General features: G+C 59.1%; 59 protein-coding genes, 2 tRNA genes and 1 pseudogene (1 of these 62 cut by a window edge). 36 read left to right on the top strand and 26 right to left on the bottom strand.

Annotation, left to right across the window (positions count from 1 at the left end):
* The 24 genes and pseudogenes from PMI30_RS14075 to recX all read left to right on the top strand — a co-directional run.
* Positions 1-1489, top strand: partial view of a phage tail sheath subtilisin-like domain-containing protein gene (locus tag PMI30_RS14075; RefSeq protein ID WP_008010175.1) — the 3' portion only. The gene continues 8 nt to the left of window position 1, outside the view; 1489 of the gene's 1497 nt are visible here — the last part of the coding sequence; the start codon falls outside the window, past its left edge; the stop codon is at positions 1487-1489.
* Between the two features lie 67 nt (positions 1490-1556).
* Positions 1557-1904 (top strand): phage tail tube protein, encoded by a 348-nt coding sequence (locus PMI30_RS14080; RefSeq protein ID WP_008010174.1) that lies wholly within the window; start codon positions 1557-1559, stop codon positions 1902-1904.
* Complete coding sequence (locus PMI30_RS14085) at positions 1901-2197, top strand: phage tail assembly protein (RefSeq protein ID WP_007907223.1); 297 nt, start codon at positions 1901-1903, stop codon at positions 2195-2197. Before PMI30_RS14080 ends, PMI30_RS14085 begins: the two co-directional genes overlap by 4 nt.
* Positions 2143-2328: a hypothetical protein gene (locus tag PMI30_RS31300; RefSeq protein WP_105340307.1), complete on the top strand. Its 186-nt coding sequence runs from the start codon at positions 2143-2145 to the stop codon at positions 2326-2328. Before PMI30_RS14085 ends, PMI30_RS31300 begins: the two co-directional genes overlap by 55 nt.
* Positions 2328-3827, top strand: a complete 1500-nt coding sequence (locus tag PMI30_RS14090) for a hypothetical protein (RefSeq protein WP_008010173.1) — start codon at positions 2328-2330, stop codon at positions 3825-3827. The genes PMI30_RS31300 and PMI30_RS14090 overlap by 1 nt, the downstream gene beginning before the upstream one ends.
* A complete protein-coding gene (locus PMI30_RS14095; protein ID WP_008010172.1) occupies positions 3814-5052 on the top strand; it encodes a DNA circularization protein in 1239 nt (412 codons plus the stop codon). The genes PMI30_RS14090 and PMI30_RS14095 overlap by 14 nt, the downstream gene beginning before the upstream one ends.
* Before the next feature lie 3 nt (positions 5053-5055).
* Positions 5056-6099, top strand: coding sequence for a phage baseplate assembly protein (locus PMI30_RS14100; protein WP_008010171.1), 1044 nt, complete (start codon positions 5056-5058; stop codon positions 6097-6099).
* A gap of 179 nt (positions 6100-6278) precedes the next feature.
* A complete protein-coding gene (locus PMI30_RS14105) occupies positions 6279-6788 on the top strand; it encodes a phage baseplate assembly protein V (RefSeq protein WP_008010170.1) in 510 nt (169 codons plus the stop codon).
* Entirely contained in the window at positions 6788-7186 is a 399-nt protein-coding gene (locus PMI30_RS14110; protein ID WP_008010169.1) for a phage GP46 family protein, read from the top strand. Before PMI30_RS14105 ends, PMI30_RS14110 begins: the two co-directional genes overlap by 1 nt.
* Positions 7176-8219 carry a baseplate J/gp47 family protein gene (locus PMI30_RS14115; protein ID WP_008010168.1) on the top strand — a complete coding sequence of 348 codons (1044 nt, stop codon included), beginning with the start codon at positions 7176-7178 and terminating at the stop codon, positions 8217-8219. Before PMI30_RS14110 ends, PMI30_RS14115 begins: the two co-directional genes overlap by 11 nt.
* On the top strand, positions 8207-8806 hold the full coding sequence (locus tag PMI30_RS14120) for a YmfQ family protein (RefSeq protein WP_008010167.1): 600 nt from the start codon (positions 8207-8209) through the stop codon (positions 8804-8806). Before PMI30_RS14115 ends, PMI30_RS14120 begins: the two co-directional genes overlap by 13 nt.
* An 11-nt stretch (positions 8807-8817) precedes the next feature.
* Positions 8818-9016: pseudogene (locus tag PMI30_RS32150) on the top strand (hypothetical protein); the annotation flags it as partial.
* 534 nt (positions 9017-9550) lie between these two features.
* Complete coding sequence (locus tag PMI30_RS14130; protein ID WP_008010165.1) at positions 9551-9973, top strand: tail fiber assembly protein; 423 nt, start codon at positions 9551-9553, stop codon at positions 9971-9973.
* Between the two features lie 35 nt (positions 9974-10008).
* Positions 10009-11106: a hypothetical protein gene (locus PMI30_RS14135; RefSeq protein ID WP_008010164.1), complete on the top strand. Its 1098-nt coding sequence runs from the start codon at positions 10009-10011 to the stop codon at positions 11104-11106.
* Positions 11107-11113: 7 nt separating this feature from the next.
* On the top strand, positions 11114-11680 hold the full coding sequence (locus PMI30_RS14140) for a tail fiber assembly protein (protein WP_008010163.1): 567 nt from the start codon (positions 11114-11116) through the stop codon (positions 11678-11680).
* Between the two features lie 22 nt (positions 11681-11702).
* A complete protein-coding gene (locus tag PMI30_RS14145) occupies positions 11703-12623 on the top strand; it encodes a gp53-like domain-containing protein (RefSeq protein WP_008010162.1) in 921 nt (306 codons plus the stop codon).
* Between the two features lie 2 nt (positions 12624-12625).
* Positions 12626-13069, top strand: a complete 444-nt coding sequence (locus tag PMI30_RS14150) for a phage tail assembly chaperone (RefSeq protein ID WP_032835504.1) — start codon at positions 12626-12628, stop codon at positions 13067-13069.
* Positions 13070-13181: 112 nt separating this feature from the next.
* Positions 13182-14342: a glycine-rich domain-containing protein gene (locus PMI30_RS14155; protein WP_008010160.1), complete on the top strand. Its 1161-nt coding sequence runs from the start codon at positions 13182-13184 to the stop codon at positions 14340-14342.
* On the top strand, positions 14342-14590 hold the full coding sequence (locus PMI30_RS14160) for a hypothetical protein (RefSeq protein WP_008010159.1): 249 nt from the start codon (positions 14342-14344) through the stop codon (positions 14588-14590). The genes PMI30_RS14155 and PMI30_RS14160 overlap by 1 nt, the downstream gene beginning before the upstream one ends.
* Positions 14591-14629: 39 nt before the next feature.
* Positions 14630-15193, top strand: coding sequence for a glycoside hydrolase family 19 protein (locus PMI30_RS14165; RefSeq protein ID WP_008010158.1), 564 nt, complete (start codon positions 14630-14632; stop codon positions 15191-15193).
* Positions 15175-15693, top strand: coding sequence for a lysis system i-spanin subunit Rz (locus PMI30_RS14170; protein WP_008010157.1), 519 nt, complete (start codon positions 15175-15177; stop codon positions 15691-15693). The genes PMI30_RS14165 and PMI30_RS14170 overlap by 19 nt, the downstream gene beginning before the upstream one ends.
* An 80-nt stretch (positions 15694-15773) precedes the next feature.
* Positions 15774-16274 (top strand): CinA family protein, encoded by a 501-nt coding sequence (locus tag PMI30_RS14175; protein WP_008010156.1) that lies wholly within the window; start codon positions 15774-15776, stop codon positions 16272-16274.
* Positions 16275-16357: 83 nt separating this feature from the next.
* A complete protein-coding gene (recA, locus tag PMI30_RS14180) occupies positions 16358-17410 on the top strand; it encodes a recombinase RecA (RefSeq protein ID WP_007907270.1) in 1053 nt (350 codons plus the stop codon).
* An 8-nt stretch (positions 17411-17418) separates the two neighbouring features.
* Positions 17419-17886, top strand: coding sequence for a recombination regulator RecX (gene recX, locus PMI30_RS14185; RefSeq protein WP_008010154.1), 468 nt, complete (start codon positions 17419-17421; stop codon positions 17884-17886).
* Between the two features lie 42 nt (positions 17887-17928).
* Here the strand turns inward: recX and PMI30_RS14190 are convergent, their stop codons facing one another.
* Entirely contained in the window at positions 17929-19047 is a 1119-nt protein-coding gene (locus PMI30_RS14190; protein ID WP_008010151.1) for a TIGR00730 family Rossman fold protein, read from the bottom strand.
* 489 nt (positions 19048-19536) lie between these two features.
* Between PMI30_RS14190 and PMI30_RS14195 the strand changes: the two genes are divergently transcribed.
* Positions 19537-19731 (top strand): hypothetical protein, encoded by a 195-nt coding sequence (locus PMI30_RS14195; protein WP_007907277.1) that lies wholly within the window; start codon positions 19537-19539, stop codon positions 19729-19731.
* Here PMI30_RS14195 and PMI30_RS14200 read toward each other — a convergent pair whose 3' ends face one another.
* A complete protein-coding gene (locus PMI30_RS14200; protein WP_008010148.1) occupies positions 19732-20157 on the bottom strand; it encodes a PA3611 family quorum-sensing-regulated virulence factor in 426 nt (141 codons plus the stop codon). It abuts the gene before it with no gap.
* Positions 20158-20346: 189 nt separating this feature from the next.
* Here PMI30_RS14200 and PMI30_RS14205 point away from each other — a divergent pair, with 189 nt between their 5' ends.
* The 3 genes from PMI30_RS14205 to PMI30_RS14215 all read left to right on the top strand — a co-directional run bounded on the left by PMI30_RS14205 (position 20347) and on the right by PMI30_RS14215 (position 22418).
* Entirely contained in the window at positions 20347-21090 is a 744-nt protein-coding gene (locus PMI30_RS14205) for a tRNA-uridine aminocarboxypropyltransferase (RefSeq protein ID WP_008010147.1), read from the top strand.
* Positions 21091-21329: 239 nt separating this feature from the next.
* Positions 21330-21980: a response regulator transcription factor ErdR gene (gene erdR / locus PMI30_RS14210; protein ID WP_008010145.1), complete on the top strand. Its 651-nt coding sequence runs from the start codon at positions 21330-21332 to the stop codon at positions 21978-21980.
* Between the two features lie 75 nt (positions 21981-22055).
* The gene (locus PMI30_RS14215; RefSeq protein WP_008010143.1) at positions 22056-22418 is read left to right on the top strand and encodes a diacylglycerol kinase; all 363 of its coding nucleotides are present in this window, start codon (positions 22056-22058) and stop codon (positions 22416-22418) included.
* On the opposite strand, the gene PMI30_RS14220 is transcribed toward PMI30_RS14215, so the two are convergent.
* Positions 22415-23341 carry a LysR family transcriptional regulator gene (locus PMI30_RS14220; protein WP_007907288.1) on the bottom strand — a complete coding sequence of 309 codons (927 nt, stop codon included), beginning with the start codon at positions 23339-23341 and terminating at the stop codon, positions 22415-22417. The genes PMI30_RS14215 and PMI30_RS14220 overlap by 4 nt on opposite strands.
* A 121-nt stretch (positions 23342-23462) precedes the next feature.
* Here PMI30_RS14220 and fpr point away from each other — a divergent pair, with 121 nt between their 5' ends.
* Complete coding sequence (gene fpr, locus PMI30_RS14225; RefSeq protein WP_003443014.1) at positions 23463-24242, top strand: ferredoxin-NADP reductase; 780 nt, start codon at positions 23463-23465, stop codon at positions 24240-24242.
* Between the two features lie 203 nt (positions 24243-24445).
* Here fpr and tsaA read toward each other — a convergent pair whose 3' ends face one another.
* The 6 genes from tsaA to rimO all read right to left on the bottom strand — a co-directional run bounded on the left by tsaA (position 24446) and on the right by rimO (position 29655).
* Entirely contained in the window at positions 24446-25147 is a 702-nt protein-coding gene (tsaA, locus tag PMI30_RS14230) for a tRNA (N6-threonylcarbamoyladenosine(37)-N6)-methyltransferase TrmO (protein WP_008010141.1), read from the bottom strand.
* Positions 25148-25333: 186 nt separating this feature from the next.
* Positions 25334-26104, bottom strand: a complete 771-nt coding sequence (locus tag PMI30_RS14235) for an SDR family oxidoreductase (RefSeq protein WP_008010139.1) — start codon at positions 26102-26104, stop codon at positions 25334-25336.
* Positions 26105-26283: 179 nt separating this feature from the next.
* On the bottom strand, positions 26284-26754 hold the full coding sequence (locus tag PMI30_RS14240) for a DUF1456 family protein (protein WP_008010137.1): 471 nt from the start codon (positions 26752-26754) through the stop codon (positions 26284-26286).
* Between the two features lie 75 nt (positions 26755-26829).
* Positions 26830-27540, bottom strand: coding sequence for an rRNA pseudouridine synthase (locus tag PMI30_RS14245; RefSeq protein WP_007907293.1), 711 nt, complete (start codon positions 27538-27540; stop codon positions 26830-26832).
* Positions 27541-27731: 191 nt separating this feature from the next.
* Complete coding sequence (locus tag PMI30_RS14250) at positions 27732-28205, bottom strand: GNAT family N-acetyltransferase (protein ID WP_008010136.1); 474 nt, start codon at positions 28203-28205, stop codon at positions 27732-27734.
* Between the two features lie 112 nt (positions 28206-28317).
* A complete protein-coding gene (rimO, locus tag PMI30_RS14255) occupies positions 28318-29655 on the bottom strand; it encodes a 30S ribosomal protein S12 methylthiotransferase RimO (protein ID WP_007907296.1) in 1338 nt (445 codons plus the stop codon).
* Between the two features lie 289 nt (positions 29656-29944).
* Here rimO and PMI30_RS14260 point away from each other — a divergent pair, with 289 nt between their 5' ends.
* Positions 29945-31846: a potassium transporter Kup gene (locus PMI30_RS14260; RefSeq protein ID WP_008010134.1), complete on the top strand. Its 1902-nt coding sequence runs from the start codon at positions 29945-29947 to the stop codon at positions 31844-31846.
* A 241-nt stretch (positions 31847-32087) separates the two neighbouring features.
* Here PMI30_RS14260 and PMI30_RS14265 read toward each other — a convergent pair whose 3' ends face one another.
* Positions 32088-32414 carry a DUF3077 domain-containing protein gene (locus PMI30_RS14265; protein ID WP_008010132.1) on the bottom strand — a complete coding sequence of 109 codons (327 nt, stop codon included), beginning with the start codon at positions 32412-32414 and terminating at the stop codon, positions 32088-32090.
* 513 nt (positions 32415-32927) lie between these two features.
* On the opposite strand from PMI30_RS14265, the gene PMI30_RS14270 reads away from it, so the two are divergent.
* Together PMI30_RS14270 and PMI30_RS14275 are read left to right on the top strand one after the other, a co-directional pair.
* Positions 32928-33218 carry a Phd-YefM gene (locus tag PMI30_RS14270; protein WP_008010129.1) on the top strand — a complete coding sequence of 97 codons (291 nt, stop codon included), beginning with the start codon at positions 32928-32930 and terminating at the stop codon, positions 33216-33218.
* 11 nt (positions 33219-33229) lie between these two features.
* Entirely contained in the window at positions 33230-33517 is a 288-nt protein-coding gene (locus PMI30_RS14275) for a type II toxin-antitoxin system RelE family toxin (protein WP_008010128.1), read from the top strand.
* Between the two features lie 204 nt (positions 33518-33721).
* Here the strand turns inward: PMI30_RS14275 and PMI30_RS14280 are convergent, their stop codons facing one another.
* The 4 genes from PMI30_RS14280 to PMI30_RS14295 all read right to left on the bottom strand — a co-directional run bounded on the left by PMI30_RS14280 (position 33722) and on the right by PMI30_RS14295 (position 38310).
* Positions 33722-35017 (bottom strand): virulence factor family protein, encoded by a 1296-nt coding sequence (locus PMI30_RS14280; protein ID WP_008010126.1) that lies wholly within the window; start codon positions 35015-35017, stop codon positions 33722-33724.
* Positions 35017-37659: a bifunctional lysylphosphatidylglycerol flippase/synthetase MprF gene (gene mprF / locus PMI30_RS14285; RefSeq protein WP_008010123.1), complete on the bottom strand. Its 2643-nt coding sequence runs from the start codon at positions 37657-37659 to the stop codon at positions 35017-35019. The genes PMI30_RS14280 and mprF overlap by 1 nt, the downstream gene beginning before the upstream one ends.
* A gap of 277 nt (positions 37660-37936) precedes the next feature.
* A tRNA-Met gene (locus PMI30_RS14290) sits at positions 37937-38013 on the bottom strand.
* Between the two features lie 220 nt (positions 38014-38233).
* Positions 38234-38310 (bottom strand) — tRNA-Met (locus tag PMI30_RS14295).
* Between the two features lie 300 nt (positions 38311-38610).
* On the opposite strand from PMI30_RS14295, the gene dinB reads away from it, so the two are divergent.
* Positions 38611-39672: a DNA polymerase IV gene (dinB, locus tag PMI30_RS14300; protein WP_008010121.1), complete on the top strand. Its 1062-nt coding sequence runs from the start codon at positions 38611-38613 to the stop codon at positions 39670-39672.
* 116 nt (positions 39673-39788) lie between these two features.
* On the opposite strand, the gene PMI30_RS14305 is transcribed toward dinB, so the two are convergent.
* From PMI30_RS14305 to PMI30_RS14320, 4 genes are all read right to left on the bottom strand, one after another.
* Entirely contained in the window at positions 39789-40742 is a 954-nt protein-coding gene (locus PMI30_RS14305) for a hypothetical protein (protein WP_008010119.1), read from the bottom strand.
* Between the two features lie 17 nt (positions 40743-40759).
* Positions 40760-42475 carry a proline--tRNA ligase gene (locus PMI30_RS14310; protein WP_008010118.1) on the bottom strand — a complete coding sequence of 572 codons (1716 nt, stop codon included), beginning with the start codon at positions 42473-42475 and terminating at the stop codon, positions 40760-40762.
* Positions 42476-42616: 141 nt separating this feature from the next.
* The gene (locus PMI30_RS14315; protein WP_008010116.1) at positions 42617-44176 is read right to left on the bottom strand and encodes an AmpG family muropeptide MFS transporter; all 1560 of its coding nucleotides are present in this window, start codon (positions 44174-44176) and stop codon (positions 42617-42619) included.
* A gap of 44 nt (positions 44177-44220) precedes the next feature.
* Positions 44221-44574: an MGMT family protein gene (locus PMI30_RS14320; RefSeq protein WP_032835497.1), complete on the bottom strand. Its 354-nt coding sequence runs from the start codon at positions 44572-44574 to the stop codon at positions 44221-44223.
* A 167-nt stretch (positions 44575-44741) separates the two neighbouring features.
* On the opposite strand from PMI30_RS14320, the gene PMI30_RS14325 reads away from it, so the two are divergent.
* On the top strand, positions 44742-45749 hold the full coding sequence (locus tag PMI30_RS14325; RefSeq protein ID WP_008010113.1) for a DUF481 domain-containing protein: 1008 nt from the start codon (positions 44742-44744) through the stop codon (positions 45747-45749).
* 177 nt (positions 45750-45926) lie between these two features.
* On the opposite strand, the gene PMI30_RS14330 is transcribed toward PMI30_RS14325, so the two are convergent.
* Positions 45927-46136 (bottom strand): cold-shock protein, encoded by a 210-nt coding sequence (locus PMI30_RS14330; RefSeq protein ID WP_002554837.1) that lies wholly within the window; start codon positions 46134-46136, stop codon positions 45927-45929.
* A 354-nt stretch (positions 46137-46490) separates the two neighbouring features.
* Between PMI30_RS14330 and dcd the strand changes: the two genes are divergently transcribed.
* Both dcd and PMI30_RS30640 read left to right on the top strand, forming a co-directional pair.
* A complete protein-coding gene (gene dcd / locus PMI30_RS14335) occupies positions 46491-47057 on the top strand; it encodes a dCTP deaminase (RefSeq protein WP_007904652.1) in 567 nt (188 codons plus the stop codon).
* 107 nt (positions 47058-47164) lie between these two features.
* Positions 47165-47374, top strand: coding sequence for a hypothetical protein (locus PMI30_RS30640; protein ID WP_081501277.1), 210 nt, complete (start codon positions 47165-47167; stop codon positions 47372-47374).
* A gap of 147 nt (positions 47375-47521) precedes the next feature.
* Here PMI30_RS30640 and PMI30_RS14340 read toward each other — a convergent pair whose 3' ends face one another.
* From PMI30_RS14340 to PMI30_RS14370, 7 genes are all read right to left on the bottom strand, one after another.
* Positions 47522-48286, bottom strand: a complete 765-nt coding sequence (locus PMI30_RS14340; RefSeq protein ID WP_007904656.1) for an ABC transporter ATP-binding protein — start codon at positions 48284-48286, stop codon at positions 47522-47524.
* Between the two features lie 13 nt (positions 48287-48299).
* Complete coding sequence (locus tag PMI30_RS14345) at positions 48300-49418, bottom strand: succinylglutamate desuccinylase/aspartoacylase family protein (RefSeq protein WP_008010111.1); 1119 nt, start codon at positions 49416-49418, stop codon at positions 48300-48302.
* A gap of 12 nt (positions 49419-49430) precedes the next feature.
* On the bottom strand, positions 49431-50141 hold the full coding sequence (locus PMI30_RS14350; protein ID WP_008010109.1) for an ABC transporter permease: 711 nt from the start codon (positions 50139-50141) through the stop codon (positions 49431-49433).
* Positions 50138-50866: an ABC transporter permease gene (locus PMI30_RS14355; protein WP_007904662.1), complete on the bottom strand. Its 729-nt coding sequence runs from the start codon at positions 50864-50866 to the stop codon at positions 50138-50140. Before PMI30_RS14355 ends, PMI30_RS14350 begins: the two co-directional genes overlap by 4 nt.
* A 56-nt stretch (positions 50867-50922) precedes the next feature.
* Positions 50923-51705 carry a transporter substrate-binding domain-containing protein gene (locus tag PMI30_RS14360; RefSeq protein WP_008010107.1) on the bottom strand — a complete coding sequence of 261 codons (783 nt, stop codon included), beginning with the start codon at positions 51703-51705 and terminating at the stop codon, positions 50923-50925.
* 330 nt (positions 51706-52035) lie between these two features.
* Positions 52036-53724 (bottom strand): ATP-dependent DNA ligase, encoded by a 1689-nt coding sequence (locus PMI30_RS14365; protein WP_008010105.1) that lies wholly within the window; start codon positions 53722-53724, stop codon positions 52036-52038.
* Positions 53721-54752, bottom strand: a complete 1032-nt coding sequence (locus tag PMI30_RS14370) for a ligase-associated DNA damage response exonuclease (protein ID WP_008010103.1) — start codon at positions 54750-54752, stop codon at positions 53721-53723. The genes PMI30_RS14365 and PMI30_RS14370 overlap by 4 nt, the downstream gene beginning before the upstream one ends.
* Positions 54753-54916: the final 164 nt, after the last annotated feature.

The following is a 54916-nucleotide window of genomic DNA, read 5'->3' as shown; positions in this document are numbered from 1 at the left end:
CGGATTCAGCAACATCCCCACGGACATTCGTGTTCCGCTGTTCTACGCCGAAATGGACAACTCGGCCGCCAATAGCGCGTCGTCGGCCATGCGCCGCCTGATCGTCGCTCAGGTCAACGACAACATCGCGCCGGCTGATGTTGGCAAACTGGTGTTGGTGTCCAGCGTGGCGCTGGCCAAAAGCATTGGCGGCCAAGGCTCGATGCTCGCCTCGATGTATGAAACCTGGCGCAAGACCGACCCGATCGGCGAGATCTGGTGCCTGCCGCTGCACAACACTGAAGGCAGCATTGCCAAAGGCGTGCTGACCCTGACCGGTGCGGCGACCCAGAGCGGTGTGCTCAACCTTTACGTCGGCGGCGTTCGCGTTCAGGCGGCCATCGTCAATGGTGCCACTGCGGTGCAAGCGGCCACGGCCCTGGCACTGAAAATCAATGCCTCCGCCGATCTGCCAGTCAGCGCTGCAGCAGTCGACGGTGTGGTCACCCTGAGCGCCAAATGGACTGGCGACAGCGGCAATGACATCAGCCTGCAATTCAATCGCCTGGGCAAGAGCAACGGCGAAGAAACCCCGGCAGGCCTGACCTCGGCCATCACTGCCATGACCGGCGGTGCCGGTGTGCCGGATCAAGTGGCCGCCGTGGCGGCGCTGGGCGATGAACCGTTCGAGTTCATCTGCATGCCGTGGTCGGATCTGTCGACCCTCAACACCTGGCAAGCCGTCATGGATGACAGCACCGGTCGTTGGTCCTGGGCCAAGCAATTGTTCGGTCACGTCTACAGCGCCAAGCGCGGCACCATCGGTACTCTGGTGGCGGCCGGTCAAGCGCGTAACGATCAGCACATGACCATTCAGGCGCTGGAACCGGGCGTACCGCAACCGTTCTGGGTGCAGGCCGCCGCATTGGCTGCGCGCACTTCGGTATTCATCTCTGCCGACGCCAGCCGTCCGACTCAAAGCGGCAGCCTGCCCGGTCTCGACCCGGCACCGGCCAGCGAGCGTTTCACCCTGACCGAGCGTCAGTCGCTGCTCAACTACGGCATCGCTACCGCGTACTACGAAGGCGGCTACGTGCGCATCCAGCGTTCGATCACCACCTATCAGAAGAACGCCTACGGCCAGGCAGACAATTCCTACCTGGACAGCGAAACCATGCACCAGTCGGCGTTCATCGTGCGTCGTCTGCAAAGCGTGATCACCAGCAAATACGGTCGTCACAAACTGGCCTCTGACGGCACCCGTTTCGGCGCCGGCCAGCCGATCGTGACCCCGAGCACCATTCGCGGTGAGCTGATCGCCCAGTACGCCAAGCTCGAACTGGAAGGCCACGTAGAAAACGCCGAGCTGTTCGCCGAGCATCTGATCGTCGAGCGCGATGTTCAGGACCCGAGCCGGGTCAACGTGCTGTTCCCGCCGGATTACATCAACGGCCTGCGCGTGTTCGCGCTGCTCAACCAGTTCCGTCTGCAGTACGACGACGCAGCCTGATCGCTGCCTTTGACTGTGTGATTTCAGCCCACCGCGCGTGGGCTTTTTATTTGAAGGGAGAAACACCATGGGTCAACTGATTGCGGGCACCTGCTACGTCAAAGTGGACGGCGCTCAACTGACTATCAACGGCGGCTGCGAAGCGCCCTTGATGGCCGTTAAACGGGAAACCGTCGTGCCGGGCTTCTACAAGGAAACCGACATCGCTCAGTCGTTCAAAGTGACGGCGCTGCACACCGCGGACTTCCCGCTCAAGCAACTGATCGCTGGCACTGACATGACCGTCACCTGTGAATTCAGCAACGGCAAAGTCTACGTACTGGCCGGCGCCTACCTGGTGGAAGAACCGGTATCCAAAGGCGATGACGCCACCATCGAACTGAAATTCGAAGGCATCAAGGGGACCTGGCAATGAGCAACGCCGTGAAGCTTCAAGTTGCGATCGAAGCCCACGGCGAGCCCTTGACCGAACTCAACCTGCGCCGTCCGACGGTGCAGGAAGTGCGGGCGATCAAGGCGCTGCCGTACAAGATCGACAAGAGCGAAGAAGTCAGCCTCGACATGGACGTCGCGGCCAAATACATCGCCGTGTGCGCCGGCATCCCGCCGTCGTCGGTCAACCAGTTGGACCTGGCTGACCTCAACGCGCTGAGTTGGGCCGTCGCGAGTTTTTTCATGAGTGCGGCGTCGGCGCCATCACCGACCTGATCGCAGTCGCCTATGACCTGGCCTGGTTCTGGAAGGTTGACCCCGAACAGATGATGGCCAGGCCACTGGATGTGCTCCGCGAATCACTGGAGCACGCGCAACGGATCAATGCGATGCAGCAGGTGCAGTGATGGCAGACACAGAAAAGAAAGAGAAAACCTCGGTGCTGCTCACGGGCATCGACGAACTGTCCCCCAAACTCGGCGCTCTGCGGGCAAAGGTCGAGAGCTTCAAGAAAAACCTGGAGCAGACCGGCCTCGGCAAACTGGACATCAGCGGTCTGTTCAAGGGCGGTAGCGTGATCACGCCATTTGTGGAGGGCATCAAGGCATCCGACGCGTTCAAGGGCAAATTGACCGAGGTCAGCGAATCGGCCGAAGGCGTTGATTTGCCGAAGGCGCCGGCAAGCGCTACACAAAACATGAATGTGTTCAGTCGATCGATGGAGCAGGTGTCGGTCGCGGCCAACTCTGCCTTGCAGCCTGCCGTCGCTACGGTAACGGCAGGTCTTCAACCTTTGTTGGCTGGATTTGGCAGTCTGCTCGATGACAACCCGAAGCTGGTCGAAGGGCTGGCGGCAGGTGCCATCGCGTTCTCGGCGATGCAAACCGCCGTGACCGGCGCGACTCAAGTGTTCGATCTGATGAACGTGGTGCTCAAGACCAATCCGATCATGCTGATTGCCATGGGTATCGCCCTGGCGGCTGGTTTGATCATTGCCAACTGGGAACCGATTTCGACGTTCTTCGCCGGGCTCTGGCAAAAGGTTGTCAGTTATTGGCTGCCGATCAGCGGAGTTTTCTCGGATATTTTTGATCGAGTAAAGGCAGTCGTGAGCGCAGGATTCGATTTCCTCAAGGCGTGGTTTGCCTGGACTCCCTACGCAATGATCCTGAACAACTGGGGGGCCGTTGTCGGTTTGTTTGCGGCCATCTGGGATCTGCTCATGGCACTGACCGTGCCGGTGAAGGAGAAACTGCGCAGCATGTTCGACTGGGTTCCACTGGACGCCATTACCGCGGCTTGGGATCAGGTGCCCGCCATGTTCTCGGGTTACTGGGAGTCAATCAAGCTTGGGGCGCAGGCGTTCTTTTCCTACCTCAGCGGCCTGTTCACTTGGTCGCCCTTGGACGCACTGAGCGAAACATGGGCATCTGTGGTTCAGTTTTTCAGTGAAAAAGCGGAAAAGCTCCGGGCCATTCTGGCGCCGATCCAGGAGATGCTGGGCGGGAGCTTTGGTGGTTTTATCGCCAAAATTACCGGCAAGGTAGAAGGCTTTACCGAGGCGCAAAAGAAAACCAATGCCGAAGGCAAGGGTGAATTTGCGCCTGCGGCGGCATTCTTTGGTGACGTTTCCGAGCCACCCTCAAGCGCGCTGACGGCTCCCGGCAGTTTGCCGCTCAAGTCGCCAATGCAGTCCGGTTCTCTGACACAAACCTCAAGCACCCTGATCCAGCAAACCGCCGCCAATAACCGCACGCAACTCGAAGGCGGCCTGACCGTGCGCTTCGAAAACGCACCGGCCGGGCTGCGCACCGATCAACCGCAAACCAATCAACCGGGGCTGTCGCTCAATTCGCGCATCGGCTATCGCTCGTTGTCTCTGGGAGGTTCCAATGAACTGGCGTGACCGTTTGTTGCCGGCATCCTTTCGGGGTGTCGGTTTTTGGGTCGATCAGGCGAAAACCCCGGTCGGCCACAAGGGCCAGTTGCATGAGTATCCACAACGTGACCAGCCGTTTTTCGAGGGCCTTGGGCAGCAGGCGAAGATCCACGACCTGACGGCATTCATCGTCGGCGCCGATTGCCTGGAGCAGCGCGACAAGTTGCTCAAGGCGTTGGAGCAGGGCAGTGGTGAACTGGTCCACCCGTGGTTGGGGCGGATGCAAGTCAAGGTCGGTGAATGCGACATGACCCACACCCGCCAGGACGGCGGGCTGGTGACCTTTGCCCTGAAGTTCTACCCCGATCAACCCCTGCAATTTCCGACGGCCACGGTCAGCACGCAAAAGGTGCTGCTGTCATCGGCGGACACGCTGCTGGGCTCGGCGGTGGCGCGTTTCGAACAGGCCATGACCCTGATCAAGGCCGCGCGGATCGGCATCGCCAATCTGCGCAACAGCCTGACCGGGGTCTATGAAGTGATCCAGGAACAGCTCAAACCGTTGATCGAGGAGTACCGGCAGATCAGCGAGCTGGTCAAGGCGGTCAAGGAGTTGCCCAAGGAAGTGGCGGCGGAATTCAAGGGATTGCTCGGCGACATCCAGGAACTCAAGGACTTCGCGAAGGAGGGCTATCGTGGCGTGATTGCCAACGTTTCCCAGCAGATCGAAGCCATCCGCAAGGCTGATGCACCAAAGCTCACCACCGGCAAGGACACCACGGCGGCGGCGCAAGCCATGGCCGATCTGGTGCAAGACACGCTGCTGGTGAAGGTGGCGCAATGGGTCGCCTCGATGCCGGTGGCGTCGACGCCGGTGAAACTGACGTCGCAGCCGTCGCTGGATCATCAGACGCTGCAGCCGGTCACCCGTCAGGAAGTGCCGGTCACCGACGATTTGCAGTTGTTGCAAAAGGAGTTGAACGAAGCGATCCAACTGGCACTGAACAAGGCCAGCCCCGCGCACTATCAGGCCATCAATGATGTGAAGCAGACGTTGAATGCGCACCTCAAAGCGGTGGCGTCGTCCGGCGTGCGGCTGGTCAGTAAATCCTTTCAGGAGAGCTTGCCTGCCGTCGTCGTGGCCTATCGGCAATTTGCCGATGCCACGCGGGTCACGGAAGTGACTCAACGCAACGGTGTTGCCCATCCGTTGTTCCTGCCGCCCAACGATGTGAAAGTTTCCGGGAAGTGAACCATGAACGACATGGATAACCGGGTCACCCTGACGGTCGGCGGCCTGGAATACGGTGGCTGGAAAAGCGTGGAAATCACTGCGGATCTGGAGCGTCAGTTCCGCACCTTTAAACTCAACATCACCTGGCAATGGCCGGGGCAGACCGTGGACAAACGGATCCAGCCCGGTGACGCCTGTGAAGTGCGCATCGGTCAGGATCTGGTGCTGACCGGGTATGTGTTCAAGGCCCCGATCAGTTATGACGGACGGCAGATCAGCCTCAACATCGAAGGCAGTTCCTGCACCCAGGATCTGGTGGATTGCGCCGCGACCAACCGCCCGAACCAATGGCATGAGCAATCGCTGTTGAGCATCGTCGAAGCGCTGGCGATCACCTACAAGGTCTTTGTGGTCAGCGAAATTCCCGAGACCGCCCGGCTCAGCAGTCACACCATCGTGCCGGGGGAAACGGTGTTTCAATCCATCGACCGCTTGCTGACCTTGTTCCGGGTATTTTCTACCGATGATGCCCAGGGGCGGCTGGTGCTGGCCCGGCCTGGCAGTGGTGGCCGGGCCAGCGATGCGCTGGAGTTGGGCAAAAATATTCTGTCGGCCAACGCGCCGATGGATTACAGCCAGGTGTTCTCTGAATACCGGGTAATCGGCCAGCACAAGGGCACCGACAAGAAGAGCGGGGCAGCGGTCAGCGAGGTTGAATCGGTGTCCGCCGACCTGGGCTACAAACGTCGGCGGGTCACGGTGATCAACGAAGGCATGCAGATCACTCCCGAACTCGCGTTGCAACGGGCCAACTGGGAAGCTACCACCCGTGTGGGCAAAGCGTTGACCACCACTTACCAGGTGCAAGGCTGGCGACAATCCAATGGAGACTTGTGGCGCCACAACACGCTGGTCAGGGTCAAGGATCCGGTACTCGGGTTCGATGACGACATGTTGATCTCGAAGGTGACCTACTCGCTATCGGCGCAAGGCTCGGTCACCACCTTGCAAGTCGCACCGCCGCATACCTTCGACGCCAATCCCGAGCCCCCGAAGAAAACCTGAGCCCGACGCGCACCTTATGTGCATACCCATGTTGTGAACGACGGCGATTCAATGTGGGAGCGAGCCTGCTCGCGATTACGGTCTGACATTCACCTTTGATATTGACTGACAGATCGCTATCGCGAGCAGGCTCGCTCCCACAGTTATCCGCGTTCGACCTGATCATTGAAGGACTCCCAATGAGCCTACTGACACGCCTCCTGGCGCGCGGCACTGTCGTGCTCGCCAACTCGGCCACCAAGCTTCAATCGCTGCAAATGCGCCTCACCGCCGGCGAAGTGAACGACGACATGGAGCACTTCGAACCCTACGGTTTCACCAGCAACCCACTGGCCGGCGCCGAAGGTGTCGCCACGTTCCTGGGCGGTGACCGTTCCCACGCCATCGTGCTGGTGGTCGCCGACCGTCGCTATCGCCTCCAGTCCCTGGCCGCCGGCGAAGTGGCGATCTACACCGACGAAGGCGACAAAATTCACTTCAAGCGCGGGCGGGTCATCGACATCGAAACCGCCACGCTCAATATCCGCGCCAGCAGTGCGGTGAACATCGACACGCCGGTCATCAACCAGACCGGCAAGATTGTCTCCCAGGGCGACCAGATTGCCGGCGGCATCAGCCAGATCAAACACGTGCATGTCGGCGTTCAAGCGGGCAACGGCCAGACCGGCGTACCGGCAGGAGGGCAGTGATGTTGATCAGCCAAAAACTCCACGCCGCACTGACCCGTTCAGTGCTGATCAGCCTGTTCACCTGGCGCCGCGCCGCCGATGACGATGCCCTCGATGACGAAGAGCGTTTCGGTTGGTGGGGCGACACGTTTCCTACCGTTGCCGACGACCGCATCGGTTCGCGGCTGTGGCTGTTGCGCCGGGTCAAACTGACCCGACAGACCCAGATGGACGCCGAGTTCTATGCCCGCGAAGCCCTGCAATGGCTGATCGATGACGGCCATTGCAGCGCCATCGACATCATCAGCGAACGCCTCGACGCCCAGCGCCTGAACCTGCGCACGGTCCTGACCCTGGCCGACGGCGAGCGCCTGGACATCAACCCCGATAACAGTTGGCAGGTGATCTATGCCGTTTGAAACCCCTTCGCTGCCGGTGCTGATCAAACGCACCCAAAGCGACCTGGCCAGCGATTCGCTGCGCCAGTCCGATGCGCAAGTGCTGGCCCGCACCCTCGGTGGCGCCGCCTATGGCCTGTATGGCTATCTGGACTGGATCGCCGAGCAGATCCTCCCGGACAAGGCCGATGAATCGACCCTGGAACGGATCGCCGCACTGCGTCTGAACCAGCCGCGCAAACCCGCGCAAGCGGCCAGCGGCAGCGTCAGCTTTACCGCCAGCGCCGGTGCCGTGCTGGACGTCGACACCCTGCTGCAATCGAGCGACGGTCGCACCTACAAAGTGACCGCCGCGCGCACCACCAGCAACGGCCTCAACAGCACCACCATCGCCGCGCTCGAGGCCGGCAGCCTGGGCAACGCCGAGGCTGGCATGACGTTGATTCCGGTGCAGCCGATTGCCGGCATTGTCGGTAATAGCTTCACGGTGCTGGCGCCGGGGCTCAGCGGCGGTGTGGCGCGGGAAAGCCTGGAGTCGCTGCGTTCGCGGGTGATCCGCTCCTACCGCATCATCCCTCATGGCGGTTCGGCGCAAGACTATGAAACCTGGGCCCTGGAATGCCCCGGCGTGACCCGTGTCTGGTGCCGTGGCGGTTTGTTGGGACCGGGTACAGTCAGCCTGTTCATCATGCGTGACGACGACCCGCAACCAGTGCCGAACGACGAACAACTCGCCGAAGTCCAGGCCTACATCGAGCCTCTGCGCCCGGTCACCGCCGAGGTGAATGTGCAGCGACCGGTCCAGGTGCCAGTGGTCTATCACCTGACGCTGACTCCCGACACCACCGCCATACGCGCCGCCGTCGAAGCGCAGCTGCGCGACCTGCATAACCGTGAAGCAGACCTCGGCCAGAAGTTGTTGATCAGTCACATCCGTGAAGCGATCAGCAGCACCAGCGGCGAAAACGACCACGTACTCACCTCGCCTGTCGCTGATGTCGAAACCGAGCGCAATGAGCTGCTGACCTTTGGAGGTTGCGTATGGGGGGCATAAGAACCGCCGCGCAATACCACGCCCAACTGCGCAGCCTGCTGCCCAGCGGCCCGGCCTGGGACCCTGAGCGGGTGCCGGAACTTGAAGAAGTGCTCGACGGCGTCGCCCAGGAACTGGCCCGCCTCGACGCCCGCGCCGCCGACCTGCTCAACGAAATGGACCCGGCCGGCGTCAGCGAACTGGTGCCCGACTGGGAGCGGGTGATGAACCTGCCCGACCCGTGCCTGGGCGCCACGCCACTGTTCGACGACCGCCGTCTTGCAGTACGCCGACGCCTGCTCGCGGTCGGCAGCCAGGCCGTCGGCTACTACCTCGAGATTGCCAAAAGCCAGGGCTACCCGAACGCCACCATCACCGAACTGGAAGCCCCGCGCATGGGGCGCTCGCGTTTCGGTGCGGCGCACTGGGGCACTTGGGAAGCGCAGTTCATGTGGACGCTCAACACCGGTGGGCGATTGCTGCTGGGACGACGTTTTGGCGCTAGTTACTGGGGCGAGCGCTTCGGCGTGAACCCTGGCTCGGCACTGGAATGCCTGATCCACCGCAGCGCGCCGGCGCATACCAAGGTGCACATCAATTATGACTAGGGAATAGAGAGATGGATTATCCGAAAAGTGTGCCCAGCGCCGGGTTGGTGAATGGGAAGTTTGTGGATGAGAACCCGTTGACCGGGACGCCGGGGTCGTTGATTCCGGCGAGGTGGGGCAACAACGTCACGGATGAAATAGTGAATGCGATTATCGGCGCTGGCATTGTCCCGGACGAAAACGATAGTGCTCAGCTTAAAGCGGCGATTTCAGCGATTGTCGAGAAGAACAAAAGCGACTCTCTGGCGAGCAAGGAAGAGGCCGAATCCGGTGTAAGCGGCAACAAACTGATGACGCCCATCCGTGTCTTTCAAGCGATAGAGAAAAAGTTGCTACAGGCCACAGAGTCCGTGTTCGGCTGGGCACGTATTTCGACTCAGGCCCAGGTCGATGCGGCTGTCGATAACACTACGATCGTTACTCCGAAAAAACTGACGTTCGGGGTTTCCTACAGCTTTGCGGATAACGGCTACATCGCGTTTCCGAGTTGGCTGGGTGGTTTCATGATTCAGTGGGTGCTGGTCCCTATCGCCGTCAACAACGGTTATGTATCCAAACCGTGGCCGCTGGCCTTTAAAAATCAATGTCGTGGCGCTTGGGCCGGTTATTCGTCATCCGGTAATGCGCCGTTCCTCGATATCACCACACCGCCCTTGGTGACTTACTTGGATGCCAGCCAAGTGCAGGTCATGAGTAATTCCGGCGGCACTGGTTGGGTCAGTGTCTTGAGCGTGGGTAACTGAGATGAAGAGATTTTATAGCCGCACTACCGGCAACACCTACCTGGCGGGTTATCACACAAGTCTTCCTGACGATGCCGTTGAAATTGACAACGAGCGTTATGACGCAGTGATCGCCAATCCAAAGGCGGGAACCGCGAGAGCTCATGATGATGAAGGCTTGCCGGTTCTGGTTGAACTTGCCCCCTTGTCGGATGAAGAACTTTCGCAGGAAGCAAAGGCGTGGCGGGATCAAGCGTTTGACCGCGTGGTCTGGCTACGCGACCGACATCGGGATGAGGTGGAACTGATGAAGACCACCACGCTTTCCGACAGTGAATATCAAGAGCTTCTTGTTTATCTGCAGGCGCTGCGCAAGTGGCCTCAGGCGAAGAAGTTTCCTTCGAAACGTTCTCGACCGAAAAGGCCTGCCTGGTTGGTTGACTGAACGGATATCGAATGTTCCGCGTAAAGGATTGAAATATGGATTATCCAAAAAGTGTACCCAGCGTCGGATTGGTGAATGGCCAGTTTGTCGATGAAAACCCGGTGGCCGGGACGCCGGGATCGTTGATTCCGGCTGTCTGGGGCAACAGCGTCACCCAAGAGATTGTGAGTGTGATCGAAGGCGGCGGGCTGGTTGCCTCTGAAGCGGATACCAGCCAGTTGCTCAAGGCCATCCAGGTGATTGTCGGCACGACCAGCCCGATGCGTTCGGTGGTGACTCGACTCAGTGCATCCAAGGCACTGAGTGAGCAAGAACTCGGTCTTGTGCTGATTGACGGCAGCCCCGGTGTCATGACGGTCACTCTGCCCACGGCAAATGCTGGACTTGGCGTGCGCGACGTTATTCTTCGTCGTGTGGATAACAGCGGCAATCGCCTTGTCGTCCGCGCCGCTGGCACGGATCGCATTCGATTTCATACCCAACTCTCGCCGTCCGGCTATCCCTTTCTGGTGTTGATGGGGAGCGGTGACTGGTGGCATTTACGCAGTACTGGTGATGGCAACTGGTGGCCGGTCGGGCGGCATGATGCCACCCCTCTCGGGCGGCAGGTGTTGGACACGACTGTGCTGATCAGTCCGGGCGGTTACGGAGCGCTGAATGGCAGTCTGTTGTTGCGTAGCGAATGGCCCTGGCTATGGGATTTTGCCCAGTCCTCAGGGGCGCTGACCACCGAAGCCGGTCGTGCGGGCAGGGAGGGTGGATGGAGCAGTGGCGATGGCGCGCTGAACTTTCGCATTCCGGAAGTACGTGGCGAGTTTCTGCGTGTGCTTGATGAGTCCAGAGGTCTGGATGTCGGGCGTAGTGTGGGCAGCCTTCAGGGGCATTCCTTGCAAAGCCACAACCACTATCTGCCAACCGGTACGGGTTCTTCCTTCCGTCCGGCACCTGCGATTCCGGATGGCGTCTGGAATGCTTCAACCGACGTCAATTTTTACCCAACCAGTGGAACGATCGCGACGACGTACCCCAACCCGGCATTCGACTCCGATACCTACATCGGCAATATCGGCAATTTCTCGGGCGAAACCCGCCCGCGAAACATCGCTTATCCCGGCCGTATCAAACTGATCTGAGGTGCACATGTTCAATTACCTGATAGACGACAGCGGTGCGTTGTCCGGGCCTGTCGAGTTTCCGGTTGTGCCGGGTATCGGCATGCAGCTGCCGGGCAACGCGGTGACTTTGAGTATCGAACTTTCCCCGCCACCCGGCGGGTTTGCCTGGGCTTATGTCAACGGAGCCTTGCACCAGCAGGCTGACTTGCGTGGTGATGTTTTTCGTACCGATACCGGCATCCGGGAGACGTGGACGGCATTGGGCGAATTGCCGCAAGGACTCACCACACAACCTTGGCCAGGCGGATTTCACGCATGGGTCGATGGCGCGTGGCAAGTTGATGAAACGGCGCGGCTGGCAGATCTCAAAAAAGTCGCCCTTACCCAGCGCGACACTCTGCTACGCGACGCCCTCTTGCGCATCGCGCCCCTGCAATACGCCGAAGACATCGGCGATGCCAGCCATGAAGAACAATTGCAATTGCTGGAGTGGAAGCTTTATAGCGTGGAGTTGAATCGCATCGAAGAGAAAGCTGGTTTCCCTAGTGAGATCACATGGCCTGTTGTGCCTGGTTCGGCGGAAAAGGCCTGAGTTCTACACAAGGAAAAGTGCAATGGATTATCCAAGAAGTGTACCCAGCGTCGGTTTGGTGAATGGCCGGTTTGTCGATGAAAATCCCGAAGTCGGAACACCAGGGTCGCTGATACCCGCCACTTGGGGCAATGCCGTGACCCAGGAAATTTTGGGCGTAGTCCAAGCGGCGGGTTTGACGCCGGATGAGGCGTCCAACCATCAATTACTTGGGGCGCTGCGCAGTACCCAGTTGTTTTCGACGCCACCGCAATTTGATGCAGGAAGATCGGTAGCTACGCCTGAATTTGTTCAGCGGGCACTCGGCAACTATGCCAGCGCCCGTGGTGTATCGGACGCTACACAGCTGACGATCGCGGATGTGGGATGTGCTATCGGGTTGGGTGGGAACATTGCCTACACGGTGACCTTGCCGGATATTTCGACAGTGCCGAATGGAGCGACGATTAGTCTGCATTGTCGGAGTAATGCGGTGATCACAATCGCCAGCAAGACGGGGGCGCAAATCAGTCCGCAAGGTGCCTATTTAAACTCGATCGTGATGAGCAGCGGTGAAAGTGCCCAATTCGTGAATGAGTACGGCATCTGGAGCGTCTACGGTACGGCCAGTCTGAAATACTCAACGTTGTACGGCGCGCAACTCTCGACCGCCGGCTATCAAAAACATCCCAGTGGTTTGATCGAGCAATGGGTCGTGGGAGGCTCCGACGCCAATGGAAACATGACGTTGTCATTGCCAATCAAATTTCCCGGCGCGATTTTGGGTGGCGTGGCCAATGAGGCCAATCCGTCGGGCTGGGGCGCCGGCAACACCACCGTTTGGGCATTCGACCTGGGGGCATCGACCACTTCAGTTGTTGTGGCGCGGGTCAGGTCTGTAGATGGAGCAGGTATCAGGCCGGCGCTCAATATTTCCGGCCGCGTATTTGTGTGGGGGCGATGATTATGGCTATTTACTTTGACGCTCAAACGTTGGGGTTTGACCTCGTCGAAAGTTCAAACTCTGCTGTGCCGGAAAGCGCAGTAGAGATCACTCCGGCTCAGTACGCTGAACTGTTTGCCGGGCAGGGAATCGGTAAAGTCATTTCAGCCACTGCCAATGGCTACCCTGTTCTTGTTGATCCCGTGGCCACGTCTGAAGTGCTTCTCGTATCCATTGAACGAACCTGGCGAAGCAAGGCGTTGGAAGCCACTCAGTGGTTGGTTCTTCGTGACAGCGAAGAGCTGGAAGTTGGTGAAGGGACGACGCTGAGTTCGGCAGAGTTCAAAGCATTGCTGGCTTACCGGCAGTCATTGCGGGACTGGCCCACGGCGCCGGATTTTCCTGATGCTGATTATCGTCCGGTCATGCCCGGATGGCTTGATGACTTGCTTCGGAAAAACAGCTGACCCGTCTTCTTGGCGATTAACGAGACGCCCGCTCCCAAGCGGGCGTTTTCGTTTCTGCTCTCGCGTGTGACGGCAGTTTGTCTACCTTGCCCAATAACAGGAAGAAGAGAAATTGGATTATCCAAAAAGCATTCCCAGCGTAGGGCTGGTGAATGGAAAGTTTGTCAATGAAGACGTCGTTGCAGGGTTGCCGGGATCCTTGATTCCCGCCACTTGGGGCAATGACATTACTGATGAGTTATTGAATGTCGTCAAATCCGCCGGCCTTGAGCCGAGTGAAACGGACGCGACGCAATTGCTGCAAGCAGTCAAAAAACTCAGTCAGGCAGGCGAGGACAAACATGCCCCGGATGTGGGCGCTGCCAACCTCTACATGGCCAACTACGTGCCGGCCATCACCATGCTGAAAGACGGTTTGGTCCTGCGCTTCACTGCTGGCAATGCCAATACCGGCGCTAGCACGTTTGCGCCGAATGGCTTGTTGCCCAAGCCGCTTGTCAATCTGGCTTCAAGTGCATTGCGGCCTGCTGAAATTGTCGGCGGTAGTCTGTGTTCGGTAGTGTATTGCGCAGCGCTGGACAGTTGGCTGCTGGTCTATGCAAGTGGCGGCAATGCCACGGGCGGCAGGTTGTTGAGTGTGCGCACGTTCACCTCGTCCGGCGTTTATGTGCCGACGGTCGGGATGAAGAATGTGCTGGTCAAGGTGATGGGTGGCGGCGGGGGGAGTGCGGGGATCGGGACAACGACGACCAATCAGGCTTCCCTTACGGGTGGTGGTGCCTCCGGCAGTTACGCCGAAGCGTTGCTTTCCTCTGCAACGATAGGCGCCAGTCAGGTCATAACCGTAGGGGCTGGCGGAGCGGCGGGGCCTGTTGCGGCGAATGCCGGATCGGGCGGCACCAGTTCTTTCGGTTCATTGGTTTCTGCTCCCGGAGGTGGTGGTTCGCCTTGGATCGGCAGTATCACATTCCCCGCAGTCGGCTTGTTCGTGGGCGGTTTCCCAAGCACGCCATCCACGGGCGCAAACATCCTCAACAGTGCGGGAGCAGCCGGTAGTCCCGGGATATCCGTCAACGGATCAACCCTTGCCGGTCATGGTGGTAATTCACCACTGGGTTGCGGCGGTTTCGGCAGCAGTGTTGCGATGGCACTTGCGGCACCGGGAACCGGTTACGGTTCTGGTGCGGGTGGAATTGCTAACGCTCCCAATCAGCCGGGAAGACCCGGCGGCGCCGGCGCGCCGGGTGTCGTGATCATTTACGAGTACGCCTGATGAGAACTTACGCACGCATCGTTAAGAACACCGTGGTCGAACTCTTTTCGACCGAAGGCAATATGGCCGAGATGTTTCATCCGGATCTTCTGTGGGTCGACATCACCGATGTAACACCGGCTCCGCAACTCGAGTGGACGGCGAACTTCGGTACTCTCGGATGGCTATATTCGCCGCACGAAGTGGTGGGGCCGAACAACACCCTCAAAGCCCTGGCAAAGAAATGGCTGACAGGTCGAGGCCGCTAACCATGACTCGACCGGAAAATGCAGGCAGGATTGAACGCTATGTCCGTCACTGAAAACAGTCTTGTAAGAATAATGCCCAACGCCCGCTCCCAAGCGGGCGTTTTCATTTCCGCCCTGAACACCGCCATGTCTCACCGCAACATCAACACCCCAAAACGCATCGCCGCTTTCCTCGCCCAAGTCGGCCATGAATCCGGACAATTACAGTACGTACGTGAACTGGGCAGCACTCAATACCTGAGCAAATACGACACCGGCACTCTGGCCGCCCGCTTGGGCAACACCCCAGAACTCGACGGCGACGGTCAAAAGTACCGTGGCCGTGGCCTGATCCAGATCACCGGTCGCAACAACTACCGGCAATGCAGTCTCGGCTTGTTCGGCGATGAACGTCTGCTGTCTCTGCCTGAACTGCTGGAACAACCCCAATGGGCCGCTGAATCAGCGGCATGGTTCTGGGAGCAGAACGGCTTGAATGAATTGGCCGACCGCGACCAGTTCAACAGCATCACTCGTCGTATCAACGGCGGACTGAACGGCTTGCAGGATCGACTGGAAATCTGGGCGCGGGCGAGGGCGGTGCTATGCCAGCCGTCGGTCTGATCGGTTGGCGACTGATCGGTCTGCTGGTGCTGGCCGGTTGTTCGGCGGCGCTGGCCTGGCAGTTTCAGGATTGGCGCTATGGCCGGCAACTGGCGGAGCAGGCCAGGCTGCACGCCGAGACCCTTAATCAACTGACTCAGACGGCCGCCACGCAGCAACAGGCCGAGCAGAACAAGCGTCTGGCCCTGGAGCAGCGGCTTTCGGCCAGTGAGCAAACCCATTATCGAGCACTTAGCGATGCCGAACGTGATCAAGGTCGCCTGCGCGATCGTCTTGCCACTGCTGATGTGCGCCTGTCAGTCCTCCTCGATACCAATGACGCTGCCTCAACCTGTGCAGTGCCAGCCGCCTCCAGCGCCGGCGGCGTGGATCATGGCGCCCCGCGAGCCCGACTTGACCCGGCGCATGCTCAACGAATTATCGCCATCACCGACGCAGGCGATAGCGGACTGATTGCCCTTCAGGCGTGTCAGGCCTATGTCAGAGCCCTCGCTCGCTAACATTTTGATCGATCCTGAACCTTGCAAGCGTGATCGGCTCGTGTACGGTAGGCCTCATTCCGCTCGATCAGGAGAGAGCCGTGAAAGAAATCACCCAACTGGCCGCTGAACTTGGCAGGCGCTTGCAGGTTCTCAATGCCCACGTCACCGCCGCCGAATCCTGTACCGGTGGCGGGATTGCCGAGGCGATCACCCGTATTCCGGGGAGTTCGGCGTGGTTCGAGGCCGGTTATGTCACCTACTCCAACCGCCAGAAAACCCAGCAACTGGATGTCCCTGCCGAGTTGTTTCCAACCGTCGGGGCGGTCAGTCGCGAGGTGGTCGAGGCCATGGTCCGCGGCGCGCAGGAAAAAAGCCGGGCGCGTTTTGCCGTGGCGGTCAGCGGTGTCGCCGGGCCGGATGGCGGTTCGCCGAGCAAGCCCGTGGGCACGGTGTGGCTGGCCTGGGGCGTCGGCGAGCAGGTGTTCAGCGAGGTGCAGTACTTTCCCGGTAACCGTGACGAGGTCCGCCGACAAACGGTGAAGGCCGCGCTAGAGGGGCTGTTGCGGTATGCCGCTGGAGAAATCTCAAATCAGGGGTAGGCGATCCTGAAACGCTGTGGAATAATACTGGCTACTTATACAGGTGTTGGCCGTCAGGCCTTATTGATTACGTGAGGACTTTAATGGACGACAACAAGAAGAAAGCCTTGGCTGCGGCCCTGGGTCAGATCGAACGTCAATTCGGCAAGGGTGCCGTAATGCGTATGGGCGATCAGGACCGTCAGGCGATCCCGGCTATTTCCACTGGCTCTCTGGGTCTGGACATCGCGCTCGGCATTGGCGGTCTGCCAAAAGGCCGTATCGTTGAGATCTACGGTCCTGAATCCTCCGGTAAAACCACCCTGACACTGTCGGTGATCGCCCAGGCTCAAAAAGCCGGCGCGACCTGCGCATTCGTCGACGCCGAACACGCCCTCGATCCTGAGTACGCCGGCAAATTGGGCGTCAACGTCGACGACCTGCTGGTTTCCCAGCCGGACACCGGCGAGCAGGCCCTGGAAATCACCGACATGCTGGTGCGTTCCAACGCGGTAGACGTGATCATCGTCGACTCCGTGGCCGCTCTGGTGCCAAAGGCTGAAATCGAAGGCGAAATGGGCGACATGCACGTGGGCCTGCAAGCCCGTCTGATGTCCCAGGCGCTGCGTAAAATCACCGGTAACATCAAGAACGCCAACTGCCTGGTGATCTTCATCAACCAGATCCGTATGAAAATCGGCGTGATGTTCGGCAGCCCGGAAACCACCACCGGTGGTAACGCGCTGAAGTTCTACGCATCGGTTCGTTTGGACATCCGCCGTACTGGCGCGGTGAAAGAAGGTGATGAAGTCGTCGGTAGCGAAACCCGCGTCAAAGTCGTGAAGAACAAGGTGGCTTCGCCGTTCCGTCAGGCTGAGTTCCAGATTCTTTACGGCAAGGGCATCTACCTCAACGGTGAGATGATCGACCTGGGTGTTCTGCACGGTTTCGTCGAGAAATCCGGCGCCTGGTATGCCTACGAAGGCACCAAGATCGGTCAGGGCAAGGCTAACTCGGCCAAGTTCCTGGCAGACAATCCGGAAATCGCCGCCAAGCTCGAGAAGCAACTGCGTGACAAGTTGCTGACTCCAGCGCCGGACGTTAAAGCATCGCCAGTCAAAGAGACTGCTGATGACCTGGCTGACGCTGATATCTGATTGATCCGATGACCGCCGTACTCGATACACTTGTCGCGGTGCGGCGAACCGCAATGGACCTGCTCGCGCGACGCGAGCACGGTCGAGTCGAGCTGACGCGTAAACTGCGTCAGCGCGGCGCCCTCCCTGAAATGATCGATACAGCACTCGACCGTTTGACGGAAGAGGGCCTGTTGTCCGAATCCCGTTACCTCGAAAGCTTCGTTTCCTACCGTGCCCGTTCCGGTTATGGCCCTTTGCGAATTCGTGAAGAGTTGAGCCAGCGCGGTCTGCAACGTACCGATATCGAACTCGCCTTGCGCGAGAGCGGTATCAACTGGCAGGAACAACTGGAAGACACCTGGCGGCGAAAATTCTCCGGGCACTTGCCGATAGATGCCCGGGAACGTGCCAAACAGGGCAGGTTCCTGAGTTATCGGGGATATTCCATGGAAATGATCAGCCGCTTGTTCAGCGGCCGAGGGATGGACGATTGAATGAACGGCTCGCTATTTCGATAGCGGGCCGTTTTTTTTGCCTCACGTTACCTTGGACGGTTCCCGTGTGCGTTGTTGCGCCTGGGGTTTGGACTGGGCCCAGTTTTCCGGCAGGTTGATGTAGTCCACTAGCTCCCGCAGACGGCCATGATCACGGGCGTTGAAGGTGAAGGCCAGTCGCGCCAGATGGCTGAACTGTGCTTCGTCGTGTTCCTCACCGCTGTAGGCGTGCTGATGGAAATGGTCGCTCAGGCACAGGTCGGCGAATGCCTCCTGCATGTGTTCGAGCGCCCGGTCGCTGAGTTTGTGGTTCATGCGAATCACGAACTGATGCTTGAGCCAGCGGCTGGAGTGGAAGTTGCTGTAGAACTGATTGATCTGCTCCACTGCCTCTTCGGCACTGTAGACCAGACTCAACAGCTTCATGTCGGTTGGCAGGATGTAGCGATTTTCCTCCAGTTGCTGATGAATGAAGTCCAGCGCGCCTTGCCAGAACTTGCCGCCCGGCGCATCCAGTAGCACCACAGGCACCAGCGGGCTTTTGCCGGTCTGGATCAGGGTCAGTACTTCCAGCGCTTCATCCAGCGTACCGAAACCGCCTGGGCACAGGACCAGCGCATCGGCCTCCTTGACGAAGAACAGCTTGCGGGTAAAGAAAAAGTGGAAGGGCAGTAGATTCCCGGTGCCATTGACCGTGGGATTGGCATGCTGCTCGAAGGGCAGGGTGATGTTGAATCCCAGGCTGTGTTCCAGGCCGGCGCCTTCGTGGGCCGCCGCCATGATACCGCCGCCAGCACCGGTGATGACCATCATGTCCGAGCGCGCCAGAGCGGCGCCAAGTTCTCGGGCCAAACCATACAACGGGTGTTCTATCGGCGTGCGGGCCGAGCCGAAAACAGTGACTTTGCGTCGTCCCTTGAACTGCTCCATCACACGGAAGGCATGTTCGAGTTCGCGCAAGGCTTGCAGGGTGATCTTGGCATTCCAGCGGTTGTGATCTTCCTGGGCCATGCGCAGCACAGTCAGGATCATGTCGCGGTAAATCGGGATGTTGGGGCTGTTGGGTGAAACCAGGTTGAGTTGTTCTTCGACCTTGCTGGTGAGGTCGTGGCCGCTTTCTTGAAAATGACGGCTCAGGAGGTCATTCGGTTGGTAAGGCATTCAACTTCTCCTTCTGCACAGAACCCTTGGCCCGACAAAACAATCGTCGGCGCCGCGACACTCCTTGTGTCGCTGTCTGCCCAAGCCCTTGCCTGGGCGCTCCACCTGACTCGGTTGCAATCGAGCCATCCATACGGGCTCTGCTTATCCCTTGAATGAAAGAAACGTTCGCACAATAAGACACGCAATGGGCAGCCCCTTTTCTGCCCTGAAAAAAATCAACGTGAACACTTTGAATTTAGACCCTCGCAACGATTTTTGCTGCTCGATCATTGCGCCGCAAAGTCTTTCCTGGCAACCGCTTATTGACGATTTGCAAGGTGCTTTCACCGCTCGTCTGAACGCAAGCCATATGTCCTGCGCTCTGATTTACTAAGTTACAAGCGTGACACGACAACTTTGCGTCAATGGCAGGACGCAACGTTCAAGCAATTCAGGGATTTTTCGCGTGATCAACGACGATCAATGCGTGCAGGGAGGCGGGAAACCATGCCCAGAGTCACTCTGGAAATCGATGCGCAACTGTATCGATTGCTGAAATTATCAGCCGAGACCAATCATTTGAGTCTCGAAGAGGAGTGCTGCCGACGTCTGGAGGGCGGGGAGCGACGTTCGCGCTACTTGCAGGCGTTGTTGGCAGAATTGCGCGCCGAGGATGAACAGCGGCGCGCCAATTCCCGTTGATTACTTTTTCTTGGCCGGTGTGGCTTTCGGGCAATCCGATTCCTGGAAGCTTGCGGAGCCGACCGGGCGATTGGTTTTCACTTCGGTGAAGTCGTAACGCATGATCGCGCCCTTAGCCATCAGCTTGCGGAACCCGTCGTTTCGGCAGACGGAGGCGCCAAGCTGGAAGTACACGGCTTTCGGATCGGCGCGCATCTTGTCGGCGTGGCTGCTCTGAACACTCAGATGGTTGATCAGCTGATTGCCTTCGACGGTATAGCCCTGATCCTGAATGTCTTCGTTGATCGCCCGTGGCGTGCCGACACTGCTTTGTACGGCGACGTTTCGCAGCTCTCTATTGAGATTCTGCTCACTCAAGGACGCAGCCTGAGCGTTGAAGGACGACGCCAGCAGAATGGCAGCGGTGGGAACGATAAGGCGCAGCATGAAACTCTCCTGGTTCAGTGACTGGTGGTTCGACCAGCCACGTGGCTGTGCGTTCAGTGGCGGCGAATTATAGGGGAGCCCGCCTGGACGGTACAGGCTTGCGCTGGCCGCTCTGGTAAACTGCTGGCCTTTATTGCCTTGCCGAGTGCCGTTTGTGTCGAGTTTTCCTGTCTGCCGGTGTTGCCCACGATGAACCACGCCCCCAACGCCGTAGCCCGCTTGCGTGATCAGCGAGAGGAAGAGGGCATCAAGCCGATTCAGGCCCGTGGCTGGCGAGCAACCCGTTGCCGTGCCTGCCGTGTGATCGAGAGTCACTGCCTGTGCGCCTGGCGCCCGCAAGTCGACACCCGTAGTGGCGTGTGCCTGATCATGACCAATAAAGAAGTGTTCAAACCGAGTAATACCGGTTGGCTGATTGCCGATGTGGTGCGCGACAACCATGCATTCATCTGGTCACGCACGGAAGTCGATGAACAACTGCTGGCGCTGTTGGCGGACCCGCAATGGCAACCGTATCTGGTGTTTCCTGGCGAATACGTCGAGCCCGAGCGAGTTACCCACAGCGTCGAGGTCGATAGCACCAAGCGCCCACTGTTTATTCTATTGGACGCCACCTGGACTGAAGCCCGGAAGATTTTCCGTAAAAGCCCCTATTTTGATGCGTTCCCGATTCTGAGCCTGCTTCCTGAGAAACTTTCACGGTACCGATTGCGCAGGTCCACTCGCAGCGAGCACCTGTGCACGGCCGAAGTGGCGGCGCTGTGCCTCGATCTTGCCGGTGATACAGACGCTGCCTCGGCGCTGGACGCTTATTTTGATGTGTTCAGCCAGCATTACCTGGACGCTAAACATCAGCTGGATATGAATGTTGCAACACCGGCCCACGCCGAGCTGATGCCCTTTGTGCAGCACGCGGCGCCCGTCGTTTGCTGAGAGTCGCCCATACTGCAAAAGAACCAGGCTTGCTGGCAGGGCCACGCAACTTGACCACCCCGGCTTCGCTGGGCATGCTTGGCGCCGATTAGGGCGCGGCCAAGGTTTGAAACGCTGCTTTTTTACGTAATTGGCGTTGAACGTGCCCTGTTGGTGCCGCTGCGTGGCTGCACCTCGAGTTGTTTTGGCGAGGCCTGAATGCATCAGGCGTCCCATAAAAAAACAGGATCATTTGAAAAATGGCCACATACGAAATCCTGATTGCCGATGACCACCCTCTTTTTCGTAGCGCCCTGCATCAAGCGTTGACCCTGGGCCTGGGCCCGGATGTCCGTCTGGTGGAAGTGGCGAGCATTGCCGAGCTGGAAACCCGTCTGGACGAAAAGGCCGATTGGGACTTGGTATTGCTGGACCTGAACATGCCGGGGGCTTACGGTTTTTCCGGGTTGGTGCTGTTGCGTGGGCAGTACCCGCAGATTCCGGTGGTGATGGTCTCGGCTCAGGAAGAAGCGTCGATCATGGTGAAATCCCGTGAATTCGGCGCCAGCGGTTTCATTCCCAAGTCCAGTGACTTGAGTGTTATTCAGAAAGCCGTACGCGCGGTGCTCGATGGCGACGTTTTCTGGCCGCCCCAGGCCTTCGAAGCGGTCAGCGTTTCTGACGAAGCCAAGGCGGCCAGCGAAGGCCTTGCCAGCCTGACACCCCAGCAGTTCCGGGTATTGACGATGGTCTGTGAAGGTTTGCTGAACAAGCAGATTGCCTACGAGTTGAGCGTTTCCGAAGCGACGATCAAGGCCCACGTCACGGCCATTTTCCGTAAGCTGAATGTGCGGACCCGGACTCAGGCGGCGCTGCTCTTGCAACAACTTGAGTCAATTTCGAGCAACTAAGGCGCTACGTGTTCACGCTTTTTTGACTTTGCTTAATCTAGTTTTCCCACTCCTTTTTGGTCAGTTGCCTACTCTATGTCACCTTTCAAAGGCCAGACCGGCCTCAAACGCATCCTTAACGCCTCCGGCTATTCTCTGGACGGCCTGCGCGCGGCCTTCACCGGTGAAGCGGCTTTCCGGCAACTGGTGTTGCTCAACGTCATCCTGATTCCGCTGTCGTTCTTCCTGAACGTCAGCCGCGTCGAGCAGGCGCTGCTGATTGCGGTCTGCCTGTTAGCCTTGATCGTCGAATTGCTCAACTCGGCGGTGGAAGCGGCCATCGACCGCATTTCCCTTGAGTTGCACCCACTGTCCAAGAACGCCAAGGACATGGGCAGCGCTGCTCAATTCGTGGCGTTGAGCATGATCGCGCTGGTGTGGGCGGTGATTCTGCTTTAAGCGATGGTGGGCAGGACGATCTCGTCGCTGCGCTGAACCCCGGCGGTGAACGCGCGGCACAGTTCGAGGAATTCGCGCATCGCCGATGTCTGGTATTTCTGTTTGTGCCAGATGAAATAGAACTGCCGCGCCAGATCCAGATCCGGTGTTTCCACTGGCACCAGGCTGCCGCGGCGGAACGCATCGCGCAGCGCCAGGCGCGAAATGCAACCAATCCCCAAACCTGATTCCACCGCGCGCTTGATCGCTTCGGTGTGTTCCAGCTCCAGGCGAATGTTCAGCGCGCTGCGATGGTGTCGCATGGCCTGGTCGAACGTCAGCCGTGTCCCCGAGCCTTGCTCGCGGAGAATCCACGCCTCATGACTCAGCTCCTCCATGGTCGCGATGCCACGTTTGGCCAGCGGATGCTGAGGCGCGCAGAACACCACCAGCTCATCTTCGACCCAACTCTGCACTTCGATGTCTGGATGGCTGCAGTCGCCTTCGATTAGACCCAGATCAATTTCATAGTGCGCGACCTGTTGCACGATGTTGGCGGTGTTCTGCACATGCAGCTTCACCTGGCTTTCCGGATGACGCTGCATGAAGCTGCCGATCAGCAGGGTGGCGAGGTAATTGCCGATGGTCAGGGTCGCGCCGACCGCCAAAGAGCCGAAACCGGACTTGCCGTTGAGCAAGTCTTCGATCTCCTTGGCCTGATCGAGCAGGGCCACCGCTTGCGGCAACAGTTGTTTGCCGAGGGCGTTGAGGCTCAGCCGTTTGCCGGCGCGATCGAACAGCTGGCAGCTGCACTGACGCTCTAGCTCGGTGATCGAGGTGCTCGCCGCCGATTGCGAGAGGTTGAGCGTCAGGGCCGCACGGGATACGCTTTCCTGCTGGGCGACGGCGACGAATACTTGAAGTTGACGGAGAGTAAATCGCATATCGATATAACCGATAACCCTTATCTTAATAATCCATTTAACAGATATTGTCGCTGCCATTAGAATGCGATGCAATTGCGCACATCATCGGCGCAGGCAAATCTCCAGGAGTCCCACGTACATGAGCAACATGAACCACGAGCGTGTCCTCAGTGTTCACCACTGGAACGACACTCTGTTCAGCTTCAAGTGCACCCGCGATCCGGGCCTGCGCTTCGAGAACGGTCAGTTCGTGATGATCGGCCTGCAACAGCCCAATGGCCGCCCGCTTATGCGCGCTTACTCGATTGCCAGCCCGAACTGGGAAGAGCATCTCGAGTTCTTCAGCATCAAGGTGCCTGATGGCCCGCTGACTTCCCAGTTGCAGCATCTGAAGGAAGGCGACGAGATCATCATCAGCAAAAAGCCTACCGGCACCCTGGTGCTGGATGACTTGAAGCCTGGCAAACATTTGTACCTGCTCAGCACCGGTACCGGTCTGGCGCCATTCATGAGCGTCATCCAGGACCCGGAAACCTACGAGCGTTTCGAAAAAGTGATCCTGTGCCACGGCGTGCGTTACGTCAATGAAGTCGCTTACCGCGAGTTCATCACCGAGCACCTGCCGCAGAACGAGTTCTTCGGCGAGGCGCTGCGTGACAAGTTGATCTACTACCCGACCGTGACCCGCGAGCCATTCGAGAACGAAGGCCGCCTGACCGACCTGATGCGCAGCGGCAAGCTGTTCAGCGACATCGGTCTGCCACCGATCAACCCGCAGGACGACCGCGCCATGCTGTGCGGCAGCCCGAGCATGCTCGACGAGACCAGCGAAGTGTTGAACAGCTTCGGCCTGAAAGTTTCGCCGCGGATGCGCGAGCCGGGTGATTACCTGATCGAGCGTGCGTTCGTCGAGAAGTAAGAAACCTGCATGACTGAAAAGCCCCCATTGCCTGTGCAGGCAATGGGGGCTTTTTTATGGTTCTTCCCGGTAATCCGTGAAGAACCTTTTTTATGCCTGACACAAACCTTGTAGGAGCTGTCGAGTGAAACGAGGCTGCGATCTTTTGATCCTGTTTTTAAAGCTACATCAAAAGATCGCAGCCTCGTTTCACTCGACAGCTCCTACAGGTTGGATACGGGAATGACTTCGAGGACGCGGATCAGGTCAGGCGTGGGGTAATGCCAGCGCACATCCACATCCCAGAACTGCGCGCCGTATTCCCTTTCTGGCGTAGGAATCTGGTACGCCGGGCGTGGGTCTTGTGCCAGGCATTGTTCGATCAGCTCGACCAAGGGCTCATCAAGCCGCTGAGCGTGGCCGTGAGCCTGTTGCAGTGCTGAGTCTGTCCACTGCGCGGGAATCAGCGATGGCGGGGCGCTGGCGATGCTGTTGGACGCCGTATCGATGATGTCTGCATAAGGCACATAGGGTTTGATGTCGAGCACCGGCGTACCGTCGAGCAAATCGATGCCGGAGATCCACAGCCGATTGGCTTCGACTTTGTCCAGCTTGACCACCGATTGACCGATGCCATTGGGTCGATGCGTCGCCCGAGTGGCAAATACGCCCATGGATTTGTTGCCGCCCAGGCGCGGAGGACGGACTTTCAGGCGTGGCTTTTCTTCCAGGGCCTGATGGAACAGGAACAGCAGCCAGACATGGCTGACCTGTTCCAGCCCCTGCACCGCATCACCCTGATCGAACGGCGCCACCAACTCCAGCACGCCTCGAGCGGCCGGGGCCAGTTGCGGTTGGCGCGGAATGGCGAACTTCTCCTTGAAGCAGGAGCGCACGAAGCCGATGGGGGAAACGCTGTAGGTCATGGTTTGGGGTCGAGGCGGGGTGTGGGCGGGCATGATACCCCGATCGACCGGAAGAACGGTGGCGCCTGTCAGTCTGCCATCGCGAGCAGGCTCGCTCCCACATTTGATTTGCGGCGGACACAAATGTTGTGGTCACAGCAGGCCCCTGTGGGAGCGAGCCTGCTCGCGATAGCCGCACCGCCAATCTCAGAGACTAAACCCACCGTCCAAAGGAATAATATTCCCAGTCATGTACGCCCCAGCCGTACTTGCCAGACTGATCGCCAAGGCAGCCATCTCTTCCTCCCGCCCCCAGCGCTTCATCGGAATCAGCGCCGTGTCCTCGGCCAACGCCTGCTCATCATTGCCAATGTGCTGAGTCATCTTGCTCGGGAACCGTCCCGGTGCGATCACATTGACGTTGATGTGCTGACTCACCAGTTCCCGCGCCAGAATCCGCGACAGTTGATGTAGGGCAGCCTTGCTCGGGCCGTAGGCATACGCCTGTTCGCCGAAGGACGAAATCCCGGCGACCGAACCAATGTTGATGATCCGCGCCGGATTCGCCGCCGAACCGGCCTTGCGCAGCAGCGGCAGAAATTGCTGGATGCAGTTGAACACCGAGGTCACGTTGAGCTGCATGACCTTTTCCCAGCCCTTGACCGGGTAACTCTCCAGCGGCGCGCCCCAGGTGGTGCCGGCGTTGTTCACCAGAATATCCAGCTGACCGATCTGTTCACTCAATTGCGCCGCTAATTGCTGGACGCCTTCTTCGTGGGCCAGGTTGGCAGCTACCGCGTGACAAATCCCGAATGCACTCAGTTCGTTGGCAGTTTGCTGACAGGCGTCGGCATCGCGGGCACACACGTAAACGGTGGCGCCGGCCTCGACGTAGGCCTTGGCGATCATTTTGCCGATACCGCGAGTGCCGCCGGTCACCAGAGCGGTGCGGCCTGCGAGAGAAAAATACGGGTGCATAGGGCGAGTCCTGAGGGCGGAGGGTCAGAACACCCTAGCCGTCAGCCGCTGGAAGCGGAGCCACTATTTTTGCGAGGAATGAGGGGCTATACAGCCCTGTAGGAGCACGGCTTGCGGGCGATGGCGTTTTGAAGATCGCCTTCGCCAGCAAGCTGTGCTCCTACAGGTTCGTGGGCGATTTACTGCGGGCGAACGCGCAGGGTCAGGCCCTTGAGGAAATTGCGCAGCAACTGGTCGCCGCAGGTCCGGTAGTTGGTGTGGCCGAACTTGCGGAACAGCGCGCTCAGCTCAGGCTTGGACACCGGGAACTCGGCAGCCTTGAGGATCGCGTGCATGTCGTCCTCTTTCAGCTCGAAGGCCACACGCAGCTTTTTCAGGATGATGTTGTTGGTCACCGGCACTTCGATCGGCTGCGGCGGACGGCTTTCGTCCTTGCCGCGCTTGAAGATCACCAGGCCATCGAGGAAATGCGCCATGACCTCGTCCGGGCAGCGTACGAAGCCTTCCTCGTCTTCCTCTTTCTTGTCGAGGTACGTCAGCAGGTCTTCCATGGACACGTCCATGCCGCCGAGCTTGATGATCTCGATGACTTTCTTGTCGCTGATGTCGAGCATGTAGCGCACGCTGCGCAGTACGTCGTTATGAATCATGGTGTGCAATCCTGATATTCAGCAGTGGGCGCCGCATAAGCCGCGGCGCCGAAATGTATGGCGGCGTGAAAAGTCTTAGAACTTCTCTTTGCCGGACAGGTAGCGCCATTGCCCCAACGGCACTTTGCCGATGGACACACCGCCGATGCGGATGCGGCGGATGGCGACGACCTTCAGGCCCACGGCCTGGCAAAACAGGGCGATCACGCCCGGTTGTGGGTTCTTCATCGCAAAACGCAGGCGGTTTTCGTTCTGCCAGCTGGCTTTGACCGGCGGCAGTTCCTTGCCCTTGTAGGTCAGGCCGTGGTTCAGGCGGTTGAGGCCGTGAGCCACCATGTCGCCTTCAACTTCCACCACGTATTCCTGCTCGATTTTGGCGGAGTCGGCAGTGAGTTTGCGCAGGATCTTCCAGTCCTGGGTGAACACCAGCAGACCGCTGGCATTGGCCTGCAGATCGGTACTGGCGGTCAGGCGCAGGAAGTGGCCCTTGAGCGGGCGTTTGCCGTAGCGGTGTTCTTCGCTCAGGGTTTCGGCGCTGATGGTCGCCATGGCCGTTTCCGCATCCATGCCCGCAGGGACGTTGAGCAGAATGGTCACGGGCTCCGGCGCAGTGGCCTTGGCTTCGGGATCGAGCTCGACTTTTTGGGTGTCGACCTTGAACTGCGGCTCGTCGATGACTTCGCCGTCCACGGTGACCCAGCCGCCCTCGATGAACAGCTCAGCCTCCCGACGGGAACAGCCGACGAGTTCGATGAGGCGTTTGGAGAGACGAATCGGGTCAGTCATGACAGGGCCGTAACAAAAAAGGGGTGGGCATTGTACCTGCTGGGCGCCGGTTAATCCCGGCTCCATTTGCACCGTGTGGCTTTTTGTGGGAGCGGGCTTGCTCGCGAAAGCGGTCGATCAGTCAATTTATCTGTTGAATGACATACCGTATTCGCGAGCAAGCCCGCTCCCACATTTTGTTCTGTGTTGTGTCAGCCGTGCTGCGAGTGTTGCTGGTTTTGGCGCAAACGCATGTGCAGTAACGGATACGGCTGACCCATACCGTCGTGCTCGGAGCGACCGATCACCTCAAAGCCCTGTTTGAAGTAAAACCCCAAGGCCTGCGGATTCTGCTCATTGACGTCCAGCTCATCGGCGTTCAGGTGTTCCAGGGCATAGCGCAGCAATTGCTTGCCCAGGCCTTTGCCGCGATGCGCCGGGTCGATGAAGAGCATTTCGACCTTGCCCGCCGCCACGCCGGCGAACCCGGTGATGCGCTGGCGTGAGTCTTTGGTGCAGATCAGCATCACCGCGTCGAGGTAGCGCGTCAGCACCAGGTTCTTCAGCAGGTCGATGTAGCTGTCGGGCAGAAAGTCATGGGTGGCGCGCACCGAGGCTTCCCAGACCTGAGTGAGCTCTTCGTAGTCGCTCTGTTTCGGCGTGTGGATGACCGAATGTTGGCGCATGGCCGGCAGCCCCTTTTACTGTGAATGTCGAGAATCCTTTCCTCACAAAACGATAGACGTAAAAAAGCCCCGCATCTCGTCAAGAGAGCGGGGCTTTTTATATTTTTTGCGTTTAGATCTGTTCAGCCCACAGGTCGTATTCGTCGGCGTCGGTCACTTTGCACCAGACTTTGTCGCCTGGTTTCAAGTTGCTGCCGTTGTCGATGAACACGTTGCCGTCGATTTCCGGGGCATCGAAGAAGCAGCGGCCAACCGCGCCTTGCTCGTCGACTTCATCGACCAACACTTCGATTTCACGGCCGATGCGCATTTGCAGGCGCGCCGAGCTGATGGCCTGCTGGTGCGCCATGAAGCGGTCCCAACGGTCTTGCTTGACGTCGTCCGGCACAATGGCCGCGTCCAGCAGGTTAGCCGGTGCGCCTTCGACCGGCGAGTACTGGAAGCAGCCAACGCGGTCCAGCTGGGCTTCGGTCAGCCAGTTCAGCAGGTACTGGAAGTCTTCTTCGGTTTCGCCAGGGAAGCCAACGATGAAGGTCGAACGGATGATCAGGTCCGGGCAGATTTCGCGCCAGTTCTTGATCCGTGCCAGGGTCTTGTCTTCGAAGGCCGGGCGTTTCATGGCTTTCAGGACTTTCGGGCTGGCGTGCTGGAACGGGATGTCCAGGTACGGCAGGATTTTCCCGGCGGCCATCAGCGGGATCAGCTCGTCGACGTGAGGGTACGGGTAAACGTAGTGCAGACGCACCCAGACACCGAGGGTGCTGAGGGCTTCGCAGAGTTCGGTCATGCGGGTTTTCACCGGCGCGCCGTTCCAGAAGCCGGTGCGGTATTTCACATCGACGCCGTAGGCGCTGGTGTCTTGCGAGATCACCAACAGCTCTTTGACGCCGGCCTTGACCAGGCGCTGAGCCTCGTCCAGTACATCACCGACCGGACGGCTGACCAGTTTGCCGCGCATCGAGGGGATGATGCAGAAGCTGCAGCTGTGGTTGCAGCCTTCGGAAATCTTCAGGTAGGCGTAGTGGCGCGGGGTCAGCTTGATGCCTTGCGGCGGCACCAGGTCGATCAGCGGGTTGTGATCCTGACGCGGCGGCACGGCGTCGTGCACGGCGTTGACCACCTGCTCGTACTGCTGCGGACCGGTTACGGCCAATACGCTTGGGTGCACCTTGCGGATGTTGCCTTCTTCGACGCCCATGCAGCCGGTCACGATGACCTTGCCGTTTTCCTTGATGGCTTCGCCGATCACTTCCAAAGACTCTGCCTTGGCCGAGTCGATGAAGCCGCAGGTGTTGACCACCACGACGTCGGCGTCCTCGTAAGTGGACACAACGTCATAGCCTTCCATGCGCAGCTGGGTAAGGATGCGCTCGGAGTCGACCAGTGCTTTCGGGCAACCCAGGGATACGAAGCCAACCTTTGGATTGGCCGGCGCAGGAGTGGTGGACATGTCTAACCTCGGTATTTGGGACGCCTCCAGCCGAAGTCGGCAAGGCGACAGACGGACGCTATGTTGCGTCTCTGGTCAAAAAGTGCGCAATTCTAGCGATGAGAGGCGCACTTGACCAGCTTTATGCAGGGAAATACGACGAGTGCTGCGCTATGCTTCGCGCCGTTACGCTTTACCGATTTTCTATAGTCAATAAAACGTCTGTAACAACACGTAAAACAGCGCATGCTGCACCACAAAGCATAGTGCTTCCTATAAGAAGTCCGAGTCTGAGTAGTAGGAGTTTTGGATGGGGCAGGCAAGTAGTCAGGTGGCAGGCGCCGAGCATTCGGCGGCGAAGCCGATCGGTATGCTGGTCGCGGCGGTTGGGGTGGTTTATGGCGATATCGGCACCAGCCCGCTGTACACCCTCAAAGAAGTGTTTTCCGGTGGCTATGGCGTGCCGGTCAACCATGACGGCGTGCTGGGCATTCTGGCGCTGATCTTCTGGTCGCTGATCTGGGTCGTCTCGATCAAATACATGATGTTCGTGCTGCGTGCCGACAACCAGGGCGAAGGCGGGATCATGGCCTTGACCGCCCTGGCTCGGCGGGCAGCGGCCGGCCATCCAAAATTGCGCACGTTGCTGGTGGTCTGCGGGCTGATCGGTGCGGCGCTGTTCTATGGCGACAGCATGATCACGCCGGCGATTTCCGTTCTCTCGGCGATTGAAGGCCTTGGGTTGGCATTTGAAGGCATCGACCATTGGGTGGTGCCGCTGTCGTTGATCGTGCTGGTGGCGTTGTTCCTGATTCAGCGTCACGGCACGGCGCGGATTGGCATTCTGTTCGGGCCGATCATGGTCACCTGGTTTCTGGTGCTGGGCGCGCTGGGCGTGTATGGCATCAATCAGCATCCGGAAGTGTTGCAGGCGATGAATCCGGTGTGGGGCGTACGCTTCTTCATGGTCCACCCGGGCATGGGGATCGCGATTCTTGGCGCGGTGGTGCTGGCATTGACCGGTGCCGAGGCGTTGTACGCCGACATGGGCCACTTCGGTCGCAAGCCGATCGCCCGGGCCTGGTTCATTCTGGTGCTGCCGGCCCTGGTGCTGAACTACTTCGGTCAGGGCGCATTGCTGCTCGGTGATCCGGAAGCCGCCCGTAACCCGTTCTACTTGTTGGCACCGAGCTGGGCGCTGATTCCGTTGGTGGGGTTGTCGACCCTGGCCACGGTAATCGCCTCTCAGGCGGTGATTTCTGGTGCGTTCTCCCTGACTCGTCAGGCGATCCAGCTCGGCTATATCCCGCGGATGCATATCCAGCACACGTCCAGTGCCGAGCAAGGCCAGATCTATATCGGCGCGGTGAACTGGGCGCTGATGGTTGGCGTGATCCTCCTGGTGCTGGGCTTCGAGTCCTCCGGCGCGTTGGCTTCGGCCTACGGCGTGGCGGTGACTGGCACGATGCTGATGACCACTATCCTGGTGTCGGCGGTGATGTTGCTGTTGTGGAAGTGGCCACCGATTCTCGCGGTTCCGGTGTTGCTGGGTTTCCTGCTGGTGGACGGTCTGTACTTCGCCGCCAACGTGCCGAAAATCATTCAGGGCGGGGCGTTCCCGGTGATTGCCGGTATCGCGCTGTTCGTGTTGATGACCACCTGGAAACGCGGCAAGCAACTGCTGGTGGATCGACTGGACGAAGGCGGGTTGCCGCTGCCGATCTTCATCAGCAGTATCCGCGTGCAACCGCCGCATCGGGTCCAGGGCACGGCTGTGTTCCTCACCGCTCGCCCGGATGCCGTGCCTCACGCGCTGTTGCACAACCTGCTGCATAACCAGGTGCTGCACGAGCAAGTCGTGTTGCTGACAGTGGTGTACGAAGACATCCCGCGCGTCCCGCCGCAACGGCGTTTCGATGTCGATTCCTACGGCGAAGGCTTCTTCCGGGTGATCCTGCATTTCGGCTTCACAGACGAGCCGGACGTGCCAGAGGCCTTGAAACTGTGCCATCTGGATGACCTGAATTTCAGCCCGATGCGCACGACCTACTTCCTTAGCCGCGAGACGGTTATTGCCTCCAAACTCGAAGGCATGGCCCGCTGGCGCGAGGCGTTGTTCGCCTTCATGCTGAAGAACGCCAACGGCAACCTGCGGTTCTTCAATTTGCCGTTGAACCGGGTGATTGAGCTGGGTACGCAAGTCGAGATGTAAGCCACAACGAAAAGCCCCCGTTGCCATGAAGGTAGCGGGGGCTTTTTTGTGTCCGATGACTTGAATCCACTGACAATCCCCTGTGGGAGCGAGCTGTGGCGAGGGGGCTTGCCCCGTTGGGCTGCGAAGCAGTCCCCAAATCTCTGATGTACCAAAAATTTTGTGAGTGCTACGCACTCAAACGGGGGCAAGCCCCCTCGCCACAGCTCGCTCCCACAGGGGATCTGCGGTGTTGGCACCTTTACTGGCTTTCAGGCAGCTCTTCTTCAGATTCAGTCTTTGTCCGGGCAGGTCGCGGTGTCAGCACCTTCACCACGTCATCAATCACTGCCTTACTCATCGCCGTCAGGTAATGCGCGGCCCAGGCGTGGCGGTCGGTGTCTTTTATGTAGGCCGCATCCTCGGCAAATGATTTGGCGAGGAACAGCAGGTCGGAGGCTTGTGACAAGGCATCAACGATGGGGACACCGGCGCGGACGTTGAACAACGCCTGATCGGAGCAGTAGATGAGCGGGGTGAGGCCGATGGTTTTTAGTTCTGAGGGGGCGGGCGAATCTGTTTTGTTCATGTCTAACTCCTTAACCCGAGGGAGCGGCCACGTTCGTTTCCAAGCGAATGGGTGGCAGCTGTGCGCAGGTTGGAAAACCGGGAGCTAAGGAACCGGCACGCCCGAAGGCGTCCCACGCACAGCCGCCATAACAGGATCGCAGCGTAAAAGCCGCTACCGTACTGATGGGGGGCGCTGTTGTACTTAACTCGACGGGTTTCCAAGCCCGATCGCTGAATGGTCAGCGACGTCCGGAGAGTATCCCGTCGAAGAAAAGCGCAACAAGGCGGCAAAGTGCCCAAAAAGGACGATTCGGAGTTTGCCTACAAGGTCTGCGGGCGTCATCTGATATTGCGAAACCTTAAGTAAACAAAACTAAACGGGGTGAAAGTCGTTCGGCTCATTATTTGTAGGCATGGAAAAACGCAGGTTGGTAGATTCGCGTTTTTTGCAGCTTGCTGTATGTCGAATTCGACGCGATACTCTGCGTAGAACTGTGTGTTCAAATTTGCATCAATGTGTAGAGAGGTGAGTATGACGGCATTACTGGAGCGTGCTGACCAAGCGATTTCGGTGACGGCAATGGTCAGGGGGTTCAGTGCGAGGCTAAAAGAGATTTCCAGCCGAGCCACTGAGCGGCTGGTCATTTTCAAAGACAATCAGCCTGCAGCGGTCATTATCAATGTCGATGCGTATCAGGAAATGCTCGACGAGCTTGAGGACCTTCGGGTTGAAGCAGCGGCTCGGGAGCGATTGATCGGTTTTGATCAGGCCAAGGCAATCAGCCACGACGATATGCGGGCGCGGTACGCCAGGAAAGACTAAAGGAGCTGTGGATGGTTTGGGGCGTTATCTATCATCCGGAGGTCCAGAAGGATCTGGATCTGCTGGGAGCTGCGGCGGCGAATCGCATTCTTGATGTTATCGAAGAGCGGATTATCAATGGCGAGCCGGACAAGAGCGGCAAACCCCTAAGAGCCAGTCTCGCGGGTTGTAGGCGTATCCGCACAGGTGACACGCGTATTGTTTATCGAGTCGATGGAAAGGCGATCCAGGTTTTGATCGTCGCTGTCGGTGCGCGACGTGATGAAGAGGTTTACGACGCTGCAGAGCGCCGTCTCTAACGACGAAACTCTTGAAGTTAGAGGTTATCCCCTGTGGGAGCGAGCCTGCTCGCGATTGGGGAGTGTCAGCCAACGCACATGTTGAAGGTGACGGCCGCATCGCGAGCAGGCTCGCTCCCACAAGGGATCTGTGGCGTCTGTGAGAATGAAAAAAGCCCCCGCAACCATAAGGCAGCGGGGGCTTTTTTGTGAGCGCGGCTCAGATCACTCCTGAGCGGCCGTCTCTTTGGCTTGACGCTTCTCAATGGCATCGACCAACCGCTGGGCCAAAGCCGGGTAGTTCTCGTCGAAGTGATGGCCGCCAGGCAGTTTCATCGCTTCGCCCACGGCGGTCTTGTCGGTGCAGCCGCTCTCGTCGACTTCTTCCTCACCGTAGATGCACACCACTTTCGCGGCGGGCAGCTTGGCCATTTCCGGGCCGGTGGCGGCTTCTTTGCCGGCGTTGCCGAGCCAGCCTTCGACTTCGATTTCGAAGCTGCCGGTGCGGGCGAAGGCCAGCAGGATGATTGCGTCGACGCGCTGCTGCTCCGCTTCCGGCAGGCGGTTGTAGATGGCAGGCAGTACGTCGGCGCCGAACGAGTAGCCGGTCAGGATGAAGCGCTTGGTGCCCCATTTCTGCCGGTAGTGCTGCATCAGTTCGGTCAGGTCCAGCGCGCTTTGTTCCGGGCTCTTGTGCTGCCAGTAGTAGCGCAGGGTGTCGATGCCGACCACCGGGTAGCCGATCTTGGCCATTTCGCCGGCTACATCACGGTCCAGGTCGCGCCAGCCGCCGTCGCCGGAAAGGAACAGGGTGACGGTGTCCTTGGCTTGACCGGCCGGCACTTCAACGACTGGAATCTGCAGGCCGCCAGCGGCTTTATCGCCACCGACGAGGATTTTGCGCAGTTCGTTGTTCAGCACTTGCGGCAGGTTGATGTCGTAGTCGCTGATGCTGGTTTCGGCATTGGGCTGGTCACGCACGAAGCCGGCGCTGGTGTCGTCCGGGTTGTCGTTCCAGGCCACCAGCCAATGGCCGTGGGCGGCACTTTTTGGCAGCAGGTGCGTGCAGCCGGGTTTTTCCAGGGCCAGGTCGACCGAAATGGCCTGGGCCTTGTCGTCCTTCTGCTCGGCCAGCCAGCGCCACGCCAGCACGGCGCCTGGGCCGATGCCGCTGACCAGGGTTGCCGGGCCTTTGAGTTGCCTGAGGCCTGCTTGCAGGGCGCGACCTTGCAGGATGCAGTCCTTGGGCAGGATCACCTGGACGATCTGTGCCGAGCCGCTGCGGCTCAGGGTCAGCAATTGTTTGTCGCTGAGCTTCTGCTCTTCGTTGACGGCCACCAGCACCTGGGCGCGCGGCGTGTTGCCGGGGATGACGCGGGTCATTGCGGCGCCATCGGCCGGCGCCAGCAGTTCGAGGGTCGGTTCTGGCGCCGGGCGTTTCAGGTACCAGTAACCGCCACCGACAATCAGGGCCAGCACTACCAGTGTGGCCAGTACGTACCGCAGGGAGCGTTGAATCATCAGCGTTTCACCAATCCAGTCAAGCCGCCTGCAATCAGGGCGGCAGTGTCGGCCAGGGCAACCAGCGGATCAAGTCCGGCGGGCACGGCCATATAACGGGGTTCCCAGTCGGGCTGGAACTTGTCTTTGAAGCGGCGCAAACCTTGGAAGTTGTACAGCTGCTCACCACGGCGGAATACCATCGAGCCCAAGCGCTGGGTCAATGGTGCGCCACGCCGGGGTTGTAACCCCGACAACGGCACCATGCCCAGGCTGAAGCGCGCGTATCCATGATTTTTATAATGTTGAATCAGGCCGACCATCATGAACTCCATGGTCAGCTTGGGGGCGTCGGGGTGCGCGCGCATCAGGTCGAGGCTGGCCAGATCATGGCCGTAGGTCTCGAGCAGGTTGGCGAACGCCACCGGGCGCCCTTCGAAACGAATCACCGCGACACGGAAGTGCTTGAGGTAGTCATCACTGAAGCGCCCGAGCGAGAAGCCTTTCTCGCGCACGTTCTTGCCGGTCAGCCAGGCGTCCGAAATCACCTTGAGCTCATCCATCGGCGCTTGCCCCGGCTCATGGATTTCCAGCGACAGGCCATCACGGGTGCCGCGGTTCCAGGTGTAGCGCAGGTCCTTCATCTCTTTGCCCTTGGCTTCGAGATCAAAGCGGTGCAGATCGACCCGGGCTTCTTCGCCGAGCTTGATCGCGGTCAGGCCGATGTCCATGTAATACGGCAGGTTCTCGGCGCGCACTTGATAGAAGACGGGGCGGGCGTGGTGGATATCGCAAAGATCGCGGAACTGCCAGATCATTTCCGCCCGTTGCTGGGTCGGGCCGATCGGGTCATACAACGCCACCAGGCTGCGGCCACGGCGGGCGTACATCAGAAACGCCTCGTCGTTGGGATGAAACAGCAGCGCCTTGTCACCGGTCAGGGCCAGGCCGCCATCCGGTTGGGACGAGGCCATCAGAATCTTTACCGCGCGGTCCAGTTCATCGGGCGTTGGCAGATGGATCACCGGGCGCGCGGTACGCAGCAGCCAGGTCAGGGACACCACCACCAGCAGGACCGCGGCGCCGAGCAACGAGCGCAAGCCACGCGGGGCATCGGCGTCTAGGGTGAACTGCCACCAGAGTTGATGACTGTACGGAACATCCTGATAGGCGAACAACAGCAACCAGATCGACGCGCCGAGTACGCACAGGCTGGCCACCAGATACAGCGGCGAAAACGGCACTTCGGTCAGGCGGCTGGGGCGATAGAACGAACGCCGGAAAACCCCCAGCAAACTCGCCGTCAGGGTCATCAGGCAAGCCTCTTCCCAGTCGAACCCTTTAAGCAGAGAGAGCAGGGCGCCGACCAACAACAGAATGGTGGTCAGCATCCACGCGGCTGACAGGCGGCGACGCAGCCCCTGAGCCAGCAGCAGGCAGAGCACGCCTACAAGGCTGGCGCCAAAGTGCGAGGCGTCGACCAAACGATGCGGAATCAGAAAGCCGATGTGTTCAAGGCGGGTATCGATCTCTGGCGTCACGCCGGAAAACAGCAGCACCACGCCGGACAGGAACACCAGCACCGCCAGAATCGGCGCGGCCAAACCAGATGCTGCACGCAGGGACTGGCGTGTCTGAAACAGGCGCTGGCCTTCGTTGATCAGCAGCAGTACGCAGGCCACCAGCAGCGGCAACACCACGTAGATCAGGCGGTAGAGCAGCAGGGCGGCGGCCAGTGGTGCGGCGCCGAGCTTGTCGGCGAAGGCGGCCAGCAAAATCGCTTCGAACACCCCGACACCGCCCGGTACATGGCTGAGCACGCCAGCGGCCAGGGCCAATAGATAGACCAGCAGGAAGGCACCAAAGGGCGGCGCTTCCGGCAGCAACAGATAGAGCACGGTCGCGGCGGCGGCGACGTCCAGGGCGGTAATGACCAGTTGCAGGAACGTCAGGCGACGACCCGGCAGGCGCAAGGTGCGGCGACCGACCTTGACCAGCAGGTTGTCGGGATAAGGCTGTTCCGGCAAGCGACGGCGATAGATACCGATGGCCAGTACTGTTGAGAGCAGCAGCACGGCCGCTGCAATCGCGCCCAGCAACGTCTCGGAGAAACCCAGGGCCACGGAGGCGGCGGGCAGGTTGCTGAGGGTGGCGAGGGCGGCCAGGGGCGGCAGGGCGCAGCCGAGCGAGAGGCTGGCAAACAAGGTCATGTGCGCGACTTCCGAAGCCCCCACACCATGACGTGCATATAAACGGTAGCGAACCGAGCCGCCTGACAGCAGCGAAAGACCGATGGCATTGCCAATGGCAAACGCGGTGAAACCACCCAATGCCAATAATCGCGGCGCCAGCGTCACGCCGGCATAACGGCTGGCCGACCATTCGTAACCCAGCAGAATGATGAAACCGATGACGGTCGCGCCGAGCGCGCCCAGCAAGGCCGGTTTTGGCACTTCAAGGATCGAGTCGTGCAGCGCGTACAGATCGAGTTCGCTCAGCAGGTGACGACAGGCAATCAGCGCGATGGCGAACAACAGCAAAGTGACCGCCAGACCGATGGGCTGACGGTATTTGCTGATTCGATCCAGCAAGCGCAGACGCTCGGCTTTGATCGGTTGTGTCGCTGTGACGGTGTCTTGTGGATCAGACGAGTTGGCGCGCATCAATCACCTCTTGGATTGTGCGCGACAGGATGGAGGTATCCAGCCAAGTTACCAATCCCTGTAGAAAAAAATAATCACAAATATTAACGCCTCTCACCGGATGTAGGCGATGGCGCGTCATCAGTCGTAGAGGGTTCTGTCTGCGGTTCAGCCTGGGCTGAACTCACAGTCCGGCGATCCCGAACGGCTCACTGCACAGTGACAGATCATTGTTGCGAAAGGACTTTTTCAACAGATACAAAAAAGGCCACTCTTTCGAGTAGCCTTTTTTGATGTTTGGTTGCGGGAGCCGGATTTGAACCGACGACCTTCGGGTTATGAGCCCGACGAGCTACCAGACTGCTCCATCCCGCGTCTGTGTGGCGGCATTCTACAGGCGAACGCCGGAGTGTCAACCGTTAATCCCAGTATGGCTCAAATAAGTGTAAAACGACGGTGAGCGGTCGCAGGGGAGACCTAAGTTTCGGAATCAGAACGATTTCTTGTTTCTGTGCCGAAAGGCATAGGTCGCCGATTTTTATAAAACAGGCACGCACAAAAAAGGCCACTCTTTCGAGTAGCCTTTTTTGATGTTTGGTTGCGGGAGCCGGATTTGAACCGACGACCTTCGGGTTATGAGCCCGACGAGCTACCAGACTGCTCCATCCCGCGTCTGTGTGTCGGCATTCTACAGAGGATCGCAGGGCTGTCAACCTTCAATCTCGGTAAAACCTGTTCCTGTTCAAGCGCTTAGGTGAAAAAGGCAACGGCTGACCGGTCTGAAACGCAGGCAGGGCAAGGCTTGTGGCTCTATCGAGAGGGCTCTTTCGATTGAGAAAATAAATTCCTGCGTGCTTTTCCTACAAAGGAAAAAGAACATTCAGAGTACTGGTGCTATATACAGGTGTCAGTGAGATACTGCCGGTACGACTCGCCAACACATCATTTCTTCGCCATGAACACCGCTTTTATATGACCCAGCGAAAAATCATCCACGTCGATTGTGACTGTTTCTACGCCGCCATCGAGATGCGTGATGACCCGCGCCTGGCCGGTAAGCCATTGGCGGTGGGCGGCTCGGCGGATCGGCGTGGGGTGATTGCCACCTGTAACTATGAAGCGCGGGCTTATGGCGTACGCTCGGCCATGTCTTCCGGGCATGCCTTGAAACTCTGTCCGGATCTGACCATCGTCAAGCCGCGCATGGAGGCCTATCGAGAAGCATCGAAGGAAATTCATACGATCTTTCGCGATTACACCGACCTGATCGAGCCGCTTTCCCTGGATGAGGCCTACCTCGACGTGTCGGACAGCGCGCATTTTGGCGGCAGCGCCACGCGAATCGCCCAGGACATTCGCCGCCGGGTCTCCAATCAGTTGCACATCACCGTGTCGGCCGGCGTAGCGCCGAACAAGTTTCTCGCCAAGATTGCCAGTGACTGGAAGAAGCCTAACGGCCTGTTCGTGATCACGCCGGATCAGGTGGAAGACTTTGTCAGTGGTTTGCCAGTGAGCAAGTTGCACGGTGTCGGCAAAGTGACCGCCGACAAACTCGGCAGGCTAGGCATCGTTGATTGCTCGCATTTGCGCGAGTGGGACAAGTTGGCGCTGGTGCGCGAATTCGGCAGCTTTGGCGAGCGGCTCTGGAGCCTGGCCCGTGGGATCGATGAACGGTTGGTGCACAACGACAGTCGGCGGCAGTCGATCAGCGTCGAAAACACTTACGACGTGGACCTGCCGGATCTGGTGAGTTGTCTGGATAAATTGCCCGAGTTGCTGGAGTCCCTGAATGGTCGCATGGCGCGGATCGATAGCAGCTATCGACCGGGCAAGCCGTTCGTCAAAGTGAAATTCCATGATTTTACCCAGACCACTTTGGAGCAGGCCGGGGCAGGGCGGGATCTGGGGAGTTATCAGTTGCTGCTGACCCAGGCCTTTAACCGTGGCGGGAAACCAGTGCGGTTGTTAGGGATTGGGGTGAGGCTGGAGGATTTGCGGGGCGGGTTTGAGCAGATGGAGTTGTTTGAGCGGTAGTTCAGGGGTGAATTTAAGGGCCTCATCGCGAGCAGGCTCGCTCCCACATTAGACCGCGTTCGTTTGAACAACTCGGTCAACTGTGGGAGCGAGCCTGCTCGCGATGCTTTTCGGCCTTAATTCGGTCCCGGATCCGCCACCAGTCGCCCGGCATCCTTGGTCAATGACTTGAGGAATTCGGCCTGCAACTCGGGATCGTTGCGGGTCAGTTCGATCAGGCTCTGTTCCAGCTCGCTGGCTTCTTCTTCCAGACCCAGTTCCGACAGACGTTTGACCCGGTGTACCCACTGGCTCACTTCGTCGTCTTCGAGGTCGTCGTAAATCAACCCGTGCGCTTCGAGCAGCTTGCCGCGCAAGTTGCTGCTGATTGCTAGGGACGAGTCGGTGTGCACATCGTCCTTGTTGTCCTCGACACTGATCTGCAGCTTGCCCAGATGATTGAGGTCATGTTCAGCGAACGGGCTGTCCAGCAGGTTCAGGCGCAACACGCCGTTACGGTCGGTGCTCAGTTCGAAGGTGTTCTTGCCAGCCTTGACCTGCACCGGGCGCTCGCTCCACGGCAGGCTCGAGTACTCCGTGCGCTTGTCGCGCTGGACTTCGTCGATACCCGCCAGGTTCTGCTGTGCCCGACCATGAGACTGCGCGTTCATGAACGGGTTGAGCCCGGCGAAACCATAGCTGAGCCAGTCCTTCGTCACGCTGTCTGGCAGATTGCCGAGGGCGAACACGTTGACCACGTTCGCACCGACACCGGCCACCACGGCCACCGCGCCCAGCGGGATCTCGTAGACCTCCCGCCAGGGTTGGTAAGGCGTGTAGCGATCGTAGTGACGCGTGACTTCGAACTCGGTGACTTCGAAGGTCTTCTGCTCGTGGATTTTCACCCGACGTTGCGGCAGCTCAAGCACCTTGGGCTCACCAACATCGATCTGCAGGCTGTGATCGAGCAATTTGCGCTCGACCCGTTCCTCGTGCTCGCTGCGTTGTGACATCTGATTGGCACAGCCGCTGACCAGCAGCGCGCCGCACAGGGCGGCGCTACCGAGGCCTAAGGTGTTTCGCTTGAACATGACGTCTCTATCTGGTGTCAGCGGCGGATACGGGCCTGGAGGAAAGACAGCACGTCAGCGACCGGCAGCGCTTGCGCCTCGGCCTCTGTGCGGCTCTTGTATTCCAGATTGCCGTCGGCGAGGCCGCGGTCACTGACCACGATCCGGTGTGGAATGCCGATCAGCTCCATGTCCGCGAACTTGATGCCCGGGCTGGTTTTCTTGTCGCGGTCGTCCAGCAGCACTTCGAAGCCGGCGGCAGTCAGTTCTGCGTAGAGCTTGTCGGTGGCTTCGCGAACCTGTTCGGTTTCGTAGCGCAGCGGAACCAGGGCAACCTGGAACGGAGCCAGAGCGTCGCTCCAGATAATCCCGTTCTGGTCGTTGTTCTGTTCGATGGCGGCAGCCACCACGCGGGACACACCAATGCCATAGCAACCCATTTCCAGGGTGACTGGCTTGCCGTTCTCGCCCAGCACTTCGCACTTCATCGCTTTGCTGTACTTGTTGCCCAGCTGGAAGATGTGCCCGACTTCGATGCCGCGCTTGATTTCCAGGGTGCCTTTGCCGTCAGGGCTTGGATCACCGGCCACGACGTTGCGCAGGTCGGCCACGGTCGGAACCGGCAGATCACGCTCCCAGTTCACGCCGAAGTAGTGCTTGTCGTCGATGTTGGCACCGATGCCGAAGTCGCTCATCAGCTCGACGGAACGGTCGATGATGATCGGCAGTGGCAGGTTCAACGGGCCAAGGGAGCCGGCGCCGGCGCCAATGGCGTCGCGCAGTTCAGCTTCGGAAGCCATGACCAGCGGGCTGGCAACGCCAGGCTGGTTGGCGGCCTTGATTTCATTCAGCTCGTGGTCGCCACGGATGATCAGGGCAATCAGTTTGCCTTGCTCTTCAGCGTGCACCACCAGGGTCTTGATGGTTTTTTCGATCGGCAGGTTGAAGCCTTCGACCAGTTGCGCAATGGTCTTGGCGTTCGGCGTGTCGACCAGGCGCAGCTCTTCGGCAGGCTGCGGGCGAGAGGTTTCGCGCGGTACGGCTTCTGCCTTCTCGATGTTCGCCGCATAGTCGGAACCGTTGCTGAAGACGATGTCGTCTTCGCCGGATTCGGCCAGTACGTGGAATTCGTGGGAACCGGCGCCACCGATCGAGCCGTTGTCGGCTTCAACCGGACGGAATTTCAGGCCCAGGCGGGTGAACACGTTGCAGTACGCCTGATGCATGCGGTCGTAGGTGATCTGCAGCGAAGGCTGATCAGCGTGGAACGAATAGGCGTCCTTCATGATGAACTCGCGGCCGCGCATCAAACCGAAGCGTGGGCGGATTTCGTCACGGAATTTGGTCTGGATCTGATACAGGTTGATCGGCAGCTGTTTGTAGCTGCTCAATTCGTTGCGCATCAGGTCGGTGATGACTTCTTCGTGAGTCGGGCCGGCACAGAAGTCGCGACCGTGGCGATCCTTGAAGCGCAGCAATTCAGGGCCGTATTCTTCCCAGCGACCGGATTCCTGCCACAGCTCAGCCGGTTGCGTGCTCGGCATCAACACTTCGAGAGAGCCGGCGGCGTTCATTTCTTCACGCACGATGGCTTCAACCTTGCGCATCACTCGCAAGCCCATGGGCAGCCAGGTGTACAGGCCCGAGGCGAGTTTGCGGATCATGCCGGCGCGCAGCATCAGCTGATGGCTGATGACGACCGCGTCGGAAGGCGTTTCTTTCTGTGTGGCGAGCAAAAATTGACTGGTGCGCATGGTTGGCCGTTGTCGGTTGCTGATGACGAGAAATGACGGAACATTGTACGGGCGAGATCTGCTGGCGTACAGGAGTGCGGCCGGCTGTGTGGCAGGAGGGCGAGAATCTGCGCCCTCTGCGATGCTTCCTGCGTAAAGAGCCTACGATTCTTCCGCGACCTGGGTCTGAACCGGCTCCGGCGTCGCTGTCGGGCCTGCGCGGCGGTTCTCCTGGAACCAGTGCAAGGCGATCAATAGCAGGGTCGGCACGCCCAGCAGGGCGGTGATCAGGAAGAAGTTGTGATAGCCGAATTTTTCCACCATGACCCCTGAATAGCCGCCGATCAGGCGGGGCAGCAGGAGCATGATCGAGCTGAGCAGGGCGTACTGGGTGGCGGAGAACTTGAGATTGGTCAGGCTCGACAGGTAAGCGACAAATGCCGAAGTCGCCAGGCCGGAGCTGAAGTTATCCAGTGAAATAGTGACAATCAGCATCTGCAGATTGGCGCCCATGTCCGTGAGCATCAGGAACAGCAGGTTAGTGCCGGCCGATGTCACGCCGCCGATGAACAGGATGGGCAGAATGCCGAAGCGCACGATCAGCAGGCCGCCCATGCCGGCGCCGACCAGCGTCATGATCAGGCCGAATATCTTGCTGACGCTGGCAATCTGATCCTTGGTGAACCCCTGGTCGATGTAAAACACGTTGGCCATCACGCCCATCACCGTATCGGACATCCGATAGGTGGCGATCAGCCCGAGCAGCAGCAGGGCTTGCCAGCGGTAACGCAGGATGAAGTCGTTGACCGGCGTCAGCACCGGAGCCAGGCCGCGGCGACCCATGGCCGACAGGCACAGGCCGGTAAGCGTGATATAGAGGATCGCCCGCAGGAATGCGCGGTCTTCGAGCAGCAGGTCGAGCACGCTGACGCCGTTGAACAGTACGCTGGCGAAGTCAGTGTTGTAGAGCTGGGTGAACATGGCCGGTACGGACACCAGCAGCACGATCAGCACGAACACCGATGCCAATTGGTGCACAAAGCTGTAGCGTCCGGCCTGCAATTGAGTGCGCAGAGGCACCGGCGGTTCGCGCATGAACAGGGTGGTCAGCAGCGCCGGGACCATCAAGACGCCGAACAGCACGTAGGTGCCGGTCCACGCCGCATGCTTATAGTTGAAACCGGTGGAGCCGAAGCCTTCGGCGAAGAACAGTGCACCGGCCGTCGCCAGCAGGGCCGCGACCCGATAGCCGGCCATGTAGCTGGCCGCCAGCGCGGCTTGGCGGGTTTCGTCGGCGATTTCCAGGCGATAAGCGTCGACGGCGATGTCTTGCGTCGCCGAGGCGAAGGCGACCACCACGGCAATCGCGATCAGCCAGGACAGGTGCTTTTGCGGGTCGCAGAAACCCATGCCGATCAGGCCAAGGATCACCAGAGCCTGGGCCAGCACCAGCCAGGAGCGTCGTCGACCGAGCTTGCCGAGCAATGGCAGGCGCCATTGGTCGAGCAGCGGGGACCAGACCCACTTAAAGGCATAGGCCAGGCCGATCAGGCTTGCGTAGCCGATGGTTTCGCGGGCAACACCGGCCTCGCGCAGCCAGACTGAAAGCGTCGAAAACACCAGCATGTAAGGCAGGCCGGCGGCGAAACCAAGCAGCAACAGCACGAGCGTTGAGGGGCTGGCATAGGCGGCGAGCGCGGCGCGCCAGGTTTTACGGGGCATGGGCTGGAGTCTGCCTCAAGGATTACGGAAACAAAGCGCGCACTCTAACCGCTGTGCTCTACCGGGCGCCACCCATGGCGCTGAATATCAACACGATTGTTCAGGATACTGATGCCTTCCGTGCGCAATCGGGCCCGTTGTTCATCCCCCGAAGGGCTGCCCACGGGCAGGCTGATCCGACCGCCGGCACCCAGCACACGGTGCCAGGGTAGTTTGGTGTCGCCGGGCAATTGGCTCAGTGTTCGCCCGACCCAGCGGGCAGCACGACCCAGCCCGGCCAGCTCGGCGAGCTGGCCATAGCTCACGACTTTGCCCTCGGGCACTTGTGCCAGGGTCAGGTAGAGCGCCGTGCGTCGGATTTGCGCCGCGCTTTCGGTTTCAGCGGTTGAGTCGGTCACGTCCCGGGCTTCCTGAAAAAAATGCGCATTGACCGTCTGTAGAGTAAATCCTGGATTGCCCATTGAGAAATGAACTCAATAGAAAAAGTCGGGTCAGTCCTTGTCATGGCCTTATTCGTAGGGATAATGCCGACTTTTTTTCGCAAAGTTGAGCCTTCGATTCGCTTATGTTGTCCAGAACCTTGCTGTGCCTCGCTGTCGCCAGTGCTTCCACTCCCTTGCTCGCCGATACTGTCTGGTTGAAGAACGGTGACAAATTGAGCGGCAAAATCACCGTCTTCGATGGTGGCAAACTGCTGATTCAGACCGAGTACGCTGGCGCGGTTCCGATCGACTGGAAGCAGGTCAAAACCCTGGAAAGTGATCAGCAACTATTGGTCAAGCAGGATGCGTACACCGGAGAGAAGGCCAAGTCCCTGCACGCGGCAGAAGACGGCAAGGTCACCCTGGCCAACGGCGATGGCCCCAAGACTGTGGAGCTGGCCAGTATCCAGCAGATGCTCAAGCCCAAGCCGGTGGTTGAGGATCTGGTGTGGAAAGGTAATGTCGATGCAGCGCTGGATTATCAGCGGGCCGAGAAAGACACCGACGATTACGATATCGACTTCAAGACCACTGCGCGTCATGGCAGATGGCGACACACCGCAGAAGGTGAGTACAACCGCGAATTTCAGGACGACGTGGTCACTACCGACAACTGGCGGGGCGAATACTCGCTCGACCGCTTCCTGACCGAAAAATGGTTCTGGCAAGGGCGCGCGGTCTATAAGCGCGACAAGGTCGAAGAACTGGCCCGCCAGCGCACAGTCGGTACCGGCCCCGGTTACCAATTCTGGGACGATGAGCTGGGCGCATTCTCGCTGGGCTCGCTGGTCAACCGCACGGACTATGAGTTCAGCGATGGCAGCAAGGAAAACTTCTACTCCCTGGCGATGAAGTGGGATTACAACCGCTACCTGATCGGCAAGAGGGTGGAGTTCTTCACCAATGGCGAAGTTGGCAAGCCGTTGTCAGGCGTAGCTGATTACGCACTCGATGCCGAAATGGGCTTGCGCTACAAAGTGACCGATTGGGCGTCGCTTAACCTGAAGGCCGAACGAGACATTATCAGCGGTACTGACGATGCGGACCTGAGCAAGACCCGTTACACGGCGGGTTTTGGCGTAGCCTGGTAACACTGAAAGATCAAAAGATCGCAGCCTCGCTTCGCTCGACAGCTCCTACAGAGACCGTATGTCAACGTAGGGGCTGTCGAGCGAAGCGAGGCTGCGATCTTTTTTGCCATGCAAAACACACAGGCACAAAAAAGCCCCGCTTTTGAGGGCGGGGCTTTTTACTAAAGCAAGTACAAGTTAGATAACTTGAACTTCTTCAGCTTGCATGCCTTTCTGACCGCGGGTAGCGATGAAAGAAACCTGTTGGCCTTCTTTCAGGCTTTTGAAGCCGTCGGATTGGATAGCTTTGAAGTGAACGAACAGGTCGTCACCGGATTGTGGAGTGATGAAGCCGAAGCCTTTTTCATCGTTGAACCACTTAACGGTACCGGTTTGGCGATTAGACATGGTGTAACTCCTTGAACAAAGATAACTGCGACACAGGAAGAACCCTGGCCGAGACTGAGTGCAAAGAGCAGGAAAAATTCTTGTAGATGGTTGGATCGAAATTCAACATATCGTGTAGAGATTCTCAGTGACACAAGCAGCACAGTGGCGCCACCTTAACCCTTTTTCCGGAACGTGCCAATGGTTCTTGCGAAGGTTTCTCTGTTTTCATGACTGACGGTGCATCGAATAGCGGTGAAGGCCCGGAATTCACGGGGGATCGTCGAGAATTGTCTCCCGGACTTTGAACCCGGAGCGCCTGCCCGGTAAGATGCCGGACAGAATTTTTCCACCTCGCTATTCAGGACACCCGCCATGAGCATCAAATCGGACAAGTGGATTCGCCGCATGGCGCAGGAACACGGCATGATCGAGCCTTTCGTCGAGCGCCAGGTGCGCGGTAGCGACGATAGCCGTGTGATCTCCTACGGCGTGTCCAGCTACGGCTACGATGTGCGTTGCACCAATCACTTCAAGGTGTTCACCAACATCAATTCGGCGATCGTCGACCCGAAAAACTTCGATGCTGGCAGCTTCGTCGACATCCACAGCGACGTGTGCATCATTCCGCCGAACTCCTTCGCTCTGGCCAGCACCGTCGAATACTTCCGCATCCCGCGTAACGTATTGACCATTTGCCTGGGTAAAAGCACCTACGCGCGTTGCGGCATCATCGTCAACGTCACGCCGCTCGAGCCTGAGTGGGAAGGTCACGTGACCCTGGAGTTCTCCAACACCACCAATCTGCCGGCGAAAATCTACGCGAACGAAGGCGTGGCGCAGATGTTGTTCCTTGAGTCGGACGAAGAGTGCGAAGTCTCCTACAAGGACCGTGGTGGCAAGTACCAGGGCCAGCGTGGCGTGACCCTGCCGCGTACCTGAGTCAGCCGTCTGACAAACCGTTGGAATTCCTGAGCGGGCGTACACTCTATGGAATGTACTGTTCCGATTCGCGCAAGGCGGATCGGGCCATCGCTCAGGAGTGCTTCATGAAGATCGATCCGCGAATAAGTGCCGAACTGGCAAGGCTTGAGCCCAATCAGGTTGGCCTGCTGGCCTGGTCCTTGTTGGCACATCCGCCAGTCAGCACGGCAGGGGGCATCCCCGGTCAGCCTGATCCCGATACCCCCAACGAACAACCGACAGAACCCGGGGAGCCCACTCTTCCGGATGAGCCTCCTCCTGCGCCTGTTGCCTGATACCTCTGGGTACAACCTGATTTCTGTAGGAGCGAGCGGTGCGGCGATCCGACTTGCCCGCGAAGGCGTCCTTCCAGTCATATCAATGCGCAATGTTCCGACGTCTTCGCGGGCAAGCCTCGCTCCTACAAGTGGCAGTGCAAGGGGTTACTTGAGGTTGCCGCTGAGGAACTGCTTCAACCGTTCACTCTTCGGATTACCCAGCACATCCTCCGGCGCACCTTCTTCTTCCACCAGCCCCTGATGCAGGAACAGCACCTGGCTCGAGACCTTGCGGGCGAAGCTCATTTCGTGGGTGACCATGATCATGGTCCGGCCTTCTTCGGCCAGGCCCTGGATCACCTTGAGTACTTCACCCACCAGTTCCGGGTCGAGTGCCGAGGTCGGTTCGTCGAACAGCATGACTTCCGGTTCCATGGCCAGTGCGCGGGCAATGGCTACCCGTTGTTGCTGACCGCCCGAAAGGAACGCCGGGTACTGATCCGCCACGCGGGCCGCCAGGCCAACCTTGTCGAGGTAACGTCGGGCACGGTCTTCGGCCTCTTGCTTGCTGCAACCGAGTACCCGGCGCGGGGCCATGGTGATGTTTTCCAGCACCGTCATGTGGCTCCACAGGTTGAAGTGCTGGAACACCATGGCCAGGCGGGTGCGAATCCGCTGCAGTTCATCTGCATCGGCCACGCGCATGCCGTGACGGTCATGGATCATGCGGATCGTCTGGCCGTCCAGGCTCATGGCGCCGTCGTTGGGTTGCTCGAGAAAGTTGATGCAGCGCAAAAAGGTGCTTTTGCCCGAGCCGCTGGCGCCGATCAGGCTGATGACGTCGCCGGTTTTGGCCTTGAGCGAAACGCCTTTGAGCACCTGATGATCGCCATAGCTTTTATGCAGGCCTTCAATGGTCAATTTGTACATGGGACATGCATCCTCAAGGCGAAAGTAGGTAGCCGCTGCGATAGGCTTCGGTGCCCGCGACGTGGGCGATCACCATGCCGGCAGTGGCCATGCGCCGCAGCGAACGAGCGTACATCAGGCCGGCGGCGGTGCAATGAACAGGCGTGACGCGATCATTGATCGGGTCGATGACTTCGGCGATCAGTTGCCCGGCCTCCAGGTATTCCCCGGGCAGGGCCGTGAACACCAGCAGTCCGCCCACGGGTGTCGCCACCGGTTCGACACCCGCCAGCGGCGTGGCCGGGTAGGGCAGCTCCGGTAATGGCGCCGGCTCACCGGCAATCGCGCCGAAATGAATCAGATAATCGATCAACGCCTGACAGTCGAGGCTGGCCAGCGGGTGATTGACGTCACCCTGGCCGCGTAATTCGACAGTGACTGAAAAACTGCCCAGCGGAATCTCGAACTGCTCGCCGAAGCGCTCTTTCAGCTGCCACCAGAGCAGGGTGAAGCATTCATCGAACGACTGGCCACCCGAGTCGGTGGCCAGCAGGCTGGCTTCGGAGCCGATGTAGCGCGCCAGCGGCTCGACCTGCGGCCAGGCCTCGGGCGTGGTGTAAAGGTGCGCCACGGCTTCGAAATCGCAATGCAGGTCCAGCACCATGTCCGCATCGCAGGCCAGCCGTTGCAGGGTCAGGCGTTGGGATTGCAGTTGAGTGCCTGCGGTCTGCCGCGCCAACGCTTTGCGCAGGCTATCGCGGATCAGTTCGAGATTACGTTGCGGATCGTCGCCGAGCAGGCCTTCGATCTCGTTGCCGACTTCTTCACTCAAGTCGACGAACCAGCGATTGAAGTTCTGCCCGCTTTCCAGCTCGTAGCGGCCCAGTGGAACGTCCATCAACACCTGTTCCAGGCCGACCGGGTTGGCCACGGGTACCAGCACGATTTCGCTGCGCAGCCGGCCGGCGGCTTCCAGCTCCGCCAGACGTTGCTTGAGGTGCCAGGCCACCAACATGCCGGGCAATTCATCGGCATGCAGGGAGGACTGGATGTAAATCTTGCCTTTGGCCGACGGCGGGCCGAAGTGGAAGCTGTGAATCTGTCGCACGGTCCCCGGCAGCGGGGCCAGCAGGTTATGAATCTGGTGGCGCATGTACGAATTGTCCTAGTGAGTCGGCCCGAGGAAGGCCAGCCATCGGCGTTCGGCGAGACGGAACAGGCCGACCAGCGCAAAGGTAACGGTCAGGTAGATCAGCGCGGCAATGCCGAACGACTGGAATGTCAGGAAGGTCGCAGAGTTCGCATCGCGAGCGACTTTCAATACATCCGGGATGGTCGCGGTGAACGCCACGGTGGTCGAATGCAGCATCAGGATCACTTCGTTGCTGTAATAAGGCAACGAGCGACGCAGGGCCGACGGCATGATCACGTAGGCGTAGAGCTTCCAGCCTGACAGGCCGTAGGCCTTGGCCGCTTCGATTTCTCCGTGAGGCAGGCTGCGAATCGCCCCGGCGAAGATCTCCGTGGTGTAGGCGCAGGTGTTCAGGGCGAAGGCCAGGATCGTGCAGTTCATCGCATCGCGAAAGAACGCATCGAGGACCGGCTGGGCGCGCACGGCCGCCAGGCTGTAGATACCGGTGTAGCAAATCAGCAGCTGGATATACAGCGGCGTACCCCGGAACAGGTAAACGTAAAACTGCACTGGCCAGCGGATGTAGATCCTGGACGAAACCCTGGCGATGGACAGCGGGATCGACGCCAGAAAGCCGATGAAGATCGACGCGCTGAGCAGCCACATGGTCATGGCCAGGCCGGTGATGTTGTAACCGTCGGTATAAAGGAAGGGTTTCCAGTATTCCTGCAAGAGTTCGATCATCGTACGGCCTCCCGGGAGCCGGCGGCGTAGCGGCGTTCGAGCCAGCGCAGGACGACGTTGGAGGCGCTGGTGATCACCAGGTAAATCAGTGCGGCCAGTACCAGGAAGTAGAACAGTTGATAAGTGCTTTTACCGGCGTCCTGCGCGGCTTTGACCAGGTCGGCGAGGCCGATGATCGAGACCAGCGCGGTGGCCTTGAGCATCACCATCCAGTTGTTGCCGATACCCGGCAGGGCGAAGCGCATCATTTGTGGGAACACCACGAAACGAAAACGCTGGCCGCGTTTGAGGCCGTAGGCAGTGGCGGCTTCGACCTGGCCCCGTGGCACGGCGAGGATCGCCCCGCGAAACGTTTCGGTGAAGTACGCCCCATAAATGAAGCCCAAGGTGATGACCCCGGCGCTGAACGGGTTGATCTCGATGTATTCCCATTCCATGAAGTCGGTAAACGAGGTCAGCCAGGTTTGCAGGCTGTAGAAGATCAGCAGCATCAGCACCAGGTCGGGCACCCCACGAATCAGCGTGGTGTAGAGCTGGGCCGGAACACGTACCAGTTTGACTTTTGACAGCTTGGCACTGGCGCCCAGCAAACCGAGCAACACGGCCACCAACAGCGACAACACCGATAATTTGATGGTCATCCAGGTGCCTTCCATCAGCAACGGACCGAAGCCCTGAAGGCTGAAGGCTGAGAGCCCCAGGTTTTGTAATAGGTTTTCGAACATAAATCAGCAACCTGATCGGGTGAAGAAAGCGCCCATCGCGAGATGGGCGCCGGGCATTATTTGCCGCTGTACAGATTCAGATCGCCAAAGTGTTTCTTCTGAATGGTGGCGTAGGTGCCATCGTCGTGTAACGCTTTGATACCTTTATCCAAAAGTGCCTTGAGGTCTTTGTTACCTTTCGAGATACCGATCGCTGTTTTGGCAGGCAGCAATTCGCTGTCGACTGGCTTGCTGACTTCGTAATCGGTGCCTTTTGGCGACTTCAAGAAGCCCAGTTCGGCTTGCAGCATGTCCTGGATCGCAGCGTCGAGACGGCCGGAAGTCAGGTCGGAATACACCTGATCCTGGTTCTGATAGGCCTGGGTTTTCACGCCAGCCTTGTCCAGCACGGCCTTGGCGTACGCTTCCTGGATGGTGCCTTGCTCGTAACCGACGGTTTTACCCTTCAGCGAAGCGACGTCTTCGGACAGGCCGGAACCTTTCTTGAACACGTAAGCGGTTGGGCCGGAGAACAGTTCGCTGGAGAAGTCGATGACTTTTTCGCGGGCCGGGGTGACGGTCATCGAAGAGATCACACCGTCGAATTTATTGGCTTTCAAGCCCGGAATCATGCCGTCGAAATCGCTTTCGACCCATTTGCACTTGACCTTCAGCTCGGCGCAAATTGCATTGCCCAGGTCGATGTCGAAGCCAACCAGGCTGCCATCGGCTGCTTTGGACTCGAACGGCGCGTAAGAAGGGTCAACGCCAAAACGCAATTCTTTGTATTCCTTGGCCAGCGCGGAGCCGGCAGCCATGCACAACGCCAGTGCAGAAAGGGTCAGCAATGCTTTTTTCATTATTCAATCCCTAAGAACCAATATGAGCGCTTGTGGCGCAGAAGTACTGTTACTGGAAAGCGTCAGACCTATTAAAAGTAGCAATTTCCGAACCAGAGTCCCGAACAAGCGTTTAAAAGGTAATACAAGAAGTGGCAAAGCGCGATTTATGCACGGAAACGGGCATCGCCAGATTCCTGCGCCAGGGTGGTGCTGAATGTGGGGAGAGAGCTTGCCCTGATGCCCAATCTGCTCTGTAGAAGCGAGGCTTGCCCGCGAAGCTTTTGGCGTAATTGGGGACGCCTTCGCGGGCAAGCCTCGCTCCTACAGGATCAACCCACAGAAATCAGGTCAGGCGAGCAAATCCTGCAATGTCGCCAAGCTGTCAGCGTCTTCCACCGACTTGTCCTGGCGCCAACGCAGCATCCTCGGGAACCGCACCGCAATTCCGCTCTTGTGCCGTTTCGACAGGGCTATGCCCTCGAATCCCAGCTCAAACACCAGGGTCGGCTTCACACTACTCACCGGTCCGAATTTTTCCACCGTGGTCTTGCGTACGATGCTGTCGACCTGGCGCATTTCTTCGTCAGTCAATCCGGAGTAAGCCTTGGCGAAAGGCACCAGCGTTCGCTCGCGGGAAGAGGGTGGGCCGTCCCACACAGCGAAAGTGTAATCAGTGTAGAGACTGGCCCGGCGGCCATGGCCCCGCTGGGCATAGATCAGCACCGCATCAACGCTGAACGGGTCGACTTTCCATTTCCACCACACGCCCATGTCCTTGGTCCGCCCGACGCCATACAGCGCATCGCGAGCCTTGAGCATCATGCCTTCGACGCCCAGTCTGCGGGAGGCTTCTCGTTGGCGGGCGAGGTCGAACCAGTCTTCACCGGTCAGCACGGGTGAGCTCAGTAACACCGGGTTTGCGCAGGTGTTGATGAGTTGTTCCAGTTGAGTACGGCGGGTGGCTTGAGTCTGGTTACGCCAATCCTCGCCCTGCCATTCCAGCAGGTCATAGGCCAGGATGACCACGGGCACTTCATCGAGGATTTTCTTGCTAAGCGTTCTACGGCCGATCCGCTGTTGCAACAGGGCGAAGGGCTGCACAGCGGGTGGCGACGGCGATTGCGGGTTGAAGGCGTCGTTGATGCCCGATTGTGCAGCTTTCCAGGCGACGATTTCACCGTCGATCACCGTGCCATCGGGCAAACCGTGAACCAGGCTGTCCAGTTCGGGGAAGCGTTCGGTCACCAGCTCTTCACCTCGCGACCAGATCCACAAGCGCCCATCGCGCTTGACCACTTGAGCGCGGATGCCGTCCCACTTCCATTCCACTTGCCACTGATTGACGGGGCCGAGCAGGGCGTCGAACTGCTCGACCGGGTGCGACAACGCATGGGCGAGGAAAAACGGGTACGGCTGGCCACCCCGTTGGGCATGCTCATTGGGTGATTCGGGGGCGATCAGCTTCAGGTAACTGGCGGCGCTTGGGCGGTTGGACAGATCGGTGTAACCCACCAGACGCTGGGCCACACGTTTGCTGTCGAGCCCGGCCATCGCCGCCAGGGCGCGGGTGACCAGCAATTTGGAGACCCCGACACGGAAACTGCCGGTGATCAGTTTGATGCACAGCATCAGACTCTGGCGATCCAGTTGCGCCCACAGCGCGGGCAAGCATTCGGCAAGGGTCAGCGGGGGCGCGTTACGCAGCGGCAGCAGTTTGTCTTCAATCCACACCGCCAGCCCGTCGGTAGAGGTGTGGAGCGTTTCGGGCAGCACCAGTGAAATGGTTTCCGCCAGATCACCGACGGCCTGATAACTTTCTTCGAACAACCAGGGCGAGAGCCCGGAAAACGCTGTGGCCATTTCCCGCAGCATGCGTACCGGCACCAATTGCCGAGGTCGTCCACCGGACAGAAAGTACACCGCCCAGGCGGCATCTTCGGGTGCGGCCTGGGCGAAATAGCTCTGCATCGCCGCCAGTTTGGCGTTGCTCGAGGTGGTGGCGTCGAGTTCGGCATACAAGTCGGCGAAGGCTTTCATGCCAGCACCTCGGCGCTCTCGGGTTCGAGGACTGTGGTGTCTTCATCATCGCCATACTCGGTGCTGAAACTCATGGCATCGAGGCCTTGTTCGCGCAGATGGCGCACCAGCACTCCAATGGAACCATGGGTGACGATCACGCGTTCGGCTGCGGTTTGTTCGATGGCCCAGAGCAGGCCGGGCCAGTCGGCGTGATCGGACAGCACGAAACCACGGTCCACGCCGCGCCGCCGCCGTGGACCGCGCAAGCGCATCCAACCGCTGGCGAAGCCATCGCTGTAGTCACCGAAACGCCGTACCCAAGGGCTGGCACTCGCCGAAGGCGGCGCGAGGACCAAGGCCTTGCGCATCATCGGGTCGTGTTTTTTTACGTCGCCGGAATAGATCGTTGGCGGTAAATAAATGCCGCTCTCGCGATAAATCCGATTGATGGGTTCAACCGCGCCATGTACCAGAATGGGGCCGAGGCTGGCATCGATACCGTGGAGAATCCGCTGGGCCTTGCCGAAGGAATAGCAGAACAGCACGCTGGTTTTGTCGGCTGCGGCATTGGTCTGCCACCACTGATTGATCTCGGCAAAGATTTGCCTCTGGGGTTGCCAGCGGTAAATCGGCAGACCGAACGTCGATTCCGTGATGAACGTGTGGCAACGCACCGGTTCGAACGGCGCACAGGTGCCATCGGGTTCGGTTTTGTAATCTCCCGAGGCGACCCAGACTTCCCCCTCATATTCCAAACGCACCTGGGCGGAGCCGAGTACATGACCGGCAGGGTGAAAACTCAGTTTTACGCCGCGGTGCAGCAATGGCTCGCCATAGGGCAAGGTTTGCAGGTTGATGTCTTCGCCCAGGCGCGCGCGCAGAATGCCTGCCCCCGGTGCCGCCGCCAGATAATGTTGATTGCCACGGCGAGCATGGTCGCTGTGGGCGTGGGTGATGACCGATCGATCGACCGACTGCCATGGGTCAATATAGAAATCCCCGGGCGGGCAGTACAAACCTTCAGGACGAGCGATAACAAGGTCCATATTGTTACCAGAATGGAGAGGCCTGTTAGCTAGGAGGATTGCGCGAGACGAGAAGTTCTATTTATTTTCAAAGAAGGATGGAGGCGTTAATCAGGCCGCTTTCGCGAGCAGGTCAGTTAAGGTTTTTAGAGAGGAACATCGCACTTGTGGCGAGGGAGTCCCCG

The organism is Pseudomonas sp. GM50 (assembly GCF_000282375.1).
Taxonomy (GTDB): domain Bacteria; phylum Pseudomonadota; class Gammaproteobacteria; order Pseudomonadales; family Pseudomonadaceae; genus Aquipseudomonas.
The sequence above is the reverse complement of the archived record's forward strand: the minus strand, read 5'-3'. Positions and strand labels throughout refer to the sequence as shown.

Coding starts and splice junctions, on each gene's coding strand:
- PMI30_RS14115 (WP_008010168.1), top strand. CDS start 7,176: ATGCCGTTTGAAACCCCTTCGCTGCCGGTGCTGATCAAACGCACCCAA.
- PMI30_RS14195 (WP_007907277.1), top strand. CDS start 19,537: ATGCCCAGAGTCACTCTGGAAATCGATGCGCAACTGTATCGATTGCTG.
- PMI30_RS14260 (WP_008010134.1), top strand. CDS start 29,945: ATGGGGCAGGCAAGTAGTCAGGTGGCAGGCGCCGAGCATTCGGCGGCG.
- PMI30_RS14245 (WP_007907293.1), bottom strand. CDS start 27,540: ATGACTGACCCGATTCGTCTCTCCAAACGCCTCATCGAACTCGTCGGC.
- PMI30_RS14265 (WP_008010132.1), bottom strand. CDS start 32,414: ATGAACAAAACAGATTCGCCCGCCCCCTCAGAACTAAAAACCATCGGC.
- PMI30_RS14370 (WP_008010103.1), bottom strand. CDS start 54,752: ATGGACCTTGTTATCGCTCGTCCTGAAGGTTTGTACTGCCCGCCCGGG.
- PMI30_RS14200 (WP_008010148.1), bottom strand. CDS start 20,157: ATGCTGCGCCTTATCGTTCCCACCGCTGCCATTCTGCTGGCGTCGTCC.
- dcd (WP_007904652.1), top strand. CDS start 46,491: ATGAGCATCAAATCGGACAAGTGGATTCGCCGCATGGCGCAGGAACAC.
- PMI30_RS14340 (WP_007904656.1), bottom strand. CDS start 48,286: ATGTACAAATTGACCATTGAAGGCCTGCATAAAAGCTATGGCGATCAT.
- PMI30_RS14085 (WP_007907223.1), top strand. CDS start 1,901: ATGAGCAACGCCGTGAAGCTTCAAGTTGCGATCGAAGCCCACGGCGAG.
- tsaA (WP_008010141.1), bottom strand. CDS start 25,147: ATGACCTACAGCGTTTCCCCCATCGGCTTCGTGCGCTCCTGCTTCAAG.
- PMI30_RS14130 (WP_008010165.1), top strand. CDS start 9,551: ATGAAGAGATTTTATAGCCGCACTACCGGCAACACCTACCTGGCGGGT.
- PMI30_RS14095 (WP_008010172.1), top strand. CDS start 3,814: ATGAACTGGCGTGACCGTTTGTTGCCGGCATCCTTTCGGGGTGTCGGT.
- PMI30_RS14325 (WP_008010113.1), top strand. CDS start 44,742: ATGTTGTCCAGAACCTTGCTGTGCCTCGCTGTCGCCAGTGCTTCCACT.
- PMI30_RS14280 (WP_008010126.1), bottom strand. CDS start 35,017: ATGATTCAACGCTCCCTGCGGTACGTACTGGCCACACTGGTAGTGCTG.
- PMI30_RS14205 (WP_008010147.1), top strand. CDS start 20,347: ATGAACCACGCCCCCAACGCCGTAGCCCGCTTGCGTGATCAGCGAGAG.
- PMI30_RS14350 (WP_008010109.1), bottom strand. CDS start 50,141: ATGATCGAACTCTTGCAGGAATACTGGAAACCCTTCCTTTATACCGAC.
- PMI30_RS14305 (WP_008010119.1), bottom strand. CDS start 40,742: ATGTTCAAGCGAAACACCTTAGGCCTCGGTAGCGCCGCCCTGTGCGGC.
- PMI30_RS14165 (WP_008010158.1), top strand. CDS start 14,630: ATGTCCGTCACTGAAAACAGTCTTGTAAGAATAATGCCCAACGCCCGC.
- PMI30_RS14150 (WP_032835504.1), top strand. CDS start 12,626: ATGGCTATTTACTTTGACGCTCAAACGTTGGGGTTTGACCTCGTCGAA.
- PMI30_RS14345 (WP_008010111.1), bottom strand. CDS start 49,418: ATGCGCCACCAGATTCATAACCTGCTGGCCCCGCTGCCGGGGACCGTG.
- PMI30_RS14100 (WP_008010171.1), top strand. CDS start 5,056: ATGAACGACATGGATAACCGGGTCACCCTGACGGTCGGCGGCCTGGAA.
- PMI30_RS14120 (WP_008010167.1), top strand. CDS start 8,207: ATGGGGGGCATAAGAACCGCCGCGCAATACCACGCCCAACTGCGCAGC.
- PMI30_RS14140 (WP_008010163.1), top strand. CDS start 11,114: ATGTTCAATTACCTGATAGACGACAGCGGTGCGTTGTCCGGGCCTGTC.
- PMI30_RS14160 (WP_008010159.1), top strand. CDS start 14,342: ATGAGAACTTACGCACGCATCGTTAAGAACACCGTGGTCGAACTCTTT.
- rimO (WP_007907296.1), bottom strand. CDS start 29,655: ATGTCCACCACTCCTGCGCCGGCCAATCCAAAGGTTGGCTTCGTATCC.
- PMI30_RS14330 (WP_002554837.1), bottom strand. CDS start 46,136: ATGTCTAATCGCCAAACCGGTACCGTTAAGTGGTTCAACGATGAAAAA.
- PMI30_RS14315 (WP_008010116.1), bottom strand. CDS start 44,176: ATGCCCCGTAAAACCTGGCGCGCCGCGCTCGCCGCCTATGCCAGCCCC.
- PMI30_RS14360 (WP_008010107.1), bottom strand. CDS start 51,705: ATGAAAAAAGCATTGCTGACCCTTTCTGCACTGGCGTTGTGCATGGCT.
- PMI30_RS14355 (WP_007904662.1), bottom strand. CDS start 50,866: ATGTTCGAAAACCTATTACAAAACCTGGGGCTCTCAGCCTTCAGCCTT.
- PMI30_RS14235 (WP_008010139.1), bottom strand. CDS start 26,104: ATGCACCCGTATTTTTCTCTCGCAGGCCGCACCGCTCTGGTGACCGGC.
- PMI30_RS30640 (WP_081501277.1), top strand. CDS start 47,165: ATGAAGATCGATCCGCGAATAAGTGCCGAACTGGCAAGGCTTGAGCCC.
- PMI30_RS14080 (WP_008010174.1), top strand. CDS start 1,557: ATGGGTCAACTGATTGCGGGCACCTGCTACGTCAAAGTGGACGGCGCT.
- PMI30_RS14110 (WP_008010169.1), top strand. CDS start 6,788: ATGTTGATCAGCCAAAAACTCCACGCCGCACTGACCCGTTCAGTGCTG.
- PMI30_RS14240 (WP_008010137.1), bottom strand. CDS start 26,754: ATGATTCATAACGACGTACTGCGCAGCGTGCGCTACATGCTCGACATC.
- PMI30_RS14190 (WP_008010151.1), bottom strand. CDS start 19,047: ATGCCTTACCAACCGAATGACCTCCTGAGCCGTCATTTTCAAGAAAGC.
- recX (WP_008010154.1), top strand. CDS start 17,419: ATGACCGCCGTACTCGATACACTTGTCGCGGTGCGGCGAACCGCAATG.
- PMI30_RS14220 (WP_007907288.1), bottom strand. CDS start 23,341: ATGCGATTTACTCTCCGTCAACTTCAAGTATTCGTCGCCGTCGCCCAG.
- PMI30_RS14170 (WP_008010157.1), top strand. CDS start 15,175: ATGCCAGCCGTCGGTCTGATCGGTTGGCGACTGATCGGTCTGCTGGTG.
- PMI30_RS14145 (WP_008010162.1), top strand. CDS start 11,703: ATGGATTATCCAAGAAGTGTACCCAGCGTCGGTTTGGTGAATGGCCGG.
- PMI30_RS14250 (WP_008010136.1), bottom strand. CDS start 28,205: ATGCGCCAACATTCGGTCATCCACACGCCGAAACAGAGCGACTACGAA.
- recA (WP_007907270.1), top strand. CDS start 16,358: ATGGACGACAACAAGAAGAAAGCCTTGGCTGCGGCCCTGGGTCAGATC.
- PMI30_RS14310 (WP_008010118.1), bottom strand. CDS start 42,475: ATGCGCACCAGTCAATTTTTGCTCGCCACACAGAAAGAAACGCCTTCC.
- mprF (WP_008010123.1), bottom strand. CDS start 37,659: ATGCGCGCCAACTCGTCTGATCCACAAGACACCGTCACAGCGACACAA.
- PMI30_RS14215 (WP_008010143.1), top strand. CDS start 22,056: ATGTCACCTTTCAAAGGCCAGACCGGCCTCAAACGCATCCTTAACGCC.
- PMI30_RS14135 (WP_008010164.1), top strand. CDS start 10,009: ATGGATTATCCAAAAAGTGTACCCAGCGTCGGATTGGTGAATGGCCAG.
- PMI30_RS14105 (WP_008010170.1), top strand. CDS start 6,279: ATGAGCCTACTGACACGCCTCCTGGCGCGCGGCACTGTCGTGCTCGCC.
- PMI30_RS14270 (WP_008010129.1), top strand. CDS start 32,928: ATGACGGCATTACTGGAGCGTGCTGACCAAGCGATTTCGGTGACGGCA.
- PMI30_RS14275 (WP_008010128.1), top strand. CDS start 33,230: ATGGTTTGGGGCGTTATCTATCATCCGGAGGTCCAGAAGGATCTGGAT.
- fpr (WP_003443014.1), top strand. CDS start 23,463: ATGAGCAACATGAACCACGAGCGTGTCCTCAGTGTTCACCACTGGAAC.
- erdR (WP_008010145.1), top strand. CDS start 21,330: ATGGCCACATACGAAATCCTGATTGCCGATGACCACCCTCTTTTTCGT.
- PMI30_RS14365 (WP_008010105.1), bottom strand. CDS start 53,724: ATGAAAGCCTTCGCCGACTTGTATGCCGAACTCGACGCCACCACCTCG.
- dinB (WP_008010121.1), top strand. CDS start 38,611: ATGACCCAGCGAAAAATCATCCACGTCGATTGTGACTGTTTCTACGCC.
- PMI30_RS14090 (WP_008010173.1), top strand. CDS start 2,328: ATGGCAGACACAGAAAAGAAAGAGAAAACCTCGGTGCTGCTCACGGGC.